This window comes from Ruegeria sp. AD2(2025) (genome assembly GCF_056542385.1).
In genome coordinates this window covers 56,608-113,627 of the sequence record NZ_JBQFZS010000001.1, presented here as the reverse complement: position 1 = coordinate 113,627, position 57,020 = coordinate 56,608, and the positions used below count along the sequence as shown (strand labels likewise).

The following is a 57,020-nucleotide window of genomic DNA, read 5'->3' as shown; positions in this document are numbered from 1 at the left end:
TCGTGGCCCCCGGCCTTGTCGCCGCCAAGACCAATGCGGGCGAAAGCGATCTTCAGGGGCGCGGGCTGGCCTTCCGCGATGCCTCGATCCTGAAAAAGGGCGAGGCGGGCGGCGGCTATAAAACCCTGCTCTGGAAAACCGGGGTTGCCTCGCAGATCGCGATCTATCCGAACCTGAACTTCGAGGATGAGGCCTGGCGCAATGTGCTGCGCGATGTGCGGGTCCGCCGCGCCCTGTCGCTTGCCATTGATCGCAATACGATCAATCAGGCGCTCTATTTCAAGCTGGCGCAGCCCGGTGCGATGTCGGTCCTGCCGGCCTCTCCCTTCTATGATGCAGAAAACGCGCAGGCTTGGGCGCAGTATGACGTCGACGCGGCCAACGCCCTGCTGGACGAGGCCGGGCTGACCCAGCGCGACAAGGACGGCATCCGCCTGCTGCCCGATGGCCGCCCGATGGAGCTGGTGATCGAAACCGCAGGCGAGCGGCAGGAGGTCGAGAACGCCCTGCAGATCGTCACCGACACATGGCGCGAGATCGGGGTCGATCTGGTCATGCGGCCACTGGATCGGGATATCCTGCGCAACCGGGTGTTTTCCGGCAATACCATGGCCTCGGTCTGGTTCGGCTGGGATGACGGGATTCCGCAGAACCACACCTCTCCGGCCTATCTGGCCCCGACCGATCAGGTGTTTCTGGCCTGGCCCAAATGGGGGCAGTATTACCAGACCGGCGGCGACGCGGGTGAGCCGCCCGACATGCCCGAGGCCGAACGCCTGATGACGCTGGCCCATGACTGGGAGATCGCGACCACCGACGAAGAACGTCAGGCCGCCTGGTCCGAGATGCTGGATATCCACGCACAGCAGCTTTACGCGATCGGCATCCTGAACGGCGCACCACAGCCCATCGTCGTGTCGAACCGCCTGCGCAACGTGCCCGAGCAGGCCATGTGGGCATGGGAGCCCGGCGCGCATTTCGGCATCCACCGCCCCGACGAGTTCTTCTTCGCCGACTGATCAGGAGCAGCTAAATGGTCATGCTGCGCTATGCGGTGTATCGCTTCTTCACGATGCTGCTGACACTGTTGGTGGTGTCGGTGCTGATCTTCGTGATCATCAACCTGCCGCCCGGCGATTACCTCAGCAACCAGATTGCGGAACTGCAGGCCTCGGGGCAGTCCGCGGGCGTGGCCAAGGCCGAGTTTCTGCGCAAGGAATACTCGCTGGACCGGTCCCTGCCCGAACAATACCTGATCTGGATGGGCTTCTGGCCCGGGCCGCATGGGTTCGAGGGGCTGCTGCAAGGCAATTACGGCTGGTCCTTTGAATTCGACCGCCCCGTGCGCGAGATCGTTGGCGAAACCCTGTGGCTGACCGTCGTGGTCAATCTGGCGGCAATCCTGTTCGTCTATGCCGTAGCCCTGCCGCTGGGCGTGATCGCAGCAGCCCGGTCAAGGACCTGGATCGACTACACCTCAGCATTTGTCGGCTATCTAGGTCTGGCCACCCCGAACTTTCTGCTGGCGCTGATCCTGTTCTACTATGGCCACCGCTATTTCAACCTGCCAATCGGCGGGCTCATGGATCCCTCGTTCGAGGGCCAGCCGATGAGTTGGGAAAAGCTGAAATCAATCCTGATCCACCTGATCGTACCGACCTTCGTGATCGGCACGTCCGGGGCCTCGGCCATGATGCAGCGCCTGCGGGCGAATATGCTGGACGAGCTGGGCAAGCCCTATGTCGAAACCGCCATCGCCAAGGGCATGGCCCCGTCGCGGATGCTGACCAAGTATCCCCTGCGAGTGGCCTTCAACCCGTTCGTGGCCGATATCGGCAACCTGCTACCCTCGATGGTATCGGGCTCGGTTCTGGTGTCGGTCGTACTGGGCCTGCAGACCATCGGCCCGACCCTGCTGACCGCGCTGAAAACGCAGGACCAGTTCCTGTCGGCGTTTATCCTGATGTTCGTGGCCCTGCTGACCCTGATTGGCACCATGATCTCTGACATCCTGCTGGTCATGCTTGACCCGCGCATCCGGTACGAGGGTCGCGAAGCATGACCGACAAACCCGACGACAGATATGTTGACGACGCCCCGTTCGACCCCGAAGCCTCGATCCAACAGTTGGAACGCGCGGACCTCGACGCGCCCAACTGGGTGCTGGTCTGGCGCAAGTTCCGTACCCACAAGCTGGGCCTGATCTCAGGCATCTTCCTGCTGCTGTGCTATCTGATGCTGCCCTTCGCGGGTTTCATCGCCCCCTACGGCCCGAACGACCGGAACGGAGAGCACCTTTACGCCCCGCCCCAATCCGTCAACTGGTTCCACGACGGCAAGTTCATCGGACCCTACGTCTATCCCATCGTGGCCGAGGCCGATCTGGAAACCTTCCAGTGGAAATTCGTCCCTGACACCGAAGACCCGCGCCCGCTGCGGTTCTTCTGCGAGGGGTCCGAATACAAGCTGGCGGGCCTGATCAAGTCAGACACCCACCTGTTCTGCGCCCCCGAAGGCGCCACACTGTTCCTGTGGGGCTCGGACCGTCTGGGCCGGGATGTATTCAGCCGCATTCTCTATGGCGCGCAATTGTCGCTGACGGTGGGCCTGATTGGCATCTCGGTGTCGTTCTTCCTCGGCATCCTGTTCGGGTCAATGGCCGGGTATTTCGGGGGCCGCATCGACTGGGTCATCAACCGCGTGATCGAGGTTCTGCGTTCGCTGCCCGAACTGCCCCTCTGGCTGGCCCTGTCCGCCGCCGTGCCATCGAACTGGAGCCCCGTTGCGGTGTTCTTCATCATCTCGATCATCCTCGGCATCCTCGACTGGCCCGGCCTCGCCCGATCCGTGCGCGCCAAATTCCTGTCTCTGCGGGAAGAGGAATACGTGCGTGCAGCCGAGATGATGGGCGCAAGTTCCGGCCGGGTGATCCGCAAGCACCTGCTGCCGAACTTCATGTCGCACCTGATCGCCTCGGCCACGCTGTCAATCCCGGCGATGATCCTTGGGGAAACGGCGCTCAGCTTCCTCGGCCTTGGCCTGCGGGCCCCTGCGGTCAGTTGGGGCGTCATGCTGAACGACGCGCAGAACCTTGCGTCGATCGAGATCTACCCGTGGACCGCAATCCCGATGCTGCCGATCATCGTAGTGGTGCTCGCCTTCAACTTCCTTGGTGACGGGCTGCGCGACAGCCTTGATCCCTATCAGCAATGAGCCTGCTTTCCGCCCTGCCCGCGACCGACAGCTATCAGGTCAAAGGGGCCGGAGCCCGCCCCAGCGCCTTTGCGGTGTCCGAACTGGCCACGGCCAGCTTTGCCGCCGTGGGTCAGGAATTGGCCCGGTTGATGGTGGCGACCAATCTGGCGGACAAACCACCAGAGATCACCGTCGACCACCGCCTCGCGTCCCTGTGGTACGGTTTTTCCTTCAAACCCGACGGATGGAACATGCCCAGCCTGTGGGATGCGATTGCTGGCGACTACAAGGCCGCCGATGGCTGGATCAGGCTGCACACCAACCTGCCCCATCACCGCGCCGCCGCGCTGAAGGTGCTGCAAGTCGCGGCGGACAGGGACGCCGTGACGCGCGCAATCAAGGACTGGTCCATCTTCGATCTGGAAACCGCCATCGTCGCCGAGGGTGGCGTGGCCGCCGCCATGCGTAGCCGATCCGAATGGCAGGACCATCCACAAGGCCGCGCGGTGACGCGTGAACCGCTGATTGGCTGGCACGGCCCACGCCACGTCAAGCTGCGTGACAGGCCCGAGGCCACGGCGGCACGCCCGCTGGCCGGGCTGCGCGTGCTTGACCTGACGCGGATTCTGGCGGGCCCCGCTTCGACCCGAACGCTCGCTGGGTTTGGCGCGGATGTGCTGCGCATAGACCCGCCCGACTGGGATGAACCCGGGGTGATCCCCGACATATCGCTGGGCAAGCGCTGCGCTTATCTGGACCTGAAAGGTGCAGGGGGGTTGGCGCAGTTGAAAGACCTGCTCGCCCAAGCCGACGTACTGGTGCACGGCTACCGTCCCGGCGCGCTGGACGCGCTTGGTCTGGACAAGGCCACGCGCGATCAACTGGCCCCCAACCGGATCGAGGTCACCTTGGACGCCTATGGTTGGCAAGGCCCCTGGGCTACGCGGCGCGGATTCGATAGCCTTGTCCAGATGAGCGCCGGGATCGCCCATGCCGGGATGGAATGGGCCGGGGCCGACAAACCCACCCCGCTACCCGTACAGGCGCTGGACCACGCCACCGGCTACCTGATGGCCGCCGCCGTCCTCTCGGCTCTGGCCGAGGCCGCCTCGGGCCAAACCGTAATGGACGCCCGCCTGTCACTTGCCCGCACCGCCGAGTTACTGGCAACCCTCGCCAAAAGTAGCGCGGGTGAAGACATCACCCATGCGAATCCAGCAGACTACGGTAATGACACTGAGGCCTCAGGATGGGGCCCGGGCCACCGTCTGCAACCCGCCCTGACGGTTGGCTCTGCGGCAATGATCTGGCCGCTGCCCGCCAGCAAACTCGGAACCTCAGACGCAATCTGGGCCAGCCCCTCAACCTAGCGCAGCCGCCGCGCGGCACGCGCGGCCCGGTCCAACGCTTTGGGCGGTGTCGCGTCAGCGACGCAGATCAAAGGGGCGGGAGAGCGCCCTAGCGGTCGTCACCCCCACCCGGTCCGATATCGTCCAGATAATCCTCGTCAATCGCCGCCTGAACCGCACCCGTCACCGCCTCGCGCTGCTTGGGCGTTAGGTCCTCGGCCTCTTTGTCATCGGCCAGACGCACCGTGACCTCACGGTGGGCAAAACGGATACCTTCGCGGGCGAAGAGCTCGCGGATGTCCTGATAAACCTTTTTGCGCACCAGCCACTGATCGCCGGGCTTGGTCATGAACTTGACCCGGATGATCATCGCAGAATCCTGCATCTCGATCACGCCCTGAGATTTCAGCGGTTGGATGAAATTGTCCCCGATCACCGGATCGCTCAGCAACTCCTGCCCCAGCTTCTTGATCAGCTTGCGTACCTTCTCGACATCGGTGTCATAGGTCACGCGCAGGGGCAGTTTCATGATCACCCAGTCGCGGGAATAGTTGGTCAGCACCTTGATCTCACCAAACGGAATGGTGTTCAGCGCCCCAAGGTGATGCCGCAGCTGGAAGGACCGGACCGAGATCTTCTCGACCGTGCCTTTCACATCCCCGATATCGATGTATTCGCCCTTCCGAAACGCATCATCCATCAGGAAGAACGCGCCCGAGAAGATGTCTCGCACCAATGTCTGCGACCCGAAGCCCACGGCCAGACCGACCACACCGGCACCGGCGAACAGCGGGCTGACATTGATCCCCAGCTCCATCAGCACGATCAGCGCAATGGTCACGACAACCACCGCCAGTATCGCCCCACGGAACAGCGGCAAAAGGGTGGCAAGTCGGCTTTGCCCGCCTTCACCTCCTTCATCACCCAGCTCTGCCTCGGCCCCGCCATCATCGGTTTCTTCGGCGATCTTGCTATCGATCCAGACACGGAAGAAATGGAACAGGATATAGCCGATGAACAGGATCACCATCACGTCCAGCGCGCGCCCGACCGGCAAATCCTCGCTCCAGCCGGCTTGCGGGTTCCAGATCACCACCAGCGCGTAGGCCCCGACCACAAAGGCCAAAATCCCAGCCACCCGGCGGGCGAGGTCCTCGTAGGTCAGGATCGCATATTTGCGCTTTTCGGCCTCGGGCGTGGCGGTCTCGGCTTGTTCCTCGGCTGCCATCTCGTCGGCTTCGGCGTTCAGCTCCTCGATCTTGCGATTGCGGTCAAAATACCGCTCCAGCAGATAATTCATCGCGCCATAAGCCACGACGACGGACATGAAGATCGCATAGCTGCTGGCCACGATCGGAACCGAATCCCGGACCTCAAGCACCAGATCAACCGCCAGCTTGAACCAGCTGAAGACCATGTAAACAACCAGCACCGGTGCCCAGGCAAACGAAATAAACTTCGAGATCCACGAAACCTGATCGGGCGCGCGCCCGCCACGGATCGCATTGGAAATACTGCGTGCATTGAACAGGATCATCAGAACATTGCCCAGCGCCCCGACCAGCGTCAGCCCGCCATAGACCACTGCGTAGACGTTATAGTTCAGTCCGAAATCGGCCACCCACGTCGAAAACATCACGACCGAGATGTCATAGGTCGCCAGTGCCGAGGCCCACAGGTACAACCGCTTTGCATCCCGGTCCGAAAACGGCGGCAGGCGATATTGGCTCAGGTAGGGCGACAGGATCATCCGCCACAGATCCGCAACCGTGCGCGACAGAAAATAGGCCGTGAATATGGCCGTCACGGTGAACTGGATCGAGATGTCTTCGGCCTCGCCAAAGAACAGATATCCCACGATCAACGCCATCAGCATGGCAAAAACCGTGCCACCGATGCCCATCAGGAACCGGAACACCAAAAACGGCATCTTGTCGCGAAAGCCCTGCGGGTTCTCTTTGACTCGCGCCACAACCCATCGCTTTGCGAAGCGTTTTCCGTACAGTTCGATCGACAGCCAGCGGCCCAGCAGCAGGAATAGAATGTTCCAGGCCAGCACCTCGAAATAGGTCTGGATGCGCCCGTCGGGGCTTGTCTGCCGCAGCACGTAGCGCACTTCGAAGACCGAATACGGCAGCGCTTCAAGCCGCGAGCGGACGGATTCGCGGAACTCGGAAAAGCGCTCCTGTGCCTTCATCAGCTGCGAGCCCCCAGCCATAGGGTCCGCCGCAGCCTGTTCCGCAGTCGCCCCACCCGAGCCGGGTGTCGACACCACCTGCCCGGCGCTGTCGATCACGATGACGCTGGCTCCCGCCTCGGTCGCGGAACGAATGGCCGCCGCCACATCGCCGTCCGCGGGGGCCGTCTCGGCCTCTTGCGTGGCACCGGTGGGATAGCCCGGGATAAGCGATTGCGCCGTGGCTTGGGTCACCAAAACCAGCGTTGCAGCCCAGAATGCCAGAACCAGCCCGGCCAGAATAGTCTTGTTCATGATGCGCTTCATCCAATTCGCAGTTGCGCATAAGACTACAGAACCCGCCTTGCGGGTTCAAATCTTCCCACACGCCTTCACAACATCCGGCAGCCCCCGTGTTCCCGGCGCAATGGTGGGATAAAGTGTTTCCAACCCATTGAAAATTGAATATGACCGCGTCAGGCGCAAGGGGACGGCCCATGGTGAAACGATGCGCCCACGATTTGCCGGGGAACCGGTTGTTGCCAATTGGCCATGAGCGACAGATTTGCGCAGCGACATTTGTCGCTTTTGGCAAGCGGGCACCGAACATATAGGATAACAGGGGCAAACGCGCGGATTTGCACCGGACTCTGGAACAGGCAAAGGCATGAGCCTAGGAACAGCACACGAAAAACAAGGCCGCGCGCCGCGCATCCTGCTTTACAGCCACGACACGTTTGGTCTGGGCCATCTGCGCCGGTCGCGGGCGTTGGCGGCGGCTATCACGCAGGCCGATCAGCGGGCCTCGGCGCTGATTCTGACGGGCTCACCGGTGGCTGGCCGCTTTACCTTTCCCCGCCGCGTTGACCACGTGCGCCTGCCCGGCGTCACCAAACGCGCCGACGGATCGTATGCCGCGCGGACCATCGGGATGGGCATCGACGAGGTGACCGAACTGCGGTCCAGCCTGATCCAGACCGCGGTCGAGCAGTTCGACCCCGACGTGCTGATCGTCGACAAGGAACCCACCGGGTTCCGCGGAGAATTGCTGCCCACGCTGGAATATCTGGAACATTCGTGCTCGACCAAGCTGGTGCTGGGCCTGCGCGACGTGCTGGACGAGCCCGAAGTGCTGGCCGCCGAATGGCAGCGCAAGGATGCGGTCGCCGCGACCGAGCGGTTCTATGACGAGGTCTGGGTCTATGGCCTGCGCTCGGTCTATGACCCGACACAGGGCCTGCCGCTCAGCCCCGCCGTACAGCAGCGCATTCACTGGACCGGCTATCTGCGGCGCGATCTGGGCCCGATCGGCGAGTCGCCCGAACAGCCCTATATCCTGATCACCCCCGGCGGCGGCGGCGATGGCAAGGCGATGGTCAACCTTGTCCTGTCGGCTTACGAGAAAGACCCGACCCTGTCGCCACGTGCCGTTCTGGTTTACGGCCCGTTCCTGTCGGGTGAACTGCGCGATGATTTCGAAACCCGCGTTGCCGCGCTGAACGGGCGGGTGACGGCGGTCGGCTTCGAATCCCAGATCGAGACCCTGTTTGCCGGCGCTGCTGGCGTCGTCTGCATGGGCGGTTACAATACGTTCTGCGAGGTCCTGTCCTTCGACAAGCGCGCCGTGATCGTCCCGCGCACGACCCCGCGCCTTGAACAGTGGATCCGCGCCTCGCGTGCCGAGGATCTGGGGCTTGTACGGATGCTGGACGAAACCCGCGACGGGCTGACGGCGGATGCGATGATCCGCGCGATCCGCGATCTGCCGGGGCAGCCGGTGCCATCGCAGGCCATCCGGGCCGGGTTGCTGGACGGGCTGAAATACGTCACCCACCGCGTCGATGCCCTGCTGGGTGCAGAACAAGAGCGCGCCACCGGATGACCGTCAAAGGCCCTAAGCTGGCGGTGCTGGTCAAGGGCTGGCCGCGCCTGTCCGAGACGTTCATCGCGCAGGAACTGGTCGCCCTGCAGGAGGCCGGGCACGCGTTCGACATCTGGTCTCTGCGCCACCCCACCGACATCAAGCGCCACCCGCTGCATGACCGCTTTCGCGGGCAGGTGCATTACCTCCCGGAATATCTGCATGATGAGCCCCAACGGGTCGCCGAGGCACGCGGTGTCGCCGCCCGGTTGCCCGGCTATAATCAGGCCTATCAAATCTGGCGGCACGACCTGCGCCGCGAGCCCACGCATAACCGCATTCGCCGCTTCGGACAGGCCTGTGTTCTGGCCGCTGAGCTGCCTGCACAGACGCAGGCGCTCTATGCCCATTTCCTGCACACTCCCTCATCGGTCGCCCGCTATGCCGCCATCATGCGGGGCCTGCCGTGGAGCTTTTCGGCCCACGCCAAGGATATCTGGACCTCTCCCGACTGGGAAAAGCGCGAGAAATTGCAGGCCGCCACGCACGGTGCCGCCTTCGGTGCCACCTGCACAGCCATCGGAGCCGCGCATCTGCGCGATCTGGCGGATGACCCTGCACGGGTCGACCTGATTTATCATGGTCTGGACCTGTCGCGCTTTCCGGCCCCGCCCGACCGGACGCCGCGCACGCCCGGGGCACCGTTTCACATGCTCTCGGTCGGACGGCTGGTCGAGAAAAAGGGGTTTGACCGGCTTATCCAGGCTCTGGCCCTCTTGCCGGAGTCCGTCGACTGGCACTGGACCCATATCGGCGGCGGCACGCTGAGCGAAACGCTAAAGGCGCAGGCCGAGGCTGCGGGACTGTCACAGCGGATCAGCTGGAAAGGGGCCTGTGACCAGCCCGAGGTGATCGACGCCATGCGCGCCGCCGATCTGTTCGTCTTGCCCAGCCGCATCGCCGAAGACGGCGACCGTGACGGGCTACCGAATGTGCTGATGGAAGCCGCATCCCAGCGCTTGCCCATCCTCTCGACACCTGTGTCTGCGATCCCGGAATTCATCGAAACCGGTGTGCATGGCCTTCTGTCTCAGGACGATCCCGTGTCGCTGGCTGCGGCGATGACTGACATTGCCCAAAACCCCGACCGGGCCGCGCAGATGGCTGCAGCAGCCCACGATCGCCTGATCGCCGAGTTCCGCATGGCCCCCGGGATCGACCGCCTTTCGGCCCGTCTAAGCGCCCTGTGCGATGGGGCCCTGTCCTGATGGCGCGGGTTGCCTTCTACGCTCCGATGAAGTCGCCCGACAGCCCCAAGCCCTCGGGCGACCGCGAAATGGCCCGCAACCTGATGACAGCTATCGGTGCGCAGGGCGATCTCGTCGAACTGGCCTCGCAGCTGCGGATTTATGACGGCGCGGGCGACAGCGCGGTGCAGGCCAGCCTGCGGCAGCAAGCACAGGCCGAGGCGGCGCGGCTGATCGCCGATCTGCCCGCCGATACCGACCTATGGGTGACCTACCACAATTACTACAAGGCGCCCGATCTGCTGGGGCCCGTGGTCAGCCGGGCGCGCGGCATCCCTTATGTGCAGCTTGAAAGCACGAGGGCCACCAGCCGACTGACGGGGCCATGGTCCGGGTTTGCCCGCGATGCGCATCAGGCCAGCGATGCGGCGCAGGTGATCTTTTATCACACCGCCAACGACCTGATTACGCTGGAGCGCGAGCGCTGCGGCGCGCAAATCCTTGCCGAGCTGCCCCCCTTCCTGCCGACATCCGACCTGCCCCCGGCGTCGGCCGGAACTGGCCCGATGCTGGCGGTCGGCATGATGCGACCGGGCGACAAGCTGGCGTCTTATGCCATTCTGGCGGAAACGCTGACCTGCCTGAGCGGTGCGTGGCAGCTGAACATCGCCGGGGACGGCCCTGCCCGCCCGCAGGTCGAGGCGCTGATGGCCCCCTTCGGCGACCGGGTCCGGTTTCTGGGCCAGCTTGACCGGGCCGCGCTGCAGATGGTTTATCGGGACGCCTCGGTCCTGATCTGGCCGGGCGTCAACGAGGCTTATGGAATGGTATATCTGGAGGCGCAGGCCAGCGGCGTGCCGGTCGCCGCCCAAGACCGGCCCGGCGTGCGCGACGTGCTAATGCCCTCGGACCACCCGAGCGCCGACGCTGGGCCAGAGGCACTCGCTGCGCGTATCCAAACCTTGCTGAGCGACCCCGACCGGCGTCAGAGCGAGGGCAGCCGCGCCCGCGACTACATCGCCCAGCGCCATCTCATGCCCGCCGCGACCGAGCGGTTCTGGACCACCGTCCGCCCCCTATTGGAGAACCGCCCATGACCCGCCTCGCCCTATTGCGCCACGGCCATACCAGTTGGAACCGCGCGGGCCGCATTCAGGGCCGCAGCGATATTCCGCTGGACGCCGAGGCGCAGACCGAACTTGCAGGCTATTGCCTGCCGTCGCCATGGGACGCCGCCACTCTCTGGTCCAGCCCGCTTGGCCGAGCGGTCGAGACGGCACGGCTGGTTTCCGGTCAGTATCCGCAGACTTCGGCTGCGCTGACCGAGATGAACTGGGGCGAATGGGAAGGGCAGCGCGGGGTCGACCTGATTGCCGAAGCCGGCAGCGGCTATTGCCATATCGAAGACTGGGGCTGGGATTTCCGTCCACCCGGTGGGGAGAGCCCCGCCGACCTCTGGGCCCGCATCGCGCCTTGGCTGGCGGGTCTGGAAGGCGACAATCTTGCCGTCTGCCACATCGGCATCATGCGCATCATTCTCGCAAAGGCCTGGGGATGGGAGTTCTCGGGCCCCGCCCCGTTCAAGATCAAGCGAAACCGGTTCTATGTGGTCGACCTTACCACCATGAAACCCGCCGCCGACCCCATCCGCCTGATCCCGCGTGAGGTCACGCGATGAAGGTCATGATCGTGGTCACGCATCTGCTGGGCACCGGCCATCTGAGCCGGGCTCTGACGCTGGGCCGGGCGTTTGTGCAGGAAGACCACGATGTCTTTGTCATTTCAGGCGGAATGCCAGCGCCGCAGCTCGATGCGCGCGGCCTGACCGTTCTGGGGTTGCCGCCGTTGCGCTCGGACGGCACCAATTTCACGCGGCTGCTGGACCAGTCGGGCGCGGTGGCCGGTCCGGACCACATGACCGCCCGGGTTACAGCCCTGACGCAGGCGGTGCGCCGGTTTGAACCCGATATCATGATCACCGAACTTTACCCATTTGGCCGGCGCATTTTGGCTGACGAGTTCTTGGCCGCCCTGAAAACGGCCCGGGAACTGCCGCGCCCGCCCGTCATCCTGAGTTCGATCCGCGATATTCTAGCCCCGCCCTCGAAGCCCGAGAAAGCCGCCCGCGCGGACGCTGTCGTGTCGCAGTTCTATGATGGCGTTCTGGTGCATTCCGATCCCGCCATCGCACCGCTGGAGGTCAGCTGGCCGGTCTCTCAGGCGCTTGCCGCGCGTTTGCATTACACCGGGTTCGTGGCCCCAACGGGCCCGTCGCCGCATCCCGACGGCATCGGACGCGATGAGATATTGGTCAGCGCGGGCGGCGGCTCGGTTGGGCAGCCGATCTTCCGCGCGGCCATCGAGGCCGCCCGGAAGATGTCCAGCCGGCGCTGGCGCCTGCTGGTCGGTGGACAGGATGCAACCGCCCGCATTGCCGAGCTGTCGGAACTGGCCAAAGGTGCCCCGGTGACGTTGGACCCCGTGCGCCCCGATTTCCGGCAGATGCTGCCTCTGGCCGCCGCGTCGGTCAGCATGTGCGGCTACAACACCGCGATGGACCTGCTGCAAAGCGGCACTCCGGCCGTTCTGATCCCGTTCGATGATGGCAACGAGGTGGAACAGAGCCTGCGCGGGCAAAGCCTGTCGCACCTGCCCGCGATTGAGGTTCTGCCGAGCCGGGATCTGACGGGCGCGACCCTTGCAAACGCGTTGACGCGGGTGATCAAAGACGGGCCGCGCGACCCGCTGACCAATGCCTTCGACGGTGCGCGGCAAACAGTCCGGATTGCCACCGATCTGCTGGAGGCCAAGCGATGACGCACGACTGGCAGCCCCTGCTGACCGAACTGGACCGCTGGCGGGCTGAAGGGCTATCGCTGCCTCTGTGGTGGCGCGACGATGATGCAATCACCGTCACGCCGCATCTGGAACGGCTGACTTCCCTATCGGAAAGGCTCGATCTGCCTGTGCATCTGGCCGTGATCCCCCGGGATGCCGTCTCGACCCTTGCGGCATATGTGGCAGATCACGCGCACCTTGTCCCAGTGGTGCATGGCTGGGCACATCATAACCACGCGCCTGCCGACGAGAAAAGCGCAGAGTTTCGCCTGCATCGTCCCACCGCAGCCATTGTTGAAGACGCCCGCTTGGGTCTCTCGCGTCTGCAGGGCCTGTTTGGCACGCAGCTGCGCCCGATGTTTGTGCCTCCGTGGAACCGGATCGCGCCCGAGGTGGCCGCGCATCTGCCCGACCTCGGGTTTCGCATCTTGTCCACCGCCAAGCCCCGCGCGACCGCGCAGGCCGCGCCGGGGCTGGAGCAGATCAACACGCATCTGGACCCGATCGACTGGCGTGGAACACGCGGATTGGCCGATCCTGCACGCCTGATCGCGCAGACGACGGACCTGTTGCGCGACCGGCGCGAAGGCCGCGCCGACAACGCCGAGCCCTTCGGCATATTGACCCACCACCTTGTCCATGATGAAGACATCTGGACCTTTACCCATGACCTGCTGCGCCGATTGCTGGACGGCCCCACGACCGTCTGGACCGCGCCCACGACCTCAAGGAGTGCCCCATGAGCCGACTGGATTCCATGCTACGCCGCCTGACCGCGCAACGCGACGGGCTGAACTGGGCCGCCCAGCAGATCAACGGCCAAGATGGCGACGTTCTGGACATGGGGCTGGGCAATGGCCGCACCTATGATCACCTGCGCGAGATCCTGCCCCAGCGCCGGATCTGGGTGATGGACCGGGTGCTGCAATGCCATCCGGACAGCACCCCTCCGCCCGAAGATTTCCTGCAGGGCGAGGCCGAGCCCATGCTGCAAAAGCTGGCGGAACGGGGCCCGACAATCGCATTGGCGCATTATGATTTCGGGCGGGGGATCAAGCATGAAGACGTGGCCGAAGCCGCCCGCCTCAGCCCCCTGATCGCGCAGGTGATGCGGCCCGGCGCGTTGCTGATCTCGGGCCAGCCGCTGGAAGGGTTCGCCCAGATCAAAGGCCCCGAGACCATCGCCCCCGACCGCTATCTGTTCTATCGCGCATAGCGGCGGCCAAGCAGGAGGCCAACGTGACATTCAAGCGATACGCGATCTATTTCGCACCGCCTGCGGGCGCTGAATGGACGGTCTTCGGCACGCAGTGGCTGGGCTGGAACATGGAACACGGCCAACCTGCAGCGCATCCTGATATCGAGGGCGTGGATGTCTCCGCCGTCACCGAAGTTCCACGCAGATACGGCCTGCACGCCACGCTCAAGCCGCCGTTCCATCTGGCCCCTGACCAGACGTTTGCCGCTTTGCAGGACGCTTGCGCCCGATTGGCGGCGCGGCAGGCCCCGGTGGTGTTGGACGGGCTGGAAATCGCCCGGATGGGCCGCTTTCTGGCGCTGCGCCCGCAGGGGGATACAGGTGCGTTGAACGCGCTGGCCGCTGCCTGCGTACGCGATCTGGACCCGTTCCGCGCTCCCGCGTCCAAGGCTGAACTGGACCGCCGCCGCACCGCCGGTCTGACGCCGGTGCAAGAGGCCAACCTGGCCCAATGGGGCTATCCTTACGTGCTAGAGGCGTTCCGCTTTCACATCACGCTCAGCAGCCGGCTGGACAAGCCGAGCCTGGCGCGGGTGCAGGAGGCATTGGAAACCCGGCTCACCCCGCTGCTGCCCGCGCCCTTCCACATCCCCGATCTGGCCTTGACGGGCGAGGCCCCGGACGGGCGGTTTCACCTGATCCATCGCTACGTGCTGTCTGGCTAAAGGTGCATCTGCCGGAGTTCAGCTTCTAGCACGCCCTAAATCCTCGCCGCCCTCGCTCTGGGGTCGGGTGAGGGCGCGGCGCGCGGGCTTGAACATGGCAACCGGCGACCGGATAGATGTCCAAGCCGACGGCCGCCATGGGTCTCTATCTGGGGTCATACGCAAATTCGATCCGGTTGCCGCCGGGTTCACGAATCATGAAGTGGATCTTGGGCCCTCCGCCAGAAGGTTCGGGGCTGAACTCGACCTCGACGCCAGGCCAGGTGCTGACCGTCTCGAACACCTTGTCCAGCGACTCGGCCGAAGGGATTTTGAACGCGACATGATGCAGGCCCACATTGGCGTGGCGATCAAATGCGCGCTGATCCTCGCCCTTCTGCTGCCACAGGGTCAGAACCGCAGACCCGTTGCTGATAAAGACCGACGGGTATTCGGGCCGCCCGCCGACCACCTCCCAACCCAGCGCATCGATAAAGAACCCTTTGGTCAGATCAAGATCCGCAACCGTCAGACCCAGATGATCGATTCCCAGAACGTGTTCACGCATCATTAAAGCATCCTCCTTACTTAAACGCCCTTCGGACCCCGCCGCACGGCGGGACCGGCAATGATCGGCATCTGAACACACCTGCGAACGCTTGCCCACGCCATCCGCGATAACTTCATTGAGATAATTTCACCGCCGGAGACCGAGCACCCAAATGACGACCCGTGGTGACCTCGGGCTCAAGCCAGTAGTCGCGCCACTGATCCTTCTGACAAACAGCATGTTGACTGCCATCCGCCGCCGCAGGCCGGTGCCAGATCGGTAAATTCCACAACACAGCCGCCGGGCCTACACTTTGGCCGCCATCACCGTTATACGCGCCGAACAGACTCACCTTCTGCCATGAGGCCCACCATGAGCTTTGACCGCACCATCAAGATCGCGCCATCCATCCTGTCCGCCGATTTCGCCAATTTCGGGCAGGAAATTCAGGCCATCGAAGCGCAGGGGGCCGATTGGGTCCATATCGATGTGATGGACGGACATTTCGTGCCGAACCTGACCTTTGGCCCTCCCGCAGTCAAAGCGTTCCGCCCACATGTGAAAACGGTAATGGATGTGCACCTGATGATTGACCCGGTCGACCCGTATATTCAGGCCTATGCCGATGCCGGGGCCGATGTGCTGACCGCCCACGTCGAGGCCGGCGCGCATACGCACCGGACCCTCCAGGCAATCCGCGCCGCCGGTATGAAGGCCGGTGTGGCGCTTAACCCCGGCACTCCGGCTGAGGTGGTCGAGCATCTGCTGGATTTGACCGATCTGGTTTGCGTGATGACCGTGAACCCCGGTTTCGGCGGTCAGAAATTCATCGACATGACTGCCAAAATCCGCCGCCTGCGCCAGATGATCGGGGATCGCCCGGTGCATATCGAAATCGACGGGGGCGTCGATCCGCAGACCGCGCCATTGGTCGTGGCCGCAGGGGCCGACGTTCTGGTCGCCGGATCGGCGGTATTCAAGGGCGGATCGGTGTCCAGTCCCGAGGTCTATGGCGAAAACATCCGCGCCGTGCGCGCCGCAGCCGAAGGTGCGCGAACATAAAAGGGGACGCTCCCGCCAGTCGTCGATGTTGCTGACGGAACACCTCCTCCTGTTGGGCCCGGCATCGCGCCTTGCGCGATGCCGGGCCCAAGGCCGCAAGCGGTATTGGCGCAGCCAATGTCGCGCGGGCGCGGGAGTAGCCCCGTCTCAGACCTGTTTGTTCAGATCGTCGAACGTACGACCCTCGGCCACCAGTTGTTCAAGCAGCGGCGCGGGTTGCCAGAAATAGGCGTCCTCGGCGGACCACGCCCGGATGTCCGCCAGCACCTCGGGCAGCCCCCGGATATCGGCCCATTTCAGCGGCCCGCCCCAATAGCGCGGAAAGCCGTAGCCATAAAGCAGCACCACATCCACATCCAGCGGACGGCGGGCGATGCCCTCGCCGACCACCCGGGCGGCCTCGTTGACCATCGCGGTCATATAGCGCCGTACGATCTCTTCATCCGTGAACGCTCGCGGCGTGATGCCCTGCGCCGCGCGGTCGGCCTCGATCAGAGGCATCACTTCGGGGTTCGGCACCCCGCCGCGCTTGCCGGGCTCGTAGACGTAATACCCTTTGCCGGTCTTCTGACCGAAATGCCCCGCCTCGCACAGTTTGTCAGCATAAGAGCTGTCGCGCACGCGCGGGTCCTGGCCCGCCGCCCGCTTGCGCTTGCGCGTGGCCCAGCCGATATCCAACCCCGCCAGATCCGAGACCGCAAACGGCCCCATCGCAAAACCAAACCCGGTCAGTGCCGCGTCGATCTGGTAGGGGCTGGCCCCGTCCAGAACCATGTGATCGGCGCAGGCGCGATAGGCGCTGAGAATACGGTTGCCGATGAACCCGTCGCAGACACCAGCCCGCACGGACACTTTGCCCAGCCGCTTGCCCAGCGCGAACCCGGTGACCACAACCTCGGGCGCGGTCTGGTCGGCCACGACAACCTCGAGCAGTTTCATCACATGCGCCGGAGAGAAAAAGTGCAGCCCGATTACATCACCGGGCCGCCCGGTCGCCCGCGCGATCTCGTCGATATCCAGATAAGACGTGTTCGTGGCCAGTACCGCGCCAGGTTTGCAGACCTCGTCCAACCGTGAGAATACCTGTTTCTTAACGTCCATATCCTCAAACACCGCCTCGACCACCAGATCGGCGGTACTAAGCGCGCTGTAGTCAACCGCCAGCGTCAGCTTGTTCTCAAGGATATCGTCGTGATCGGCCTGGCTCAGCTTACCGCGCTTCACCGCGCCGCTGAGGTTGCCTGCGATCCGCCCCTTGGCCGCGTGGGCCGCGTCAGACGACATCTCGAGCATAACCACCGGAAGCCCCGCCAGCAGCGCGGCGGTGGCGATGCCCGCGCCCATGGTGCCGCCCCCGATCACCGCGATCTGGTGCACCGGGCGGGGCTCGACCCCCTGCAATTCGGACAGTTTTCCAACCGCGCGTTCCGAGAAAAACGCATGGATCAGCCCTTTGCGCTGGTCCGAAGCCATAAGCTCCATGAACAACGCACGTTCACGCGCCTGACCGGCGGCGAAGCTGTCGGCCTCGCACGCGGCCTGAACCGCGCGGACCGCGATGGCCGGGGAAAGCTGGCCCCGAGCCTTCTTCAGCACGGCGTCATAGGTGGCATCGAAATCCACCGGCGTTGGCGCGGGCATGTCACAGACCGGGCGGCGCTTGGCTCCGTCCGCCAGCAGCTCACGCACATAGGCCAGCCCGATCTCGCGCGGGTCGCCCTTGTGCACCTTGTCCAGAATGCCCAGTTGATGTGCCTCGGGTGCGGTCACGTGACGGCCCGTGGTGATGATGTCCAGCGCCGCCGCGACCCCAGTCACGCGCGGCAGGCGCTGCGTGCCTCCGGCGCCGGGGATGATGCCCAGATTGACCTCGGGCAGCCCCACCTTGGCCGAGGGCACCGCAATGCGGTAGTGGCAGGCCAGCGCCACCTCAAGCCCACCACCCAGCGCGGTGCCGTGCAGGGCCGAGACCACCAGCAGCGGCGAGGCCTCGATCCGGTCACACAGCGCTGGCAACAAGGGGTCCCGAGGGGTCTTGCCGAATTCGCGAATATCGGCCCCGGCGAAATAGGTCCGGCCTTCCCCATAGATCAGAACGGCCTGCGCGCCTTCGGCCTCAGCCCGTTCGATCCCGTCCAGCAACCCCTGCCGGACCGCGATCCCCAGCGCGTTGACCGGCGGGTTCTGCGCCGCAAGCACGGCAATATCGCCGATTTTTTCATAGCTGATCACCTGGGACATCCGGCTGCCTCTCTCTGCGATTGACATCTGCGGCTGAGACTGGCCCGGTCCGCGCCCGTATTCAACCCTATTTTCGACCATGCGTTCGGTTTTTCGAAAACCACGTTAACGGATATGTGAGCGCTGCTGTCGGGCCCGCACGGTAGGGTGCTGAAATTGGGCTTAACTGGACCGGGCCGCAAAGCCGGGGCAAAGTCGGGTCACAAGAGACGCAGAAGACAGGGAGCAATTCGAATGTGCGATATATGCGTAATGAACGCCGTAAAGGACCGGATGCTGTCGCGCCGGTCGTTCTTCAAGGCCGGGGCCGCCGTCGCCGCCGGAGCCGCATTGGGAACGGCCAGCACCCCGCCCGCCATGGCCGCCGGGCATGGCGAGGTTGTCGATATGACCCATATCTACGACGCCGATTTCCCCACCTATTTCGGGCAGCCCGGGATCGAGGCCAGCCAGTCGTTCAACTTCAAGGAGAACGGGTTCAACCTGTTCAATCTGGCTGTGAACGAACATACGGGGACCCATATCGACGCGCCCCTGCACTTTTCGGCGGATGGTCAGTCGGTTGACGAAATCCCGGTGTCGAACCTGGTCTGCCCGCTCTGCGTTGTCGATATCGCCGCCCGCGCGGCCGAAGACGCGGATGCGCAGGTCACGCCCGATGACCTGAAGGCGTGGATCGCGTCGAACGGGCCGATACCGGACGGGGCCTGCGTGGCGATGCATTCCGGCTGGGGTGCCAAAACGGCCACCGCCGGGTTCCGCAATGCGGATGGTGAAGGAAAAATGCACTTCCCCGGGTTCCACGTCGAGGCCGCCCAGATGCTGATGGACGAAACCCAGGCCGTCGCGCTGGCCGTGGATTCGCTATCGCTGGATCACGGGCCGTCGACGGATTTCGCCACCCACTACGCCTGGTTGCCCACCAACCGCTACGGCATCGAGAACCTCGCCAATCTGGACAAGGTCCCGGCCAGCGGTGCGACGTTGATCGTCGGCGCACCCGCCCATCGCGGCGGTTCCGGCGGGCCGGCGCGCATCTTTGCGATGGTCTGAGGCCGACCGTCGACATTTTGACGCAGCATCCGGGCGGGAGCCGACCCCTGCCCGGTTTTTTGTTTCTTTTCAACGAGCCTGCACCAGAGATGCAAATGCTGCACAGCAGCTATGCAGTGGACACACTAGCCGGGGCCAATCCCCGGGCGTAAAGACCAGCCGCGTTCAACAGCTCAGACGGGCCCCGACTATGCGACATTCAACGGCACATCACTCCTCTCTGCAGGCGGTACTTGCGGCGGTGGCCGATATCGCCAAAGGCATTTGCCAGGCCGTGGCCCAGATCGGTTCGGCCCGCGCGAAGATCCGCAAGATCTCGGCCCTGTGGTCGCTGACCGATGCCGAGCTTGCCGTACGCGGTTTGCGGCGCGAGGATATCATTCGTCTGGTCATGGCAGACGCGATCTAAACCCAAAAGTCAGACCAACAGATGCAGCCCGCGCCCGTCGCGGGCTTTTCTTTGCGCTCACATAATATGTTACCGAAATTCTCTCGACCGTAGCTTTGCGTTACATTTCCCTTGCCGCGAATCAATCCAAAGCGTATTAACCGACCCATCGGTCACTTAATCCGTGACGTTAAGTTGGGAGTTCTCGACCCATGGACGCATTCATCTGCGACGCCCAGCGCACCCCCATCGGGCGCTACGGAGGCAGCCTGAGCCAGGTGCGCACCGATGATCTGGCAGCAATCCCTCTGGCCGCGCTGATGGCGCGCAACCCGCAGGTGAACTGGGGCGCGATTGACGATGTGATCTATGGCGACGCCAACCAAGCCGGTGAAAGCAACCGCAACGTGGCGCGGATGGCGGCCCTGCTGGCCGGGTTGCCGGTTGATGTGCCGGGCACAACGATCAACAGGCTCTGCGCCAGTGGTATGGATGCGGTCGGCATGGCGGCCCGCGCAATCAGGGCGGGTGACTATGACATGGCCCTTGCGGGCGGTGTTGAAAGCATGTCCCGCGCGCCGTTCGTGATGCCCAAGTCGACCAGCGCCTTTTCCCGGTCGAACGCTGTTTACGACACCACGATCGGCTGGCGCTTTGTGAACCGGAAGATGCAGCAGGAATTCGGCATCGACTCCATGCCCGAAACGGCAGATAACGTGGCGGAAGATTACGGCATCAACCGCGCGGATCAGGATGCTTTTGCCGCACGCAGCCAGGCCCGCTGGGCCGCGGCGCACCAGGCCGGGGTGTTTCAGGAGGAGATCACCCCGGTCACAATCCCCCAGCGCAAGGGCGACCCGATCATCGTCGATCAGGATGAACACCCCCGCCCGGGCACAACCGCCGACAAGCTGGCCAGTCTGAAAGCGATCAACGGGCCGGACAAGACCGTCACCGCCGGGAATGCGTCGGGCGTGAATGACGGGGCGGCGGCGATCCTGATGGCGAATGAGGCGGCGGCGACGCAAAACGGCCTGACGCCAATTGCCCGCGTGGTCGGCATGTCGGTCGCCGGGGTCGAGCCGCGCGTGATGGGCATCGGCCCGGTGCCCGCCAGTCGCAAGGTGCTGGCTCGCGCGGGCCTGACCATCGACCAGATGGATGTGATAGAATTGAACGAGGCCTTCGCCTCGCAAGGCCTGGCCACGCTGCGCGAGCTGGGTGTGGCCGATGATGCGCCCCATGTGAACCCGAATGGCGGGGCGATTGCCATCGGCCATCCGCTAGGCATGTCGGGTGCACGGCTGGTGATGACCGCCGCCTATCAGTTGCGCCGCACGGGCGGGCGCTATGCGCTGTGTACCATGTGCGTCGGCGTCGGCCAGGGGGCCGCGTTAATTCTTGAACGCGTGTAAGGGAGGAGACCTCGCATGTATGCTCAGATGATCAAGACCGCCGGAACCGGCGTGAAAACCCGCGATGAGATGTCCGAACAGGAACGCGCCTTTCAGGACAAGATCGACGCCGGGATCAAGATCGAGCCAAAGGACTGGATGCCCGATGATTACCGCGCGACGCTGATCCGCCAGATCGGCCAGCACGCCCATTCCGAGATCGTTGGCCAACTGCCCGAGGGCAACTGGATCACCCGCGCACCCACCCTGCAGCGCAAGGCGATCCTGCTGGCCAAGGTTCAGGACGAGGCCGGGCATGGGCTGTATCTGTATTGCGCGGCCGAAACACTGGGCGTCAGCCGGGACGAGATCACCGAGATGCTGCTGGATGGCCGCATGAAGTATTCCTCGATCTTCAACTATCCGACGCTGAACTGGGCCGATATTGGTGCGGTGGGCTGGCTGGTCGACGGGGCCGCGATCATGAATCAGGTTCCGCTGCAGCGGACGTCTTTTGGCCCCTACTCGCGCGCCATGATCCGCATCTGCAAAGAGGAATCGTTCCACCAGCGGCAGGGCTATGACGCCATCCGCAAGATGGCCGAAGGCACGCCCGAGCAACGCCGGATGGCGCAGGATGCGATGAACCGGCTGTGGTACCCGTCGCTGATGATGTTCGGGCCGTCGGACAAGGACAGCGTGCATTCGGCGCAGTCGATGGCGTGGAAGATCAAGATCAACACCAATGACGAGCTACGCCAGAAATTCGTCGACCAGACCGTACCGCAGGCCGAATATCTGGGCCTGACCATCCCCGATCCCGACCTGAAGTGGAACGAGGAACGCGGGCATTACGACTTCACCGAGCCGGATTGGGCCGAGTTCTTCGACGTCATCAAGGGCAACGGCCCCTGCAATACCGACCGTCTGGCGGCCCGCAATAAGGCCTGGGACGATGGTCAATGGGTCCGCGACGGGCTGCTGGCCCATGCCCGCAAGAAACGCGCCGCCGATATGGCCGCAGAATAACCCGAAGGAGGAACCAGCATGAACACCGAATGGCCCCTGTGGGAAGTCTTCATCCGCGGCCAGCATGGCATGAGCCACCGCCATGTCGGCTCGCTGCACGCACCCGACGCGGAAATGGCGATCAAGAACGCCCGCGACGTCTATACCCGCCGCAATGAGGGCGTCTCGATCTGGGTGGTCGAGGCGAACAACATCGCAGCCTCCTCGCCCGGTGACAAAGGCCCGCTGTATGAGCCCAGCGAAAGCAAGGTCTACCGCCACCCGACCTTCTTCGACATCCCCGAAGAAGTGGGGGCGATGTGATGACCCGGGACAAGGCGTTTCACCAATTCCTGCTGCGGATGGGGGATAACACCCTGATCCTGGGCCACCGCGTCAGCGAATGGTGCGGTCATGCGCCGGTGCTGGAAGAAGACATCGCGCTGGCCAACACCGCGCTGGACCTGATCGGGCAAACCCAGATGTGGCTGGGTCTGGCGGGAGAGATCGACGGCGGCCAAAGCGCCGATGATCTGGCCTTTCTGCGCGACGCGTGGGATTTCCGCAATGTGCTGCTGGTCGAGGTGCCCAATGGCGATTTCGGCCGCACCCTGATGCGCCAGTTCCTGTTCGATGCGTGGCATTCGATCATGCTGGGGCGGCTGATGACCTCTTCGGACGAGCGCGTGGCAGCCATTGCCGCCAAGGCTAGCAAAGAGGTCGCCTATCATCTCGAACGCTCGGGCGACACAGTCGTCGGGCTTGGCGACGGGACCGAAGAAAGCCACGCCCGGGTGCAGGACGCGCTGAATTATCTGTGGCCCTATGTGGGCGAGATGTTCGCCAGCGATGCGGTCGACGCCGAGATGGTCAAGGCAGGCATCGCGCCCAATCCAGCTGATCTGCGGGCCGAATACGACGCGCTGGTCGGGCGGGTTCTGGCCGAGGCGACGCTGACCGTTCCCGACAGCCGCTTTGCCCACAAGGGCGGGCGCGACGGGCGGATGCATACGGAACATCTGGGCCACCTGTTGACGCAGATGCAATGGCTGCAACGCGCCTATCCCGGCGCTGAATGGTAACGCTGGACTGATTTCTTCAAAAGAAATCAGTCCGGAATTTTTTCAAAATTCCGCCCGCCCTGGCGGTAAGGGACGCACAAGATGACACCTGCACGCATAGACCAGATCTGGGAGTGGCTGGACGCCGTCCCCGACCCCGAGATCCCGGTGATCTCGGTCGTCGATCTGGGCATCGTGCGCGATGTCCGTTGGGAAGACGACACTCTGAACGTCACGGTCACGCCAACCTATTCCGGCTGCCCGGCCACCTCCGTCATCAGCATGGATATCGAGACCGCCCTGCGCGACCACGGGATCGACAAGCTGCGGATCGAGACCAGCATCTCGCCCGCCTGGACGACCGACTGGCTCAGCACCAAGGGCCGCGCGAAGCTTGAGGAATTCGGCATCGCCCCGCCCCAGCCCGCAGGTGGCCCCGAGCGCTGCCCGCGCTGCGGCAGCACGGCGGTGGAAAAGGTCAGCCAGTTCGGCTCGACCCCCTGCAAGGCGCATTGGCGCTGCACCGACTGCCTGGAACCTTTCGACTATTTCAAGTGTATCTGACACAGGAGCACCGGATGGCACGCTTTCACGATCTGGAAGTCACCGACATTCACAAAACCATCCGCGACGCGGTGGTCGTCACGCTGAAACCGGTCAACGGGGCAGCGGACGCGTTCGATTTCACCCAAGGCCAATACCTGACCTTCCGGCGCGATTTCGACGGAGAGGAGCTGCGGCGATCGTATTCGATCTGCGCGGGCAAGGATGACGGCGTGCTGCAGGTGGGCATCAAGCGGGTCGAGGGCGGAGCATTCTCGACCTGGGCGAATACCGACCTCAAGGTCGGCGACGTGGTGCAGGCGATGCCGCCGATGGGCGGTTTCTTCACCCCGCTCGAGGCCGGGGCCGAAAAGCACTATCTGGGTTTCGCCGGCGGGTCGGGTATCACGCCGGTGCTGTCGATCCTCAGAACCACGCTGGCGCGCGAACCGGGGTCACGCTTCACGCTGGTTTATGCCAACAAGGGCGTCAACACGATCATGTTCCGTGAAGAGCTTGAGGACCTGAAGAACCTGCATATGGGCCGCCTGAACGTGATCCATGTGCTTGAGGCGGACGCGCAGGAAATCGACCTGTTCACCGGGCTGGTCACGCAGGAAAAATGCGCCGCCCTGTTCGAGCACTGGATCGACGTTGAAACCGTCGACACGGCGTTCATTTGCGGCCCCGAGCCGATGATGCTGGGCATCGCGGCGGCGCTGCGGGGGCATGGGCTGGATGACAGCCAGATCCGGTTCGAGCTGTTTGCCAGCGCCCAGCCCGGCCGCGCCGCACGAAAAGTGACGACCCAGACCGCAACGCAGGGCAATCAGACCAGCGCCTCGGTGACGTTGGACGGGGCGACCCAGACCCTGAACATGCCCAAGGACCAGACGATTCTGGACGCGGCGCTGGACAACGCCATGGACGCGCCGTTTGCCTGCAAGGCCGGGGTCTGCTCGACCTGCCGCTGCCGCGTGATCGAGGGCAAGGTCGAGATGGTCGCCAACCATGCGCTTGAAGATTACGAGGTTGAAAAGGGATATGTCCTGAGCTGTCAGGCCTATCCGCTGACCGACCGCGTTGTCGTGGATTACGACCAGTAAGAGAGGGCCCGGACATGACCGATACGATGACAATCGAAGAGTATCTGGCCGCAGGCGGCGTTCTGACCAACCCGGCCAACGTGCCGCCGCGCTATCGCGCCGAGGTGCTGAAGCTGATGGCGACCTTCGTTGACAGCGAACTGGCCGGGGCGGCCGGGTTTGCCGATGCGATCAATCTGGGCCCGGGCATCAAGGAACGTATCGCCGCTGCCCGGATTGTGCTGGAAAAGACCGACAATGCCGACCGTGTTCTGAAAGTCATGGGAGAGTTCGGGGCCGATACCGAACGCTATGCCACGCACCACCCGTGGACCGCCCGCCTGAGCCGTGACGCCGATATCGGGGCCTCGCGGTCCGAGCATGACATGCGCCTTGCGGTGTTCAACTACCCGATCGATGGCTGGGTCGATGCGGTGGTGATGAACCTGCTGATGAGCCGCGCCGTGGCCGAGCAACTGGCCGAGCTGTCGATGGTCTCGTATCAGCCGCTGGCCGAGGCCTTCCGCACCATCGCACCCATCGAGGCGCATCACGGCGAACTGGCGCTGGAAGGGGCCGAAAAGCTGGCGGAACAGGGCATGGGGCCGCAGATGCAGGCCTCGGTCGATTACTGGTGGCCGCGGGTGGCCGCCAGCTTTGGCGCGGCGGATGCGGACAAGACCGAGCGTCTGCGCAAGATGGGGCTGCGCCGCATGACCGGAGCAGAGCTCAAGGCGCGGTGGACTGCAGAGGCCGCGAAGGTTGTAGAGACGCTGGGGTTGAAGACGCCCTGACCGTCAACGCGGACGGCTGATCAGCCCGAACTTCAACGCCAGAGACCGCAGCGTTCTGCGCCTGCGCTTGGTCGCAGGCACGCCCTGCTTGCCGGGCACGCCGCCCTGGCGGTTGAACTCGTACACGTCAATGACCCGCTCGGCGCAGCCGCAGGCCTCGCCCATGCCGACCTTGGCGAAATAGAACTTCTCGAAACGTTCAGGGGTTTGCATGATGATCCTCCGGCGTCAGTAAACCCCGGCGGGCGGCAAAATGCCAAATCAACTCTGCGAAAGCGCGGTCAAAGCCCCCGGACCCCGGTCAGCGTCAGATCGCTGACCAGCGCGGCATAATCCTTGCGCGCGTCGGCATCGGCCCCCGGGTTCCACATATAGTACCAGTTCAGCATCCCGAACACCGACATCGTCGCCGCGCGCAGCTTGGCGGCGTCGTTCTGAAACACCTCGGGCGCGATGTCGGCGATGATACCGCTGAGGAACACGACCATGTCCCGCTGATACCCGCGCAGCAGCTTCTGCTGATCGGCGGGCAGCGCCGACATGCCGCCGGTTTGCACCCGATGTTCATCATCCACACCCTGATAGGCCAGCAGGATTTCGCGCACCGTCATCCGTAACCGGTCCGCTGCGCCAAGGCCCTGCATGTCCAGCCCGCAGATCGCATCGCGCAACTGGCGCAGATAGGTGTCGAGCATGTCGAACAGGATCGCGTCCTTGCTGTCGTAGTAGTGATAGATATTGGCCTTCGAGATCCCGCACTCGCTGGCCAGTTGCGACATCGAGGCCCGGTCGAACCCTTCGCGCGCAAAGACGCGGGCAGCCGATTTCAGGATGCGGGCACGCTTGTGATCATGGTCTTTTGCTATCGTGCGGGCCAAAGCCTTACTCTCCGTCTTTAGGGCTCATGCGTCCCGGTTGTCGATCACACGGCGGGCCTTGCCCTGACTGCGTTCGACCTCGCCGGGTTCGCCTACATCTATCTCGGTGGAAATGCCAACAACCTCTTTGATACGGCGCGACAGCATCCGCGCGGCGGCGGTCTTGCTGAGTTCATCCGCGGCATCCGGCGCGGCCTCGACGTGAATGCGCATCGCGTCCATGCGACCCGCGCGGAATAGTTCGATCTGGTAGTAGGGCGCAAGACCGCCGGTGGCCAGAACCTGTTCCTCGATCTGACTGGGGAAGACGTTGACGCCGCGCAGGATGATCATGTCGTCCGAGCGTCCGGTGATCTTCTCCATCCGCCGCATCGACCGCGCCGTGCCCGGCAGCAGTCGGGTCAGGTCGCGGGTGCGGTAGCGGATCATCGGCAGGCCCTGTTTGGTAAGCGTGGTGAACACGAGTTCCCCCATCTCGCCATCCGGCAGAACCTCGCCCGTCGCGGGGTCGATGATTTCAGGATAGAAGTGATCTTCCCAGATCACCGGCCCGTCTTTGGTTTCGACGCATTCATTCGCCACGCCGGGCCCCATGATCTCGGACAGGCCATAGATGTCGACGGCGTGCATGTCGAACGCCTGCTCGACCTCAGAGCGCATGGAATCCGTCCACGGCTCGGCCCCGAACACGCCGACAGACAGGGAGCACCCGCGCGGGTCGAGACCAACCTTATGATACTGCTCAAGAATATTGAGCATATAGGACGGCGTCACCATGATCCCATCGGGTTTGAAGTCGGTGATCAGATCGACCTGCTTGGCGGTTTGGCCACCGCTCATGGGCACAACGGTCGCCCCCAGACGTTCAATCCCGTAATGCGCGCCCAACCCGCCGGTGAACAGGCCATAACCATAGGCGTTGTGCACCATGTCGCCGCGCCGCAGCCCGCTGGCGCGCAGGGATCGCGCCACCAGATCGGCCCAGTTGTCGATATCGCCCTGGGTATAGCCCACCACGGTCGGCTTTCCAGTGGTCCCAGATGAGGCATGAACACGGACGATTTCCTCGCGCGGGACGGCAAACAGACCAAAGGGATAGTGGTCACGCAGGTCGTTCTTGTAGGTAAACGGGAACCGCGCCAGATCGCTCAGGGATTGCAGATCGTCGGGATGCACCCCCGCCTGCTCGCAGCGCTGGCGGTACATCGGTACGTTGTCATAGGCATGGCGCAGCGACCATTTCAGCCTGTCCAGTTGCAGGCTGCGAATCTCGTCAATCGACGCGATCTCGATCGGATCGAGATCCGCCTTGTTCGGTGTCAGATCCTTCATGCCATCCCTCTTCGTCTTCAGGTCTCGTCAAACACCGGGCCTTTGACCGCGCGGGAAAAGCCCCGAAACTCTGCGATCTTCTGGCCGGTCTGGTTGGTTACGGTCACATCGTAGATGCCGCTGCGTCCGGTCAGGCTCTGTTCCGTCGCGCGGGCGGTCAGGTGGTCGCCCGCATGGGCGGGGGCGACAAAGCTGATGACATTGTGCTGCGCCACCGTAGATTGATTGCGGCTGTTGCAGGCAAAGGCAAAGGCGCTATCGGCCAGCATGAAGGTCACGCCACCATGGCAGATGCCATGTCCGTTGCAATGATGGTCCTGAACGATCAGCGTCAGCGTGGCGCGGCCCTCGTCAACCTCGCCCAACGCCATCCCCGCCCATTTCGAGGCGTCGTCCCGCCCCCACATGGCCGCGGCAGCTTTTTCGGCGCGTTCCTTCGGCGTCATCCTAGTTCCCCCGAAAAACCGGCGCGCGTTTTTCCAGAAACGCAGTCACGCCCTCGGCGTAATCCGCGCTTTCGCCGCAGGTCTTCATCGCGTCGGCCTCGAGCTCCAGATGATCCGTCAGAGTATCCGTCGCGGCAGCTTGAATGGTTTGTTTGGTCAACCCAAGGCCCAGCGTCGGCCCGCTGGCGAACTGCGTGCACATCGCGCGCGCCTCGGTCATCAGATCGGCATCTGGGATCGCCTGCCAGATCAGCCCCCAATCGGCGGCCTGTTGCGCAGGCAAGGGCTGCCCGGTCAGGGCCAACCCCTTGGCGCGCGCCTCGCCCAGCAGGCGCGGCAGGTGCCAGCTGCCGCCCGTATCGGGGATCAGGCCGACCTTGGAAAACGACTGAATGAACTTCGCCGACTCAGCTGCCAGCACCACATCGCAGGCCAGCGCCAGGTTTGCGCCAGCCCCTGCGGCAACCCCATTGACAGCGCAGACAACGGGAAATTCAAGCGACCGGATCAGCCGCACCAGAGGCGCATAGAAGGTGCGCACGGTGTATCCCAGATCGGGCGGACCTTCCATCGTCGCAGGGTTGCGGTCGCCCAGATCCTGCCCGGCACAGAACCCGCGACCCGCGCCGGTCAGCAGTACCGCGCGCGCGCCACCGTCCCGCGCGACCTCGAGCGCGGCGCGCAGGGCATAGTGCATCTCGTCGGTGAAACTGTTCAGGCGATCCGGGCGGTTCAGAGTGATTTCAACCCATTGACCATGATCTTGCGAAAGAATTGTATCAGACATGCCCGGTTCGCTTTGCATAAGTTACAACAAACTTCTTGCATAAACCGAACGGTTGGTCAATAAATTCTCCAAGCTTTTGTGACTCGGCGGATCGGCAAGACCACCTGCGGCCCGTTGATAGTTACAAAACGCACTATTAGCACATTCACGACTTGCGCTTTTGAGGAGGAGACCCGGTCATGAAATTCACCAAGCTCACCACCCTGTTGGCTTCGGCAACGCTGGCGGTGTCCGGCACCATCGCCTTTGCTGCCGATTACACCCTGACGATTTCCAGCTGGGCCCCGCCGACCCATGGCATCAACGCAAAGATGTGGCCCAAGTTTGTCGAGATGGTCGAAGAGGCCACCGACGGCAAAGTCACCGCAGAACTCAAGCTGGGCATCGCCCCGCCGCCCGCGCAGATGGACCTGATCATGGACGGCGCCGCCGATGCCTCGATCATCTTCCACGGCTATCAGCCGGGTCGCTTTGTCACCACCAAGCTGATCGAACTGCCGGGCTACGAAGGCTCGGCCGAGGAGGCTTCGGTCGCCTATTGGCGCGCCTATGACCAGCACCTGAAAGCTGCCGACGAACATCGCGGCGTCAAGGTCATCGCCCTGCACACCCACGGCCCCGCGCAACTGCATTCCAGCAGCCCCGTGACCTCGCTGGACGAAGTGTCAGGCCTCAAGGTCCGCATCCCCGGCGGCGTTGGCGGTGACGTTGGCGCGGCGCTTGGCGCGACCGGCATTCAGGTGCCCGCGCCCAAGGTCTATGAAACGCTGGCCTCGAAAGCCGCCGACGGTGTTGTGATGCCGTTCGAATCCCGCAAGGGCTTCAAGCTGACCGAGGTGGCGCAGAACGTCTATGAACTGCCCGGCGGCCTCTATCGCGGTTCGTTCGCCTTCATCATGAACGAAGACACCTTCGCCGATCTGCCCGCAGACCTGCAGGCGGCGTTGGAAGAAAACGTATTCGGCGAACCCCTGAGCCGTGAAATCGGCAAGATCTGGGATGAGATCGACGCCACCGGACGCGAAGCCACCGAAGCCACCGAAGGCAACGCCATCAACGCGGCCAGCGACGCGGATCTCAAGAAATTCTCGACCATCGCCGAAGACATTCGTGGCAAGGTCATCGCCGAGGTTGACGCGACCGGTGTCGACGCACAGGCGGCCTATGACATGATCAAATCGGAAATGTCCTCGAACTGATCCGATTGCAGGGCGGCCAGATGCGCCGCCCTGCCCTATCCTGCGCGAGTTTCCCATGACCCCGATAATCCAGCTTGTGCGCCGTGCCAGCGCCCTTCCCGTGATTGTGGCCTGCATTGCCCTGTTCATCCTGATGGTGATGACCTTTTGCGATGTCATCCTGCGCTCGGTCTTCAACGCACCGATCGAGGCAGCGACCGAGCTGACGCGCATTCTGATGGCCATTCTGGTGTTTTCGGTGCTGCCCATCGTCTCGACCACAAACGGGCATATCGCGGTTGACCTGACGGATGGGTTCTTCAACCGCCTGCACCTGTCGCGCGCCCGCGACGTGGCGATCTATGTGATCAGTGGCATCATGCTGTTCTGGCCCGTGCAGCGCGTCTGGGTTCTGGCCGAACGCGCACGGGATTATGGGGATGTGACCGAGTATCTCTCGATCCCCACCTACCTGATCGGCTGGTTCATCGCGCTGTCCGTCGCGATCACCGCGCTGGTGATGATTGCGACCGGCCTGCTGAAAGCCTTTGCCCCCAATACCCTGTCGGAGCCCCTGCAATGACCGCTGCGCTGATCGGATTTGCGATTGTCCTGATTCTGGTGCTGATGCGCCTGCCCATCGTCTTTGCCATGGGCCTGGTCGGCACGCTGGGTTTTGCGTATGAGCGCGGCGGGTCGATCCTGTCCGAACGGGGTCTCAAGGCCGCCATGTCGATGGTGGGCCGCCAGATCACCGACACGGCACAGGATTACGGCCTTTCGGTGGTGCCTCTGTTCATTCTCATGGGCCTGTTCGTCAACAAAGGTGGCATGGCGCGTGAGCTTTACGCAGTCTCGAACGCCTTTCTCGGCCATATGCGCGGTGGCATCGCCATGGCGACGGTTGCGGCCTGCGGCGGATTCTCGGCCATTTGCGGATCATCGCTGGCCACGGCGGCCACCATGTCCAAAGTCGCGATGCCACAGATGCGCCGTTATGGCTATTCCGATGAGCTGTCGACCGCGTCGATTGCCGCCGGTGGCACGCTGGGCATCCTGATCCCGCCCTCGGTCATCCTTGTCATCTACGGGCTGCTGACCGAAACCTCGATCGGCAAGCTGTTCATGGCGGGGATCATCCCCGGCATCCTCGGCATTCTGTTCTATCTCTTCGCCGTGCGCTGGACCGTCTGGCGCAACCCCGACTCCGGCCCAGCCGGAGAACGCGCCACATGGTCCGAACGTATCCGCGCTCTGGGCTCGGTCTGGGCCGTGCTGCTGCTATTCTTCTTGGTCATCGGCGGGCTTTACGGTGCCTTCGACTTTGAGCCGCTGAACCTGACCTTCTCGCCCACCGAGGCCGCAGGTATGGGCGCCGCCGGGGCCTTCCTGATCGCCCTCTTTCGCGGGGGTCTGACGGTCGGGTCAACCTTCGAGGTGTTGAAAGAAACTTGCTTCACCGCTTCGGCCCTGTTCGCAGTCCTGATCGGTGCGCAGATCTTTTCGAACTTCATCAACCTCGCCGGTTTACCTGAAGCCCTAATCGCGCTGGTCACGGCATATGATGTCGAGCCCTTTGTGGTGATCCTGATGATCCTCGGCATCTACATCATTCTGGGCTGCGTGTTCGAGTCTCTCTCGATGCTGCTGCTAACCGTCCCGATCTTCTTCCCGCTGGTCACATCGCTGGGCTATGATCCAATCTGGTTCGGCATCGTCGTTGTCGTGGTCACCGAAATCTCGCTGATTACGCCGCCCGTTGGGCTGAACGTCTTCATCCTGAAAGGCGTGGTCGGAGACGTTTCGACAGGCACAATCTTTCGTGGCGTCACCCCGTTCTGGGTCGCCGATATCTTCCGCCTCGCGCTGATCGTTCTGGTGCCCATCGTGGTTCTGTACCTGCCGCAGCAAATGGGCGCGTTGGGGCACTGAGCCCCGCCTAGTCAAAACAGGAGAACACCATGTCCCTGCATCAGATTTCCAGCTTTGCCGCAGGCCAGTGGATCGCACCCGGCGACGGCGCGCGCACCATCGCTTCGGCCATCACCGGCGCGCCCTTTGCGAGCGCCGGAAACGCGGCGCTCGACGTGCAGACGATGCTGGACTATGCCCGCACCACAGGCGGCCCCGCTCTGCGTCAGCTGACGTTCCACGACCGCGCCCGGATGCTGAAGGCTTTGGCGCAGGAGCTATCGGCGCAGAAACAGGCGCTTTACGACCTGAGTTTTGAAACCGGGGCGACGCAGAAAGACCACCTGATCGATATCGACGGCGGCATCGGCACGATGTTTGTCTTCGCCTCGAAAGGGCGGCGCGAGATGCCGGATGCACAGGTCTATCTGGACGGCGACACCGAGCAGCTATCGCGCAACGGGACGTTTCTGGGACAGCATATCTGCACCCCTCTGCAAGGTGTGGCGGTCCATATCAACGCCTTCAACTTTCCGGTTTGGGGAATGCTGGAAAAGCTGGCCCCGACCCTGCTGGCTGGCGTCCCGGCCATCGTGAAGCCTGCCACTAACAGCTGCTATGTCACTGAATTGGCCGTGCGGATCATGCTGGACAGCGGTATCCTTCCTGCGGGCGCGCTGCAATTGGTGTCAGGCGGGTTGGGCGACATGCTGGACCATCTGGGCTGTCAGGATGTGGTCAGCTTTACCGGCTCGGCCAATACCGCGCTGAAGCTGCGGCAGACGCCTGCGATCCTGCAGAACTCGGTCCGGTTCGTGGCCGAGCAGGACAGCCTGAACGCCTCGATCCTTGGCCCGGATGCCGCACCCGGAACGCCCGAGTTTGACCTGTTCGTCAAAGAGGTCAGCCGCGAGATGACCACCAAGGCAGGCCAGAAATGCACCGCCATCCGCCGCATCATCGCACCCGAAGCGCAGGTCGACGCAGTGATTGCCGCACTGTCGGACCGGCTGGCAAAGATCACCATCGGCGACCCGCGGGCCGAGACCACGCGCATGGGCGCGTTGGTGTCGAACGGGCAAAAGGCTGACGTGCTGGAAAAGGCCGCCCTGATCGGGCAGGAGGCCGAGCGCGTCTTCGGCAACCCCGATACCTTCGACCTGCAAGGCCCCGAGACCGGAGCTTTCGTACCCCCGATGTTGTTCCACTGTGCCGATCCCGACAGCGCTCAGCGGGTCCATGATACCGAAGCGTTCGGGCCGGTTTCGACCCTGATGGGCTATCGCGATCTGGATCATGCGGTAGCGCTGGTCAATCACGGTCAGGGGTCGCTGGTGACCTCGCTGATCACTCATGACACCGATGTTGCCCGCGAGGTGGTGATGGGCGCGGCAGCCTATAACGGGCGGATTTATATCAACGATCGCGACTCGATGGGGGAATCGACAGGCCATGGCTCGCCGCTGCCGCATATGGTGCATGGCGGACCGGGCCGCGCAGGCGGGGGCGAGGAACTGGGCGGCGTGCGCGGCGTGAAACACTATATGCAGCGCACCGCCATTCAGGGCTCACCCCGGATGCTCAGCAGCATCGGCCCCGAATGGGTGCCTGGAGCGCCCGAGATCAAGGGCCCCGCGCACCCCTTCACCCGCAAGTTCGGAGAGCTGCAGATCGGTGAGACGCTGCACACGGCTCCGCGCATCATCACGCTGGACGATATCGAACATTTCGCCAATTTCACCGGTGATACGTTCTATGCCCATATGGACGAGGACGCCGCCGCGCGGAACCCGTTCTTCCCGGGCCGCGTGGCGCATGGCTACCTGCTGCTCAGCTTTGCGGCGGGCATGTTTGTCGAGCCGAACGAAGGGCCGGTGCTGGCAAATACAGGCCTCGACGGGCTGCGTTTCATGAAGCCTGTCGTTGCCGGGGACAGCATCAAGGTGCGTCTGACCGTCAAACAGAAGACCCCGCGCAATGACGAGTATGGCGAGGTGCGTTGGCACGTATCGCTGACCAATCAGGATAACGAACCGGTGGCGGAGTATGAACTGCTGACCATGAACGCCCGCTGAATACCTGTTTTTCTTATTGGCTCTAATGGGTTAAACTGGTCGCATGACCAATCAAAGCCCGTGGTTCGAAACGGCTGTGGCCGAACTGACGGACCCGCAGGATCAGCGGGTGTGGTCGATCATTGTCTCGCTGTTCGGCGACATGGCGCAAGAGCCCGGCGCACAGATCTCGGGCGGGGCGCTGACCCGGATCATCGAACCGATGGGGATCAAACCCGAGGCAATCCGCGTTGCCCTGCACCGCCTGCGCAAGGATGGCTGGATCGAAAGCGACCGCATCGGTCGCGTCTCGCGCCATGTGCTAACCGAGTATGGGCGCACACAATCCGCCGCCGTCACGCCACGCATCTATGCGCGCGGCCCTGTTGCCGTTGAACACTGGCACCTGCTGATCGCCGAGGACGGCGCGGGCACACACGTGCTGGAAGACCTGATGCTCAGTCGCGACTATTCGCCAATCGGGCGGAACGTTGCCCTGGGTGCGGGCCCGGTGCCGGATCAGACGGATGGGCTTCTGGCACTTGAGATTTCGCCGCGTGACGCGCCCAAATGGGTGCAGGACCGTCTCTGCCCGCAGGACCTGCGCCTTTCGTGCGGGGCATTGAACAGGGCAGCGCAGAGCGCCCTGCAGACCCGCCCCGACGGCTGGTCGCCGACGCCGCTGCAAAGCGCCACGCTGCGCACCCTGCTGGTGCATCGGTGGCGGCGCGTCGTGCTGCGGCAACCGGACCTACCCGCAGGGTTTTATCCAACAGATTGGGACGGCCCCGCCTGCCGCGAAGCTGTGTTTGGCCTGCTTGACGCCCTGCCCCGCCCTGCGGTCAGCGTGCTGAACGCCACCGGTTGACCCCAGGGCGGCCTGTTCAGGACCCTGGCCGACCCCATATCATGAAGGGGCTGTCGACAGACAGCCGGCGGAAGGGGATGGAACAGGTATGACAACCAAGACCGACATGCTGATCATCGGAGCCGGGTTTTCCGGCCTGACCATGGCGCTTGAGGCCCGAAAGCGGGGCGTCAACCGTATCGCGATACTGGAAAAGGCCGGTGATATCGGCGGCACCTGGCGCGAAAACACCTATCCCGGGGTCGCTTGCGATGTGCCCTCGCACCTTTATTCGATGGCGACCCACCTGAACCCGCACTGGACCCGCGCCTATGCGGGCGGGGCCGAGATTCAGTCTTATCTTCAGCGCATTGCCCGGGACGAGGGGCTGTATGACCTCTGCCACTTTGGCCAAAATCTGAAATCCGCCCGTTGGGATGGTGCCCGCTGGCAGGTCGACACCACCACCGGCGAGCGCTGGTCGGCGCGGTTCCTGATCTCGGCCATCGGCGCGCTGCACCTGCCGCGCATCCCCACCATTCCGGGGGCTGAGAGTTTCCCCGGCCCCAGCTTCCATTCCGCCCAATGGGATCACACCACCCCGCTGAACGGCAAGCGGATCGCGGTGATCGGAACCGGAGCCTCGGCCGTTCAGTTCGTGCCCGAGATCGCTAAGATCGCCGGGCATGTCACCATCTTCCAGCGCAGCGCACCCTACGTGCTGCCCCGCCCCGACGGTCCGATCGCTCCATGGGTGCGGCAGCTCTATCAGCGCATCCCGCTGCTGCCCCGCCTTCGCCGTCAGCTGATCTATATGCTGTACGAGTTCCGCCACCGCGTTTTCCGGCGCGACCCCCGGGCGGTCGAGTTTGCCATGAAAATGTGGCGCAAGGCGCTGGATCAGGCGATCACCGATCCCGCGCTGAAGGCCGCATTGACCCCGGATTATGACATCGGCTGCAAGCGCATCCTCAGTTCGAATGACTGGTACCCGGCGCTGGCGCGCGACACCGTGGATGTTGTGCCCCATGGTGTTGTCAGGATCGAACAGAACCGCATCATCGCGACGGATGGCACCGAGGGCGAGGCCGACGTTCTGATCTGGGGCACCGGGTTTCGTGTCACTGACATGGCCGACGCATTGGACATCACCGGCGCAAACGACCTGACCCTGCAACAGGCTTGGTCAAACGGGATGGAGGCCAATCTGGGCACCGCCATTGCCGGGTTTCCGAATTTCTTCATGCTGCTTGGCCCCCATACCGGGCTGGGCCACAACTCGGTCGTTCTGATGATCGAGGCGCAGGTCGAACACATCGGCCGCATCCTGAGCGCGATGCGGGATCGCGGGGTCGATATCGTGACGCCCGACGCCGACCGGCAGGCGGCGTTCACCCGGGAAATGCAGGACCGTCATGCCGACAGTATCTGGCAATCCGGCGGCTGTACCTCGTGGTACCAGGACGCCAACGGGCGCAACACGACGCTCTGGCCCGGCACCGTGTCCGAGTTCAGAAAACGCATGGCGCGATCCGGGCTGGAACAGTACCATCCGGTGACCGGGACAAGCGGAGAAAACTGATGTGGACACTGATGGTGATTGCCGGTCTTCTGGCCGCCTTCCTGCTGGGCATGAACCTCTGGACCCGCCGCCTGACCCGGCAAGGGACAGAGATGGTGCCGCAACTGGGCCAGATCACCCCAGTCGAGGGCGGCGCAATCCACTTTGTCGAAAAAGGCGACCCGTCAAAGCCCACAATCGTCATGATCCACGGCCTGTCCGGGCAATTGCAGCATTTCACCTACGCGCTGATGGATGACCTCGCCAGAGATTATCACGTTCTGGCGGTCGACCGCCCGGGCTGCGGCTACTCCACCCGCGACGCGGCACGGCTGGCCACGCTGCCCGAACAGGCGCGCATGATCCATGCGTTTCTTCAGGCCAAAGGCGTGCGTGACCCCATTCTGGTCGGGCATTCTCTGGGCGGTGCGGTTGCGCTGGCGATGGCGCTTGATTACCCCAACCACATCCGGGCGCTGGCGCTGCTGGCCCCGCTGACGCAGCAGATGCCCGCGACGCCTGCGGTCTTCAAACCGCTTGAAATCCGCACCGAATGGCTGCGCAGCCTGATCGGCCACACCATTGCGGTGCCGATGGCCCGCAAGACCGCCCCGCTGGTCCTGAGGGACGTTTTCGCGCCCGAGCCCGCCCCGTCAGATTTTCTGGACCGCGCCGGTGGTGCCCTGGGGCTACGCCCGTCGGCCTTCATCACGGCCTCGCAGGACGTGATCGGGATCGAAGCCAGCATGGGCCCCCAGTGTCAGCGCTATGATGATCTGCGTGTCCCCGGCGGCATTCTTTTCGGCGCGCAGGACCCGATCCTGTCGGCGGATTTCCATGGCGCACCCATGGCGCAATACGGTCTGAGCGTCGAGACATTGCAGGATCGCGGCCACATGATCCTGATCACCATGCCCGACGCCTGCGCCAGCTTCATTCGCCGGATCGCCGAGGCCGCAAAGGTCTCGCCAACGCGGGCCGACGCCCCCTGAACCGGGCCTTCAAAGAATCCCGACCCGGGCGCTTTTCCCTCTTGACCCTCCTCGGCCCCTCGCTTACATCGCCTCTCACTTACGGCGGAGTAGCTCAGTTGGTTAGAGCAGCGGAATCATAATCCGCGTGTCGGGGGTTCAAGTCCCTCCTCCGCTACCATCAATCCCCCAAACCCTGGACTATGCCGCTGCGTGAGCCGTCGGGCCTGATGACAGTACCGCTGTAGCGTAAAGCGGCTTGTGGTTCGCCTGATGCCGCTGCGCGAATGCGGTCATGCGCCGACCCTTGGCAGGCACATCCCGCGCGGGCAGAGGGTGGAAATCGGGCCTGGTGATTTCGGGGAACAGGGCATGAATTTCGGCAAGCGCCTCGGGCGACAGTGACTTGAGCGCTTCGGGTCCGGTAAACAGGCTCTCGGTCGGAGAGTCGTTCGAAAAGACAATCTCGTGCCGGTCGAACAGAATGTGATAATACTCGATACCTTCCGCCGGGGTGTCGATATGCACCCCCTCCAGCGGCAGCAGTTTTTTGGCCGGGATAAGCACCTCGTCAACGCCGAACATACGCCGGGCAATTTTGGAACGCGCGAGGATACGGTGCTGTGGCGAGACACGCAGATCCCGGGACGGCAGGCCCGGACCCAGAGCCCCGGCGTCGATGCAAATGGGCCGAAGTTTGGGGTTTACCGCAAGCTCAGCCCCATCGAGCCGCCGCCGTCCGATCCAGCGGATCTGCTGGTATCCATGATCGAGGGTTCGCACGCTATCACCAACGGCCAGATCCTCGACGGCGCGTGCGCCATCGCGTGTTTCGATCTGAACACCGCGGGCAAAACACACCAGCGCATCAAAGCCCAGCAAGCCGCTCCCGCCGCTCAGATAGTTCAGTGTGATCTCCGAAATCGGTATTTTGAACTGAACCCGAAACCCTTCGTTCTGAGCCCCGGATGTGCCATCCAGTATGGTACCGTTGACCACATCAAGTCCGTTGTTAGGCAGCGGCGTTCCGTTCCCCCGGGTTATGACGACATCCCCATTCGCAATCGCCTGTTCAAGGTTGAACGTCGTACCGTTTACCTCAAATTGCGCTTCTTCTCCGAAAGCGGCGTCAAGATCCCCGACCCGTATGATGAGACCGGGTAGCGGGTCCTCAAAGTTGATGGTGGCGGACTGGCCGTCATCCAGCACAAGATTGCCCCCCGCGCCGGCCGTACCGGATGACGCGATCTCATAATTCGTGGTTACGCCGTTGTAGGTGATAGAGCCCGTTGCACCATCACTCCAGTCGTTGATTGCGTCTTGTATCATCTTGACCTTCCAGAACCGCCCGCGCCGTCAGTTATGACATCGCCGGATTAAGCAATTGAAAACGCGGATATATGAGAGCGAGCGGTTGAATCTTGCTTGCGGATTTCGCGCCGTTCATCGCCACTTGCAGCGGCACTGTCAATCGCTCGTTTGTGGACAATTTGTCCTGCCCTGCTCACCGGCACCGACCCTAGTGAAAATCCCGCGATTTGGGGATGACCCGCACATCCCGCGGGTGTCTGTGCGTGTACCGCGGCATGGGTTTACGGACCTCATCGCTGTGGGCCAGCGGTACGTCCAGAACGTCGTTTGACAGACGCTCTAACGCATCGCTGCGATCCAGAAGATGATGGGCGACCACGTGAATCACATCCGCATCGCGCTGTACGATGCCCCGCACCTCTAATAGTCGCGCCTGCATGATCGCCTTGCGATAGGTCTGCATCACCCGGGACCAGATCACCAGATTGGCAATGCCGGTTTCGTCTTCCAACGTGATGAAACAGACGCCCTTGGCGCTGCCCGGGCGTTGCCTGACCAGAACCAGCCCGGCCAGCGAAACCGCCTGCCCGTTGCGCATTCCCAGCAGATCACCGGCGCGGCGATAGCCCTGCCGCGTCATGCTGGCCCGCAGAAAGGACATCGGGTGCGCCTTGAGCGACAGGCGCAGCGTCTGGTAATCGGCCACCACATGCTCGCACCGCGGCATTTGCGGCAACGTGAACACAGGTTCGGGGCCTTCATCGCGACGATCCGCGAAAAGAGGCAGGTCGGGCGCGTCCCGCAGGGCCCGTGTGTCCCACAAAGCCTGCCTGCGATCCCGCCCGACTGAGCGGAAGCTGTCCGCCGCCGCCAGTTTGCGCATCGTGCCCGCATCGACCTTCGCCCGCCGCTTGAGGTCTTCTATGTCCGCAAAAGGGCTATCGCGGGCCTGCAGCACCCGCCCCATCACCTCGTGCGAGAGCCCGTCCACCTGCCGAAAACCAAGGCGCACGGCAAAGGCACCGGGGCCGTTGGGCTCCAGACTGTTGTCCCAGTTGCTGTAGTTCACATCGGGCGCGCGGACCTCGACCCCATGTTCGCGCGCGTCACGGACGATCTGAGCGGGGGCATAAAACCCCATCGGCTGAGAATTCAGCAACGCGGCGCAGAAGACATCCGGGTAATGGCATTTGATCCAGCTTGAGATGTAAACCAGCAGGGCAAAGCTGGCCGCGTGGCTTTCGGGAAAGCCATAATCTCCGAACCCCTTGATCTGGTTGAAACATCGCGCGGCAAACGCGGGGTCATAGCCGCGCCGGATCATGCGGCTGACCATCTTGTCCTCAAGCTCTCCGATCGTGCCGCGGGACCGGAACGTGGCCATGGCCTTGCGCAGGTCATTGGCTTCCTGCGGGGAAAATTCGGCCGCGACCATGGCGATCTTCATCGCCTGTTCCTGAAAGATCGGCACGCCGTTGGTGCGCCCCAGAATGTTGCGCAGCTCATCCGGGTCATGGTCCGGCCCCGGGCTGGGATACTCCACCGGCTCGGCCCCGCTGCGGCGGCGCAGATAGGGATGGACCATGTCGCCCTGAATCGGACCGGGGCGCACGATGGCCACCTGAATGACAAGATCATAGAATTCCCGGGGCTTCAGCCGGGGCAGCATGTTCATCTGCGCGCGGCTTTCCACCTGAAACGTGCCAAGGCTGTCGCCTTTGCAGAGCATGTCATAGACCGCCGGGTCCTCTGGCGGCACGGTGGCCAGATCGAACCGTTCTCCATGATGCGCCGCGATCAGATCAAAGGCCTTGCGGATACAGGTCAGCATCCCCAGCGCCAGCACATCGATCTTCAGAATGCGCAACTCGTCAATGTCATCCTTGTCCCATTCGATAAAGCTGCGATCGGCCATGGCGCCATTGCCGATGGGCACGGTCCGGGTCAGCGGGGTCTGGGTCAGGATGAACCCACCCACATGCTGGCTGAGATGGCGCGGCATCCCGATCATCTGGTCCGCCAGCTTGATGGTGCGCGCCATCAGCGGATCGCGCAGGTCGATACCGGCCTCGCGGGCCTCGCGCTCGCCCACTTCGCGGCCCCAACTGCCCCAGATGGTTTTCGCAAGTGCCGAGGTCACATCCTCGGACAGCCCCATGACCTTGCCCACCTCGCGCACGGCCATGCGCGGGCGGTAATGGATCACGGTGGCGCACAGCCCCGCCCGGTCGCGGCCGTATTTTTCATAGACATGCTGTATGACCTCTTCGCGCCGCTCATGTTCGAAATCGACATCAATATCGGGCGGCTCGATCCGTTCCTCGGAGATAAAGCGTTCGAACAGCAGATCGTTCTTGTCGGGGTCCACGGCGGTGATGCCCAGCACGTAACACACCGCCGAATTGGCCGCCGATCCCCGCCCCTGACACAAGATGGGCGGCTGCGTCTGATGCCGGGCGAACTGTATGATGTCGTAGATGGTCAGAAAATACTGGGCGATCTGCATCTTGCCGATCAGAGCAAGCTCTTTCTCCAGCGCCGCCCGGACCTTGTCCGGCACCCCTGCGGGATAACGCCGGTCTGCGCCCTTCCACGTCAACTCGGCCAGATAACCCTGCGGAGTTTTGCCTTTCGGGATGGTTTCCTGCGGGTATTCATAAGACAGTTCCCGCAGGTCGAACCGGCAGGCATCCGCAACCTCGCGCGCGGCGCGGATCGCATGGGGCCAGTCGGCAAACAACTGCGCCATCTGGGCCGGAGATTTCAGGTGCCGCTCGGCATTGGCCTGCAGCAGGAACCCCGCCTGCGTGATGGTCGTCTTGTGCAGGATACAGGTCATCACATCCTGCAGCGGACGCCGGTCGGGCGCGTGGTAATGCACATCATTGGTCGCCAATATCGACAGACCATGTACCCGCGCCAGCCGGTCCAGCGCGTTGATCCGCGCCCGGTCATCACCGCGATACAGATAGCTGGCCGCGATATGGCGCAAACCGGGCAAAGCGCGAGCCAGACGCGGCAGGCCCGCTGCAAACAGGCCCGCATCCTCGCCGGGTATGGCGATCAGCTGCACACCCTCGGCATGGGCGGCCAGATCCTCCAGCGTGATATGGCACAGCCCCTTCTGCTGCCAGGCGCCCTCTGCATCCTGCATTTTTCCCTTGGACAGCAACATGCAGAGCCGCCCATAAGCGTCGCGATCGCGTGGATAGGCCAGAAATTCTTCGCCGCTGACAAGGCGCAGGCGGCAGCCGATAACAGGCCGCATCCGCGCCTTGGACGCTTCGGCATACAGGCGCACGACCCCGGCCATGGTGTTCAGGTCCGCCACCCCAATCGCGTCATAGCCCTGCGCCCAGGCCGTCGCCGCCAGATCCACCGCATCTGAAGCCCCGCGCAGGAATGAGAAACAGGTGGTCAGGCCCAGTTCGACAAAATCCGCCCGCGGGTTGGGGGTAAAGCCCTCATGTGTCAGGGTCCGCCGGGGGCGCTGATGATCCATCTCGGGCATCAGGCAAACATCCCGTGCACGAACCAGCGCGGCGCACCGCCGCGCCCATCCTCATGCAGCCCTTCGCGGTAAAGCCACAGGCGCGCGCCGTGCTGATCCTCGATCCTGAAATAGTCGCGCAGCCTTGTGCCGGCGCGGTCGCACCACCATTCCGGCGCGATCCGCTCTGGCCCCGCATACCGGGCGACCTTATGGGGCCTCCTGCGCCAGATGAATTGCACGGGCGGGCCTTCGGGCACGGCGTAGAGAACCCGCACCTCTTCGGGCACGCGCAGCAGGCGGACGGGGCGTTCGGGGCGCGCCGACACGGTCTCGGCCCCGGCTGCGTGCAGGGCCGGGACCGTGGCTTCGGCGCGTTCGGGGATATGGCTGGCCTGCAGCACAGGGCGCTTGACAGCCGCAGCCCCGAACCGAGCGACCAGACGGTCCACAAGCCGGGGCAGTTCGACATCCTGCGCGTCTGAGCCATCCAGATTGTGCTGACTCAGCGCGATGGGTTCAACCACGCGCGCCTCAAGCGTGATCAGATCGAAGCCAAAACCGGGGTTGATCCGCTCCAGCCGGTCGTCGAACAGGCGGCGCAGATGATCGGCATCGCGCGTAGGGGCCGAGGTGGCAGCCCCAACCTCGCTGACCTCGCCATCGGTCCGGTAGACGGTCAGGGCCAGACGGCGGCAACCCAGACCGTGATGGGCCAGCTGATCGCATAAGGCGCTGCAAAGCTGCGACAGATAGGCGGTAGGGTCCTGTATCGGCTCGGGCAGCCGGGCTTGCGATATGATCCGGGGGGCGGCGTCCTGACTGGCGACGGGCTCTGCCAGATGGCCCATCGCCTGATCCAGCCGGATCAGCGGATTGGCCTGCGTTTCGGCCCGGGTAAAGCGCCGGGCCAGCGACAAGCGGGGCACCTGAGCCAGCGCGCCGATGGTTTTCAGACCAAGACGCCGCAAAAGCAGCAGGGTCGCCGCAGTCAGTCGTAACCCGTCAACCGGCACAGGCGCCAGCATCGGTGCAAGCTGATCGTCCCGGCAAACTGCGCGCACCGGCCCGTAACGAGCCAGCGCCCAGGCCGCGCCCCATGTGGGGGCCACCGCCAGTTGCGCGCTGAGGCCCAGACCGGACAGCCGGGCCTCTATCTCGGCCAGCATCGCGGCTTCGCCCCCCAGAAGATGATCGCTGCCCGTGGTTTCGAGGATCAGACCATCCGGCCCGTCCACCACCGTCCACGGACACCAGCGTCGCGCCCAAAGCATAAGACGGTCCAGCGCCGCGCTGTCGCCTGCCACATCCGCATATTCGACCCGCAGATCGGGACAGGCCGCGCGAACATCCACCACCCGCGCGCCCACCGAGGCCCCGGCCAGACAGGCGGCGCGATTGGTGGCGTGGATCACCGGGCCGTGCGGGCCTTCGGTCACCAGAACAACGGGAACATCATCCGGCGGCGCCGCGCCGGTACGCCCTATCGTGATCTGCCACCGCTCGATCGCGAACCGGGGCAGACAGATCGACACGATCCGCCGCCCGGTCATACGTCGCAATCCATGTGCCGGGCCGCTGATGACGCGAGCGGAAAAGTTCGACTTTCCAGCGTGGCGCGCCCGGCGATTTGGTATCGTCCGGATGCGGTAGCGAGGGCAGCGACATCACCCGCCAGCGGTTGCGCGCGGCACTCAGATCCGGCGACGCGGCGCGGCGCATCATCCAGCACGGAACGCCATGACGCTCGGCCCGCAGGGCCAGCCGCTTGGTTGCCGTAAAATCCAACACCGGCGGCGCGCCCCACACTTCGCCGATCACAGCCTTCAGCGCCCGGCAGCGCAACCCCTCCTCCAACGCCCAAAGCACATCGGCGGGCCGGTTTATATCGACCCGGATCACCGACCGGCCTGCCAGCCCTGGCAGATACGGCTGACCCGCCTCGGTGCGCGACAACCGGTCCTGCACCCACAAGACCGGCCCCGGCCCCTTGGGCAGAGCAGTCAGCACAAACCCGACCGCCCCCGCATCCGTCGCCGCGTCCGGGAAGACTTCGGACAGTGTCGCCTCCTGCCCTTTCGACGCTGCAAACCATCGTTTCCGACGGTGCGCCAGGGTGAAATTCGTGTCGCACAGCACAAGTGATTCCAATTTTTGTTCACCTTATGTTCTACACAATTTGGTTGCTTTTTGGCAACTCCATATCGGGCGGGCTGACGTTCTCTGAAATCCGTACGACATCATGAAGGCCCGGGCCCATCCTGATACGTTCTCGCCCCGCCGTGAGCAGGGTTTATTGGGCAAGGCGCATCCGCATCCCCATCTGACACTCGAGCCCACCTATCGGGCAGCAGTCAGGAGGTACGATGAAACGGCCCAGAAACACCTATCTTTCCGCCATCGCGGTGCTGGTTGCCGCTGGCCTTGCCGGACATTCCGCACAGGCGCAAAGCGGCTTTGGCCCAGCACCGGCGATTGCGTTAGAATCCGCAGACCGCGCGTTCATTGCATCGGGCAGCGGCCCATATGCAGGTCAGGCTGCAGTGTACCAGCCGACGGTTTCAGGCGATGTGCCGGTGGTTCAAGTCAAAAGCTTCAAAAAGAAGCTCAAGCTTCACTACAAATACCGGTCCTACAAGAAACCCAAGGTGAAGAAGATCAAACGACACTCGGGGTATTACACACCGTATTACGGGCTGCATTCCAAGAAATACAAAGCCCATCGCGGACATCACTATCACTTTAAGCCGAAATTCCGCGGACGGTATTAAGCAGCAGGATCACCCCCCGCGCAGGCGCTGCATCAGGTAAACCTCGGCGCCTTCGGGGATGGGTTCGGTCAGGCCGCTGGCGATGATGCGACCATTGATGGCGATGGACACGCCTGCGTCTATCGGGGCCTGAAGCTGCGGATGCGCCCGGACCAATGCGCCGAGGAGTTCTCCGGTGGTTTTGGCCTCGACCGCCACCACTTCGCAACCCCCGGTCAATGACCGGAGGCCGGACCAGAGGTGGACCTCAACCATTGTCCTTCAGCGCTGTCAGAATGCGCGGCGGGGACATTGGCAGTTGTTTCATCCGCACACCCGCCGCGTTAGACACCGCGTTGGCGATGGCCGCCAAGGGGGGCACGATACCGGTTTCACCGACGCCGCGCACACCGAACGGGTGGCCAGGGTTGGGCACTTCGACGATCACCGTGTCGATCATCGGCAGATCGCTGGCGACCGGGATACGGTAGTCGAGGAAGATCGAGTTCTGCAACCGGCCATCGTCACCATAGATATATTCCTCGTTCAGCGCCCAGCCGATGCCCTGCGCGGCACCGCCCTGATACTGGCCCTCGACATAGGTCGGGTGGATCGCTTTGCCCGCATCCTGAATGACCGTGTAGCGGGTGATCGACGTCTTGCCGGTTTCCGGATCGACCTCGGCATCGACGATATGGGTGCCGAAGGACACGCCAGCGCCTTCGGGCGTTGCCTCGAAATGCCCCGAGATCGGACCCCCGGTGCGGCCCATATTGGCGGTGATGTCGGCCAGTGGCAGCGGGTCAAAATCGCCTGCGTTGGGGCCCGAGGGCACGGCGCAGCCGTTTTCCCATTTCACCGCATCGACCGGGATGCCCCATTTGGCCGCCGCCCGTTCGCACAGTTTTTCAACCGCGTGTTTGGCGGCCTTGATGGTTGCCAGACCCGAGGCATAAGTCACGCGTGAGCCGTGGCTGACGTCGTTATAGCCCAGCGTTGCGGTGTCGGCGACGGTGACGCGGATGTTTTCGTAGGGAATGCCCAGCACTTCGGCGGCCATCAGCGCCATCGACGCGCGCGAGCCGCCGATGTCGGGCGTGCCGACCATGACCTGTGCCGATCCGTCCTCGGACAGAGCCAGCGACACAGAGGTTTCGCCGCCGTGGTTGAACCAGAAGCCACACGAGATGCCGCGTCCCTGCCCCGGTTTCAGAGGGGCCGAATAGTGCGGATGCGCTTTGGCCGCTTCCAGTGTTTCGACCAGACCGATGCGTTCATAGGTTGGACCATAGCTGGCCTTGGTGCCCTCATGCGCGGCGTTCTTCAAGCGCACTTCCACCGGGTCGAGACCCAGCTTGTTGCACAGCTCGTCCAGCACGGATTCGACCGCAAAGGCCCCCATCGGCGCGCCGGGCGCGCGATAGGCGGCCTGTTTCGGACGGTTGGCCAGCACATCATATCCCACCTGCCGCACATTGGTCAGGTTATAGGGCGCAAAGGCGCACATGGCGGTCATGTCGCCGGGGGCACCGGGGAAAGCGCCGCCCTGCAGGCGGAAAATGCCCTGAGCCGCCGTGATCGTGCCGTCTTTCTTCATACCGATCTTGATATCCATCGACGCCGACGAGGTCGGGCCGGTCGCCCGGAACACCTCGGAGCGGGACATCACGATCTTGACCGGACGGTTGGCCTTGCGGCTCAGCGCCAGAGACACCGGCTCGATGAACACAGTGGTCTTGCCGCCGAACCCGCCGCCGATCTCGGAGGCGGTGACGCGCAGTTGCGAGGTTTCGATCCCCAGAAGCGCCGCGCAGGTCTTCTGCACGATCCAATGCCCCTGGGTGCAGCACCACAGCTCACCCTTGCCATCAGCGCCCAGTGATCCCAGGCAGGCGTGGGGTTCGATGTAACCCTGATGGGTGGCCTCGGTCGTGAAGCTGTCTTCGATGACCAGATCGGCCTCGGCGAACCCGGCCTCGACATCGCCGTGTCCGCTTTCGTGATAGCGCACGACGTTGGGATGCATCCCTTCGGGGACGGAGTAATCTGCTGCGCCCTCGCGGATCACGGGGGCATCCGGGGCCATCGCCTTGTCCACATCGGTGACGTGGGGCAAGATTTCGTATTCGACCTCGATCAGTTTCAGCGCGTCGCGGGCGGCCAGCGCCGAAGTCGCAGCCACGGCGGCAATTGCGTGGCCGTCATACAGCACCTTTTCGCCCGCCATGACGTTTTCCAGAACGTTCCAGAATTCGCCATCCAGACCGGGAAAGAACGGCACATCGGCAAAATCGGCGCGGGTGACGACGGCTTTGACGTCCTTGTGCGCTTCGGCCTTCGAGGTGTCGATCTTGACGATCCGCGCATGGGCATGGGGCGAGCGCAGGATGGCACCGTGCAACATGCCGGGCGCATAGGCATCGGCCCCGAACTTAGCGCGGCCTGTGACCTTGTCCAGACCGTCGGGGCGGTCGGGGCGTGTGCCGACAAAGGTGAATTCGGATTTGCGATCGTCCAGAGCCATTATGACGCCTCCCGCAGTTCAGCCGCCGTATCCATCACGGCGCGAATGATTTTGTCATATCCCGTACACCGGCACAGGTTGCCTGCCAGCCAGTACCGGGTTTCTTCTTCGGTCGGGTTCGGGTTTTTCTCAAGCAGAGATTTGGCCGCCACCAGAATACCCGGGGTACAGATGCCGCATTGCAGGGCGGCATATTCGATCATCTTCTTTTGCAGCGGATGCAGAACGTCGCCATCCGCGATCCCTTCGACAGTCTCAATCTGCTTACCCTCGGCCTCGACCCCAAGCATCAGGCAGGAACAGACCAGACGGCCATCGACGCTGACCGAACAGGCGCCGCAATCGCCGGTGCCGCAGCCCTCTTTCGCGCCGGTCAGGTTCAGTTTGTCGCGCAGACAGTCCAGCAGGGTTTCGCGCGGGTCGCAGAGGTATTCGACCGTGTCACCGTTGACAGTGGTGGATACGTGGAACTTGCTCATGCTTGCTCTCCCTTTGCGCGGGCATAGGCGATTTTTGCGGCGCGTTTAGCCAGCACTCCGGCCACTTCGGTGCGGAAGGCGATGGTGCCGCGTTTGTCGTCGATCGGGTTACAGGCGGACGAGGCCGCAGCGGCCAGCGCATCAAGTGCTGCGTCATCCAGCGTTGAGCCGATGATGGCCTTGGCACAGTCTTCGACCAGCAGGACGGTCGGGGCCACGGCGCCCAACGACACGCGCGCCTCGGTGATGGTATCGCCATCCAGCCGCAGGTTCACACCAACGCCGACGACGGCAATGTCCATCTCGGTCCGTGGGATAAAACGCAGATAGGCGTCGCCACCGTTTTCGCCGCGGGCAGGAATGTTGACGGCCGAGATCACCTCGCCCTTGGCCAGAGACGTCTTGCCGGGGCCGGTCGGGATATCTTCGACCGCGACCGTGCGATCCCCGTCGGGGCCGGTCACGGTGACGGTTACGCCTGCCGCGACCATCGCAGGCACCGAATCCGCTGCCGGAGAGCCATTGCACAGGTTGCCGGTCAGCGTCGCGCGCCCCTGCACCTGAGTTGATCCGATCAGGTCCATCGCCTCGACAACGCCGGGCCAGTCGCGGCCCAGTTCCGGGTGTTCGCTCATCTCGGCACCGGTGGCGGCGACGCCCAGCGTCCAGCTGCCATCGGCGTTGCGGGTGATATCGTGCACACCGTCGATCTTCTTGATGTCGATCAGGGTGTCGGGTGTCACCAGTTCCGAGCGCAGCTGCACCAGAACATCCGTTCCTCCGGCCAGAAACCGGGTGATGCCGGTTGCGTTTGAGGCCAGCGCCGATGCTTCGGCAAAGCTGGCGGGGCTGTGATAATTCATGAGTATACCTCGCACCTGTTCTTCAGGATCACTGGGATTTGGAGGGGACGTTAGTGCAGCAACCCGCCCGCGTCCATGGCTGCCGCGACGTATTTTTCAGGTTGGAAATGTCGGTTTCAGACCTCGGATCACAGGTCGATTTCGATCACACCGTCCTTTTCCGCCGCGCGGCTTTGGCACAGGATGATCGCGCCCTCGCGCTGTTTGTTCGACAGCACAAAGTCGCGATGTTCGATCTGACCCGAGATCACGCCGCATTTGCAGACGCCGCAGATACCGTCCGAGCACTTCACATCCACGTGAATGCCCGCCTCATTCAGCACCTGAGCCGCGTCCTTGTCGGCGGGCACGGGCAGGTCGCGGCCCGACTTCGCCAGCCGCAGTGTGAATGGATGATTCTCGTATTCCGGCTGTTCAGGGACCGAGAAATACTCAAGATGCCGCGCGTCTTCGGGAAAACCCTGCGCCTCGGCGGCTTGCATCACGCCGTCCATGAACCGATCCGGGCCGCAGGTATAGACGTGCCAGCCGTCCTGATAGCCCGACAGGATCGCATCCAGATCGGCACGGGTGCCTTCGTCCGAGAAATGATAGTGCACATGCTCGGCCCATGGCATCGCGGCCAGATCGTCCAGATACCCGGCCCCGGCGCGGGTGCTTGCGGAATAGTGCAGTTGGAACGGCTTGCCCAAGGCGTGCAGCCGGTGGGCAAAGGCGATCATCGGGGTGATGCCGATGCCGCCACCCATCAGGAAGGTTTTGGTCGCGGTTTCATCCAGTTCGAAATGGTTGATCGGTTTCGAGATGAAGACCTTGCGCCCTTCATTGAAGATGCGATGCAACAGCGCCGAACCGCCGCGCCCTTCATCCTCGCGCAGCACCCCGATCTGGTAGGTGCTGCGGTCGGAGGGATCGCCCGACATCGAATATTGCCGCAGGAATTCAGGCGAGACCAAAACGTCCAGATGCGCGCCAGCGGTCCAGTTGGGCAGCAGCGCGCCGTCTAAAGTGGTGAATTCGTATTTAGTGACATCAGCGGTCATCTTGTCGACCTTGGTCAGCTCCACCCGCATCACCGGCGCGTCGCCCGCGACCTGATAGCGATGGACAACCGACCCGTCGCCCGACGCCTTGCGCGCCTTGTAGTCTGCGGCCGTGACCATTGCCTCATAGGCCGCAATCCCGGCTTCGCGGTCCATATGGAACGGATAGGGCCACGGGTGCGGCGCAAGCGGGGCGGGATAGACGGCCAGCGTCTGATCCTCGTATTTCAGATCAAGGTCGCGCTGCAGATCGCGCCGGTTGAGCGCATGTTTCGAGGGGCGATAGGCCCCGTCGGGGTCCAGTTCGATATCCCACCACCACTTCTTGACGTCATTGAGCCCGCCATTGCCCACGGCATCATCCAGCTTTGCCAAAGCCGGTGCGGCTTGGGGGATGTTCATCGCGGCCCAGCGGAAGGGGCGCTCCTTGAAGATACCTTCTAGATTCCACGGGCAGGTCTTCATGCAGCGCCCGCACATCGCGCCTCCGGGCGTGGTGATCCGGTAGGTGGCGCATTTCTGACTGTCGGATTTCCAGATCTCATAGCCGTTGAACATCAGCTTCGGCCCGGCGGTGATCGCGCCCGAGGGGCATTCGCGGGCGCATTTGTTGCAGGACTCGCAGAATGTCTGAAGGCCGAAATCAATCGGCTTGTCATGCGCCATCGGCATATCGGTCGTCACAACGCCGGATTTCAGGCGCGGGCCGAGATAGGGATTCAGGATCACCTCTCCGATCCTGCTGACCTCACCCAAGCCGCTCAGCAGCAGCAGCGGTGGTTGCAGCACCTCGCCATCCATCACCGTATGCGCCTTGGCTTTGTAGCCCAGATTGCGGATTTGCTGCGCGATCACGCCGCCCAGCAGCGAAAACCGGAGATAGGCACGCATGGATTGGGCGACGCTGATCCAGTCATCGCCACTGGCACCCTCCATGGTCTCATAGCCCTGATCGATGATCATGCTGATGGCCTGATCATGTGGCGGGACGATCTCTTCCCCGGTGGCGTCGTGGGAATACCAACTCCAGTCCGGGCACCGGCTGAGGCCCACCGCATCGACCCCAAGGAAATAGGTCGCGGCCTTGATATTGGCAGCATTCCGCTGCGCATCGGTGGGCGGCGCGACCTCGGCGCTGTCACCATCCTGCAGCAGCACAAACGCGCCCAGCGCGCGGCGTTGGGCAAAGCTGGGGGCGGATTTGCGCACGTAGTGCCCGCCCTTGGTCGCGTCCTGAAGCGACTTGCCCATGTCCCCGAATTGCGCCCGCGCGAACATATCGGCGCGTTTGGGCACGCGGGCAACGTTTTCCTCGTCGATATAGGTGGTCGGGCTCTCGACCCGCTTGAGGTTTTCAAACGGGTGCGCCCCGTCCACATATCGGCGCTTGGCGAAGGGATCGCGGTTCAGCGCATTCTTGGCAAAGCCCGCGCCCAGCCACCATGCGGGGCCTTGGGTGCGAAACCACGGCTGTTCGGCCATCGGGCGTAGGGGGCGATCATGGGCGATCTCCATCTCGGTGGTCACGGCGGCCAGACCGAAGCGTTTGCCAAGCCACGGTGTGATCACCTCACCCCCTTCGACCGAGGCCAGTCCCGCCGCAACCGCAAGCTTGCCCAGATCGACCTCAGAGGACATCGCCGTATGCGCCCGCGCGTCAAAGCCCAACAGGCGGATATAGTTGGCGATCACCACCGCATTCTCGGTCGCGAGCAGACAGGCCCGGTGATCCTGCGCGTCGCCGATCCAATCGGCTCCGGGTTCCGAGGGGTCGGGGTCGCGGTTATGTTCATAGAGGAAGACAATCACATGGCGGTGGCTATCCATCGGGCGCGGCGCGGCCTCCATGCTTTCCTTCAGGTCCGCCATGATCACGTCGATGCCCGAGGCCAGCGTCTTGGTCTGGCGCGTTTTCAGCGCATGAGCCAGCCGGTCGATATCGGGGTTGTGCCGGGGCTCAGCCAGCATTGCATCCGATGGTAACGGTCCGCAGCCCATCATCGACGCGTCGTTGAAATAGCCGAACGCTTTCAGGTGGTTGGCGCGCTCGGTAAGATCGGCAGGAATTTCCGAGGCAACCGGGTTCACGAACCCGTCCCGGATCGCATCCATCATCGCCTGAAACTCGCCCATCGCGTTGACGATGCTCTCGGGCTGTTCCGGCCGGTGAAAGCTAAGCGCGCGCATCGGGGCGACCTGCGCCAGATCGGGCATCTGATCCTGCCGCGCCAGTCGCTCCAGCGGGTATGGTCCCATGTGAACGGGTCGGTTTTTGTCCGAGAAAAAGCGGATCCCCATCGCGCGCCCTCCTGCTTGCTAACGATCATCTAAAGCTGCATGGACACCAAATCCATTCATGAATAATCATAGATGATATGAGCAAAATTGATTTCACTGATCTCGACGGCAAGGTCCTGCGGGTGTTCCTGACGATACTCGAGGAGAGCTCGGTTTCAAAAGCGGCCGACCGGCTGGGCGTGACGCAATCGGCGATCAGCCACACGCTGGGTAAACTGCGGCAGGTGCTGGGCGATCCGCTGTTCGTGCGATCTGGTCAGGGCCTGACCCCGACCGAACGCGCGCTGTCACTGAAAGAGCCTGCGCAACGGGTGCTGGACGGGATGCGGGCGCTGACGCAGGGGCGACCCTTTGATCCGCTATCCGAGCAGATCGACGTTCAGATCGCCACCAACGACATGCCGCGCGAGTTGATCTTTCCCGGCCTGCTGCGCGACGCGCGGGCCGAGGGGGTGCGCCTGCGGCTGGAATTCATCCCCTCGGGTGTTCCCGATCCGGACCTGTTGCGCAGCGACCGGTGCCAGTTGATGCTGACTCCGCTGCCGCCGGACGGGCCGGACATCTTTCAGAAACGGCTGCTGACCAGCCCGTTGATGGTGTTCTACGACGCCACGCAACGCGAGCCGCCGCAGGATTGGCAGGCATATTGCGCCGGTGACCATGTCGAGGTCCGCTTTGCCGATGGCCGCAACGCCCGCGCCGTGATGCGCGGCGTGGACCAAAGCCAGATCAGGCCGCCCGTCGTCACCCTGCCGCATTTCAACGCCATCCCGCCCTTTGTGACAGGCAGCGATCTGATCTCGACCGACACGGCACTGATGAAACGCGGGCCGCTGGCGGCGCTGGACTGCGCGCCGCTGCCATTCGAATGCGATCCGGTGTCGATCTACATGGTCTGGCACCAACGTTCGGCGAACGACCCCGCCCATCGCTGGCTGCGAACCCGGATCGAGGCCATCGCGGCCACCCTTCAGACCTGAGACAGCAACCAGTCGCGCATTTGGTTCACCAGGTCCGGCTGTCGCGGTTTCTGCGGGGTGACGATGAAAAAGCTCAGGTCATCGACCAGCACTTGGGACAGCGGCTGCACCAGCCGTCCCGAGGCCAGTTCAGCCGCCACAAGCGGCGCATGGGCCAGCGCAAAGCCCTGCCCCGAGACGGCAGCATCAATCGCAAGGCTGGTCTGGCTGAACGTCATCATTCTGGGCCGCCCTTCAACGCCGGCTCGGTCCAGAAACAGCGGCCACAGCCCGTGGGAATCGCTGAGCAGGACGTGCTGCATCAGATCGTCCGGGCCTTCGATTTGCGCGGCCAGATCGGGGCTGGCGACCACCACGAACTCGGTCGAGAACAAGGGCGTCGCCTGCAGGCCCAGCGCCAGTGGCACCCTGCTTTGGCGCACCGCGATATCGACACCGTTCGACCGGAAATCCGCCAACCGCTCGCGCGCGTCGACCTGCACCGAGATATCGGGATAGCGCGTCACAAAATCGTTCAGACGCGGCACCAGCCATTTCGACGCAAAACTGGGCGTGACCGAGATGGTGATCTGCCGCTGACCCGAGAGATCATCGACAGCCTCCTCAATCAGCCGGAATGCCCGGCGCAAGGGCGCGTGGAACCTGCGTCCGGCCTCGGTCAGGCGCAAACCGCGCGAAAGACGTTCGAACAAGGGTGTGCCCAACCGTGCCTCAAGCCCACGCACTTGTTGGGCGACAGCACCTTGGGTAACGCCCAGTTCCTCGGCGGCGAGGCGAAAATTCAGATGCCGGGCCGAGGCCTCAAAGGCGCGTATCGCGTTGAGTGGCGGGAGTGGGGGCATCACAAAGACAGTAGATTTTCTACATCTTTAGCGCAGCAGAACTGATTGGTCAAACGGCCCACGTCACCCCATTTTGACGCCAGACATCACAAGGGATCGTAGATATGGAAAAAAGTAGCTTTGATCACGGCAGGTGGCAGCGGCATGGGCGCGGACAGCGCGCGCAGGCTGGCAGCTGATGGGTTCAAGGTTGGCATCCTGTCCTCGTCCGGCAAAGGTGAGGCGCTTGCCAGTGAACTGGGCGGCGTGGGCATTACCGGGTCGAACCAGTCCACGGATGACCTGCAGAGGCTGGTCGATGCGGCGATGGCCCATTGGGCGCGGGTGGACGTATTGGTGAACTCGGCAGGTCACGGGCCGCGCGCGCCGGCGCTGGAGTTGACCGATGAGGATTGGCACACCGGTATGGATGTCTATTTCATGAACGCCGTGCGCCCCACCCGGCTGGTCACGCCGATCATGCAGGCGCAGGGCGGCGGGTCGATCATCAACATCTCGACCTTCGCCGCATTCGAGCCCGATCCGGTCTTCCCGACCTCGGGCGTGTTCCGCGCGGGGCTGGCGGCATTCACCAAGCTGTTCTCGGACCAATATGCCGCCGACAACATCCGTATGAACAACGTCCTGCCCGGCTTCATCGACAGCCTGCCCGAGAAAGAGGAATTCCGCGCCCGCATCCCGATGGGTCGCTACGGGCGCAGCTATGATGAGATCGCCTCGGTCGTGGCGCTGCTGGCTTCGGAAGGCGGCGGGTATATCACCGGGCAGAACATCCGAGTTGATGGTGGCATCACCCGGTCGGTCTGAGGTTCAGAACCGTGCCTTGACGAAATGCGTCAGCGCCGCGCCGGTTTCAAAATAGGCGCGGCGCAGTCCGGTCCAGCGTTCGCTGTAACCCTCGACCGCCGGAACGGGTAGCAGCGCGGGGTTGTCCTGCAACAGGCTCTGCGCGCATAGGCTGCCAAACACAGTGCCCGGGCCAATGCCGCGACCGGAATAGCCGTGGACCGACAACGCGTTCGGCCCGATCTTTGTGATCTTGGGGATATGGTCCGAGGTCATGGCGATGCGCCCATGCCAGCCTTGCTCAAAGGGTTGATCGGCGAGTTGCGGGTAAAGCGACGCCAGCTTGCGCTTAATCCAAGCGATATGCGCCGCTCGGCCCGCATGACCCAAATCTCCCATCGCGCCCAGAACGAAACGACCCTGCTGATCCACACGGAACGACGTCATGATCAGGCCGGTGTCCCAGCAACCTTCTCCACCCGGCAGGACGCTGGCTCGCAGGTTGTCGGTCAGAGGCGCGGTTGCGTATTGGAAGTAGTAGACCGGGACGTAAGCGGGGGCGGTTTCGGGCAGGCTCTGGTGATAGGCGTTGGTGGCTTGGATCACCGATCTGGCGCGCACTGTGCCCTGCGGGGTCGTCAGAACCCAGTCATCGCCGTCGCGCTGCATGGCCTGAACCGGGCTTTGCGTGCAGATCTGCGCCCCGGCCTTTTGCGCAGCCCGCGCAAGGCCACGGACATAAGCCATAGGCTGAATGGTTCCAGCGCGCGGATCGAACAGGGCCCCATGAAACGCTGCGCTGCCCGTGCGGGTCCGGGTCTGATCCTGCGACAGCAATTGAACAGGCGCGCCCGCGGCGCTGAGTTGGTTATGGCGGGCCTGCAGGTCTCGGAAGCCCGCCGGGGAGTGCGCACAATGCAGGGTACCGTTTCGGACAGGTTCGCAAGCGATCCCGTGCGCGTCGATCAGATCGAACACATCCCCCGGGGCTGCGGCCAAAAGTTTGATCAGACGGTTTCCGACCTCATCGCCCAGATGCGCCCGTATCTCCGCAGGAGGCAACCAGAGGCCCGCATTGGCCAGCCCCACATTGCGGCCTGACCCTCCGTGCCCGATCTCCTGCGCCTCAAGCAGACAGACCGAGGCCCCTGCCTGCGCCGCTGTCAGGGCAGCGGAACAACCGGTGTACCCTCCGCCGATGATCGCCAGATCGACGGTTACGTCGCGGGTCAAAGCATGACTGTCCACTTGCTCGCGGCAGGTATCCAACCAAAGGGATTGATTGTGGTCGCTCACGTCAGGCTCCCCGCGTAGTCACAGTTCATTCGGGTCAGCGATCAGCCGGTTGCAAGCGCGCGCTGATCGTCCCGGCCCATGGCGATCAGGAACGGCTGCGTCTTCTGCCGGGCCTGAAAGGCGGCTTTGTCACTCATGCCGCGCCAGTCCGACAAGACCAGCGATTGGGCCACGGCTCCGCTCAGCGTCGCACCGGGGCCGGTGACGATGAACAGATCAGGTGCGAACTCGCGCGCTGCGGTCTGGATCGCGCGGGTGAAATCATAGGGCTCGGTCACCTGATGCCCAAGAGTATAGTCCCACAACGCCTGCGTGTCCGTCCCGCCCGGCCACCAGATCTTGCCACGCCCGTCGATCAGGGGGCGCTTGGGCTGGCCAAAGAGGTCAGCGCTCAGTCGCGCCCGCCCCTCTGCCGCGACCGGAGCCTGCAGGGCGGTGTGGAACGCGGCGTGGTTGGCCAGTCGCATGGGAAAGCGGTCCTGCAGTGTTGGCTGAGACGCCTCGAAAGCTCTGAGCCCGTCCTCATTGCCCGCCAGAACCAGCATCCCGCCTAGATCAATCGACAGCGCCAGAGCGTGATCTTCGAGCGCATTGATCCGGGCCACCTCGGCCAGCAGGTCCGCCTTACGGTCGGGGTCATTGACCC

The 57,020-nt window shown here is 63.5% G+C and carries 52 protein-coding genes and 1 tRNA gene (2 of these 53 only partly in view); 33 read left to right on the top strand and 20 right to left on the bottom strand.

Features of this window, described 5'->3' with window-relative positions:
- The 4 genes in view from ACR1XV_RS00525 to ACR1XV_RS00510 are tightly spaced (at most 14 nt apart) and all read left to right on the top strand, a layout consistent with a single transcriptional unit that may run on beyond the window.
- On the top strand, positions 1-1,019 hold the 3' portion of the coding sequence (locus ACR1XV_RS00525) for an ABC transporter substrate-binding protein (protein WP_480528308.1). The gene continues 895 nt to the left of window position 1, outside the view; 1,019 of the gene's 1,914 nt are visible here — the last part of the coding sequence; the start codon falls outside the window, past its left edge; its stop codon occupies positions 1,017-1,019.
- A gap of 14 nt (positions 1,020-1,033) precedes the next feature.
- The gene (locus ACR1XV_RS00520; RefSeq protein ID WP_480528307.1) at positions 1,034-2,062 is read left to right on the top strand and encodes an ABC transporter permease; all 1,029 of its coding nucleotides are present in this window, start codon (positions 1,034-1,036) and stop codon (positions 2,060-2,062) included.
- Positions 2,059-3,213: an ABC transporter permease gene (locus ACR1XV_RS00515; protein ID WP_480528306.1), complete on the top strand. Its 1,155-nt coding sequence runs from the start codon at positions 2,059-2,061 to the stop codon at positions 3,211-3,213. Before ACR1XV_RS00520 ends, ACR1XV_RS00515 begins: the two co-directional genes overlap by 4 nt.
- Entirely contained in the window at positions 3,210-4,565 is a 1,356-nt protein-coding gene (locus ACR1XV_RS00510; RefSeq protein WP_480528305.1) for a CoA transferase, read from the top strand. Before ACR1XV_RS00515 ends, ACR1XV_RS00510 begins: the two co-directional genes overlap by 4 nt.
- A gap of 88 nt (positions 4,566-4,653) precedes the next feature.
- Here ACR1XV_RS00510 and ACR1XV_RS00505 read toward each other — a convergent pair whose 3' ends face one another.
- Positions 4,654-7,035 (bottom strand): mechanosensitive ion channel domain-containing protein, encoded by a 2,382-nt coding sequence (locus ACR1XV_RS00505; RefSeq protein ID WP_480528304.1) that lies wholly within the window; start codon positions 7,033-7,035, stop codon positions 4,654-4,656.
- 352 nt (positions 7,036-7,387) lie between these two features.
- Between ACR1XV_RS00505 and ACR1XV_RS00500 the strand changes: the two genes are divergently transcribed.
- The 8 genes from ACR1XV_RS00500 to ACR1XV_RS00465 are packed head-to-tail and all read left to right on the top strand — an operon-like array spanning position 7,388 to position 14,589.
- Positions 7,388-8,602 carry a glycosyltransferase family protein gene (locus ACR1XV_RS00500; protein WP_480528303.1) on the top strand — a complete coding sequence of 405 codons (1,215 nt, stop codon included), beginning with the start codon at positions 7,388-7,390 and terminating at the stop codon, positions 8,600-8,602.
- Entirely contained in the window at positions 8,599-9,849 is a 1,251-nt protein-coding gene (locus ACR1XV_RS00495; RefSeq protein WP_480528302.1) for a glycosyltransferase family 4 protein, read from the top strand. Before ACR1XV_RS00500 ends, ACR1XV_RS00495 begins: the two co-directional genes overlap by 4 nt.
- Positions 9,849-10,925 carry a glycosyltransferase family 4 protein gene (locus ACR1XV_RS00490; protein WP_480528301.1) on the top strand — a complete coding sequence of 359 codons (1,077 nt, stop codon included), beginning with the start codon at positions 9,849-9,851 and terminating at the stop codon, positions 10,923-10,925. The genes ACR1XV_RS00495 and ACR1XV_RS00490 overlap by 1 nt, the downstream gene beginning before the upstream one ends.
- The gene (locus ACR1XV_RS00485; RefSeq protein ID WP_480528300.1) at positions 10,922-11,506 is read left to right on the top strand and encodes a histidine phosphatase family protein; all 585 of its coding nucleotides are present in this window, start codon (positions 10,922-10,924) and stop codon (positions 11,504-11,506) included. Before ACR1XV_RS00490 ends, ACR1XV_RS00485 begins: the two co-directional genes overlap by 4 nt.
- Complete coding sequence (locus ACR1XV_RS00480) at positions 11,503-12,645, top strand: glycosyltransferase family protein (RefSeq protein WP_480528299.1); 1,143 nt, start codon at positions 11,503-11,505, stop codon at positions 12,643-12,645. The genes ACR1XV_RS00485 and ACR1XV_RS00480 overlap by 4 nt, the downstream gene beginning before the upstream one ends.
- Positions 12,642-13,409, top strand: a complete 768-nt coding sequence (locus ACR1XV_RS00475; RefSeq protein ID WP_480528298.1) for a polysaccharide deacetylase family protein — start codon at positions 12,642-12,644, stop codon at positions 13,407-13,409. Before ACR1XV_RS00480 ends, ACR1XV_RS00475 begins: the two co-directional genes overlap by 4 nt.
- Positions 13,406-13,882 carry a class I SAM-dependent methyltransferase gene (locus ACR1XV_RS00470; RefSeq protein ID WP_480528297.1) on the top strand — a complete coding sequence of 159 codons (477 nt, stop codon included), beginning with the start codon at positions 13,406-13,408 and terminating at the stop codon, positions 13,880-13,882. The genes ACR1XV_RS00475 and ACR1XV_RS00470 overlap by 4 nt, the downstream gene beginning before the upstream one ends.
- Positions 13,883-13,905: 23 nt before the next feature.
- Positions 13,906-14,589: a DUF1045 domain-containing protein gene (locus tag ACR1XV_RS00465; protein WP_480528296.1), complete on the top strand. Its 684-nt coding sequence runs from the start codon at positions 13,906-13,908 to the stop codon at positions 14,587-14,589.
- Between the two features lie 145 nt (positions 14,590-14,734).
- Here the strand turns inward: ACR1XV_RS00465 and ACR1XV_RS00460 are convergent, their stop codons facing one another.
- The gene (locus ACR1XV_RS00460) at positions 14,735-15,139 is read right to left on the bottom strand and encodes a VOC family protein (RefSeq protein WP_480528295.1); all 405 of its coding nucleotides are present in this window, start codon (positions 15,137-15,139) and stop codon (positions 14,735-14,737) included.
- A gap of 351 nt (positions 15,140-15,490) precedes the next feature.
- On the opposite strand from ACR1XV_RS00460, the gene rpe reads away from it, so the two are divergent.
- Positions 15,491-16,180, top strand: a complete 690-nt coding sequence (gene rpe, locus ACR1XV_RS00455) for a ribulose-phosphate 3-epimerase (RefSeq protein WP_480528294.1) — start codon at positions 15,491-15,493, stop codon at positions 16,178-16,180.
- Between the two features lie 147 nt (positions 16,181-16,327).
- Here rpe and ACR1XV_RS00450 read toward each other — a convergent pair whose 3' ends face one another.
- On the bottom strand, positions 16,328-18,421 hold the full coding sequence (locus ACR1XV_RS00450) for an FAD-dependent oxidoreductase (RefSeq protein WP_480528293.1): 2,094 nt from the start codon (positions 18,419-18,421) through the stop codon (positions 16,328-16,330).
- A 234-nt stretch (positions 18,422-18,655) separates the two neighbouring features.
- Here ACR1XV_RS00450 and ACR1XV_RS00445 point away from each other — a divergent pair, with 234 nt between their 5' ends.
- The 9 genes from ACR1XV_RS00445 (at position 18,656) to ACR1XV_RS00405 (ending at position 25,747) form a co-directional block, all read left to right on the top strand.
- Positions 18,656-19,474, top strand: coding sequence for a cyclase family protein (locus ACR1XV_RS00445; RefSeq protein WP_480528292.1), 819 nt, complete (start codon positions 18,656-18,658; stop codon positions 19,472-19,474).
- 190 nt (positions 19,475-19,664) lie between these two features.
- Positions 19,665-19,883 carry a DUF1127 domain-containing protein gene (locus tag ACR1XV_RS00440; RefSeq protein WP_480528291.1) on the top strand — a complete coding sequence of 73 codons (219 nt, stop codon included), beginning with the start codon at positions 19,665-19,667 and terminating at the stop codon, positions 19,881-19,883.
- 191 nt (positions 19,884-20,074) lie between these two features.
- A complete protein-coding gene (gene pcaF, locus ACR1XV_RS00435) occupies positions 20,075-21,277 on the top strand; it encodes a 3-oxoadipyl-CoA thiolase (protein WP_480528290.1) in 1,203 nt (400 codons plus the stop codon).
- 15 nt (positions 21,278-21,292) lie between these two features.
- The gene (gene paaA, locus ACR1XV_RS00430) at positions 21,293-22,285 is read left to right on the top strand and encodes a 1,2-phenylacetyl-CoA epoxidase subunit PaaA (RefSeq protein ID WP_480528289.1); all 993 of its coding nucleotides are present in this window, start codon (positions 21,293-21,295) and stop codon (positions 22,283-22,285) included.
- A gap of 18 nt (positions 22,286-22,303) precedes the next feature.
- Entirely contained in the window at positions 22,304-22,588 is a 285-nt protein-coding gene (gene paaB / locus ACR1XV_RS00425) for a 1,2-phenylacetyl-CoA epoxidase subunit PaaB (protein ID WP_480528288.1), read from the top strand.
- Positions 22,588-23,346, top strand: a complete 759-nt coding sequence (paaC, locus tag ACR1XV_RS00420; protein WP_480528287.1) for a 1,2-phenylacetyl-CoA epoxidase subunit PaaC — start codon at positions 22,588-22,590, stop codon at positions 23,344-23,346. The genes paaB and paaC overlap by 1 nt, the downstream gene beginning before the upstream one ends.
- A gap of 81 nt (positions 23,347-23,427) precedes the next feature.
- Positions 23,428-23,889 (top strand): 1,2-phenylacetyl-CoA epoxidase subunit PaaD, encoded by a 462-nt coding sequence (gene paaD, locus ACR1XV_RS00415; protein ID WP_480528286.1) that lies wholly within the window; start codon positions 23,428-23,430, stop codon positions 23,887-23,889.
- Positions 23,890-23,903: 14 nt separating this feature from the next.
- Complete coding sequence (locus ACR1XV_RS00410) at positions 23,904-24,974, top strand: 2Fe-2S iron-sulfur cluster-binding protein (RefSeq protein ID WP_480528285.1); 1,071 nt, start codon at positions 23,904-23,906, stop codon at positions 24,972-24,974.
- 14 nt (positions 24,975-24,988) lie between these two features.
- Complete coding sequence (locus ACR1XV_RS00405) at positions 24,989-25,747, top strand: Phenylacetic acid catabolic protein (protein ID WP_480528284.1); 759 nt, start codon at positions 24,989-24,991, stop codon at positions 25,745-25,747.
- A gap of 3 nt (positions 25,748-25,750) precedes the next feature.
- Here the strand turns inward: ACR1XV_RS00405 and ACR1XV_RS00400 are convergent, their stop codons facing one another.
- From ACR1XV_RS00400 to paaG, 5 genes are all read right to left on the bottom strand, one after another.
- Complete coding sequence (locus ACR1XV_RS00400) at positions 25,751-25,960, bottom strand: hypothetical protein (RefSeq protein WP_480528283.1); 210 nt, start codon at positions 25,958-25,960, stop codon at positions 25,751-25,753.
- 68 nt (positions 25,961-26,028) lie between these two features.
- The gene (locus tag ACR1XV_RS00395; protein WP_480528282.1) at positions 26,029-26,625 is read right to left on the bottom strand and encodes a TetR/AcrR family transcriptional regulator; all 597 of its coding nucleotides are present in this window, start codon (positions 26,623-26,625) and stop codon (positions 26,029-26,031) included.
- A gap of 24 nt (positions 26,626-26,649) precedes the next feature.
- Positions 26,650-27,957 (bottom strand): phenylacetate--CoA ligase PaaK, encoded by a 1,308-nt coding sequence (gene paaK / locus ACR1XV_RS00390; RefSeq protein WP_480528281.1) that lies wholly within the window; start codon positions 27,955-27,957, stop codon positions 26,650-26,652.
- 17 nt (positions 27,958-27,974) lie between these two features.
- Positions 27,975-28,403 (bottom strand): hydroxyphenylacetyl-CoA thioesterase PaaI, encoded by a 429-nt coding sequence (gene paaI, locus ACR1XV_RS00385; RefSeq protein ID WP_480528280.1) that lies wholly within the window; start codon positions 28,401-28,403, stop codon positions 27,975-27,977.
- A 1-nt stretch (position 28,404) separates the two neighbouring features.
- On the bottom strand, positions 28,405-29,190 hold the full coding sequence (gene paaG, locus ACR1XV_RS00380) for a 2-(1,2-epoxy-1,2-dihydrophenyl)acetyl-CoA isomerase PaaG (RefSeq protein ID WP_480528279.1): 786 nt from the start codon (positions 29,188-29,190) through the stop codon (positions 28,405-28,407).
- Between the two features lie 179 nt (positions 29,191-29,369).
- Between paaG and ACR1XV_RS00375 the strand changes: the two genes are divergently transcribed.
- The 8 genes from ACR1XV_RS00375 to ACR1XV_RS00340 all read left to right on the top strand — a co-directional run bounded on the left by ACR1XV_RS00375 (position 29,370) and on the right by ACR1XV_RS00340 (position 37,893).
- Positions 29,370-30,389 (top strand): TRAP transporter substrate-binding protein, encoded by a 1,020-nt coding sequence (locus ACR1XV_RS00375; protein ID WP_480528278.1) that lies wholly within the window; start codon positions 29,370-29,372, stop codon positions 30,387-30,389.
- A 55-nt stretch (positions 30,390-30,444) separates the two neighbouring features.
- The gene (locus ACR1XV_RS00370; RefSeq protein WP_480528277.1) at positions 30,445-30,951 is read left to right on the top strand and encodes a TRAP transporter small permease; all 507 of its coding nucleotides are present in this window, start codon (positions 30,445-30,447) and stop codon (positions 30,949-30,951) included.
- Complete coding sequence (locus ACR1XV_RS00365) at positions 30,948-32,300, top strand: TRAP transporter large permease (protein ID WP_480528276.1); 1,353 nt, start codon at positions 30,948-30,950, stop codon at positions 32,298-32,300. Before ACR1XV_RS00370 ends, ACR1XV_RS00365 begins: the two co-directional genes overlap by 4 nt.
- 29 nt (positions 32,301-32,329) lie before the next feature.
- The gene (paaZ, locus tag ACR1XV_RS00360; RefSeq protein ID WP_480528275.1) at positions 32,330-34,354 is read left to right on the top strand and encodes a phenylacetic acid degradation bifunctional protein PaaZ; all 2,025 of its coding nucleotides are present in this window, start codon (positions 32,330-32,332) and stop codon (positions 34,352-34,354) included.
- 43 nt (positions 34,355-34,397) lie between these two features.
- Positions 34,398-35,201, top strand: a complete 804-nt coding sequence (locus ACR1XV_RS00355; protein WP_480528274.1) for a PaaX family transcriptional regulator C-terminal domain-containing protein — start codon at positions 34,398-34,400, stop codon at positions 35,199-35,201.
- An 88-nt stretch (positions 35,202-35,289) separates the two neighbouring features.
- Entirely contained in the window at positions 35,290-36,762 is a 1,473-nt protein-coding gene (locus ACR1XV_RS00350) for a flavin-containing monooxygenase (protein ID WP_480528273.1), read from the top strand.
- Complete coding sequence (locus ACR1XV_RS00345; RefSeq protein ID WP_480528272.1) at positions 36,762-37,733, top strand: alpha/beta fold hydrolase; 972 nt, start codon at positions 36,762-36,764, stop codon at positions 37,731-37,733. The genes ACR1XV_RS00350 and ACR1XV_RS00345 overlap by 1 nt, the downstream gene beginning before the upstream one ends.
- An 83-nt stretch (positions 37,734-37,816) precedes the next feature.
- A tRNA-Met gene (locus ACR1XV_RS00340) sits at positions 37,817-37,893 on the top strand.
- Between the two features lie 20 nt (positions 37,894-37,913).
- Here ACR1XV_RS00340 and ACR1XV_RS00335 read toward each other — a convergent pair.
- From ACR1XV_RS00335 to ACR1XV_RS00320, 4 genes are all read right to left on the bottom strand, one after another.
- Positions 37,914-39,041: a Hint domain-containing protein gene (locus ACR1XV_RS00335; protein WP_480528271.1), complete on the bottom strand. Its 1,128-nt coding sequence runs from the start codon at positions 39,039-39,041 to the stop codon at positions 37,914-37,916.
- Positions 39,042-39,231: 190 nt separating this feature from the next.
- Positions 39,232-42,534, bottom strand: a complete 3,303-nt coding sequence (locus ACR1XV_RS00330; protein ID WP_480528270.1) for an error-prone DNA polymerase — start codon at positions 42,532-42,534, stop codon at positions 39,232-39,234.
- Positions 42,534-44,066, bottom strand: coding sequence for a Y-family DNA polymerase (locus ACR1XV_RS00325; protein WP_480529267.1), 1,533 nt, complete (start codon positions 44,064-44,066; stop codon positions 42,534-42,536). The genes ACR1XV_RS00330 and ACR1XV_RS00325 overlap by 1 nt, the downstream gene beginning before the upstream one ends.
- Complete coding sequence (locus ACR1XV_RS00320) at positions 43,969-44,664, bottom strand: ImuA family protein (RefSeq protein ID WP_480528269.1); 696 nt, start codon at positions 44,662-44,664, stop codon at positions 43,969-43,971. The genes ACR1XV_RS00325 and ACR1XV_RS00320 overlap by 98 nt, the downstream gene beginning before the upstream one ends.
- Positions 44,665-44,879: 215 nt before the next feature.
- Here ACR1XV_RS00320 and ACR1XV_RS00315 point away from each other — a divergent pair, with 215 nt between their 5' ends.
- Positions 44,880-45,284 (top strand): hypothetical protein, encoded by a 405-nt coding sequence (locus ACR1XV_RS00315; protein ID WP_480528268.1) that lies wholly within the window; start codon positions 44,880-44,882, stop codon positions 45,282-45,284.
- Between the two features lie 9 nt (positions 45,285-45,293).
- Here the strand turns inward: ACR1XV_RS00315 and ACR1XV_RS00310 are convergent, their stop codons facing one another.
- The 5 genes from ACR1XV_RS00310 to ACR1XV_RS00290 form a co-directional block, all read right to left on the bottom strand.
- On the bottom strand, positions 45,294-45,539 hold the full coding sequence (locus tag ACR1XV_RS00310) for a MoaD/ThiS family protein (RefSeq protein ID WP_480528267.1): 246 nt from the start codon (positions 45,537-45,539) through the stop codon (positions 45,294-45,296).
- Positions 45,532-47,787 carry a xanthine dehydrogenase family protein molybdopterin-binding subunit gene (locus ACR1XV_RS00305; RefSeq protein ID WP_480528266.1) on the bottom strand — a complete coding sequence of 752 codons (2,256 nt, stop codon included), beginning with the start codon at positions 47,785-47,787 and terminating at the stop codon, positions 45,532-45,534. Before ACR1XV_RS00305 ends, ACR1XV_RS00310 begins: the two co-directional genes overlap by 8 nt.
- Positions 47,787-48,266 carry a (2Fe-2S)-binding protein gene (locus ACR1XV_RS00300; protein WP_170713886.1) on the bottom strand — a complete coding sequence of 160 codons (480 nt, stop codon included), beginning with the start codon at positions 48,264-48,266 and terminating at the stop codon, positions 47,787-47,789. The genes ACR1XV_RS00305 and ACR1XV_RS00300 overlap by 1 nt, the downstream gene beginning before the upstream one ends.
- Positions 48,263-49,129, bottom strand: a complete 867-nt coding sequence (locus ACR1XV_RS00295) for an FAD binding domain-containing protein (protein WP_480528265.1) — start codon at positions 49,127-49,129, stop codon at positions 48,263-48,265. The genes ACR1XV_RS00300 and ACR1XV_RS00295 overlap by 4 nt, the downstream gene beginning before the upstream one ends.
- Positions 49,130-49,257: 128 nt before the next feature.
- Positions 49,258-52,470, bottom strand: a complete 3,213-nt coding sequence (locus ACR1XV_RS00290) for a reductive dehalogenase (RefSeq protein WP_480528264.1) — start codon at positions 52,468-52,470, stop codon at positions 49,258-49,260.
- Between the two features lie 77 nt (positions 52,471-52,547).
- On the opposite strand from ACR1XV_RS00290, the gene ACR1XV_RS00285 reads away from it, so the two are divergent.
- Entirely contained in the window at positions 52,548-53,450 is a 903-nt protein-coding gene (locus ACR1XV_RS00285) for a LysR family transcriptional regulator (protein WP_480528263.1), read from the top strand.
- Here the strand turns inward: ACR1XV_RS00285 and ACR1XV_RS00280 are convergent.
- Complete coding sequence (locus ACR1XV_RS00280; RefSeq protein ID WP_480528262.1) at positions 53,441-54,292, bottom strand: LysR substrate-binding domain-containing protein; 852 nt, start codon at positions 54,290-54,292, stop codon at positions 53,441-53,443. The genes ACR1XV_RS00285 and ACR1XV_RS00280 overlap by 10 nt on opposite strands.
- A gap of 102 nt (positions 54,293-54,394) precedes the next feature.
- On the opposite strand from ACR1XV_RS00280, the gene ACR1XV_RS00275 reads away from it, so the two are divergent.
- Positions 54,395-55,099 carry an SDR family oxidoreductase gene (locus ACR1XV_RS00275; protein WP_480529266.1) on the top strand — a complete coding sequence of 235 codons (705 nt, stop codon included), beginning with the start codon at positions 54,395-54,397 and terminating at the stop codon, positions 55,097-55,099.
- A gap of 3 nt (positions 55,100-55,102) precedes the next feature.
- Here ACR1XV_RS00275 and ACR1XV_RS00270 read toward each other — a convergent pair whose 3' ends face one another.
- Positions 55,103-56,374 (bottom strand): NAD(P)/FAD-dependent oxidoreductase, encoded by a 1,272-nt coding sequence (locus ACR1XV_RS00270; protein WP_480528261.1) that lies wholly within the window; start codon positions 56,372-56,374, stop codon positions 55,103-55,105.
- Between the two features lie 41 nt (positions 56,375-56,415).
- Positions 56,416-57,020 carry the 3' portion of an ACP S-malonyltransferase gene (locus ACR1XV_RS00265; protein ID WP_480528260.1) on the bottom strand. 430 nt of this gene lie beyond the right edge of the window, so the window shows 605 of its 1,035 coding nt (coding positions 431-1,035); its start codon lies beyond the right edge, outside the window — the gene reads right to left on this strand; it ends in the stop codon at positions 56,416-56,418.

Bases quoted from the DNA above. Each gene is read 5' to 3' on its own strand.
- paaZ (WP_480528275.1), top strand. From the start codon at position 32,330: ATGTCCCTGCATCAGATTTCCAGCTTTGCCGCAGGCCAGTGGATCGCA.
- ACR1XV_RS00400 (WP_480528283.1), bottom strand. From the start codon at position 25,960: ATGCAAACCCCTGAACGTTTCGAGAAGTTCTATTTCGCCAAGGTCGGC.
- ACR1XV_RS00295 (WP_480528265.1), bottom strand. From the start codon at position 49,129: ATGAATTATCACAGCCCCGCCAGCTTTGCCGAAGCATCGGCGCTGGCC.
- ACR1XV_RS00410 (WP_480528285.1), top strand. From the start codon at position 23,904: ATGGCACGCTTTCACGATCTGGAAGTCACCGACATTCACAAAACCATC.
- rpe (WP_480528294.1), top strand. From the start codon at position 15,491: ATGAGCTTTGACCGCACCATCAAGATCGCGCCATCCATCCTGTCCGCC.
- ACR1XV_RS00450 (WP_480528293.1), bottom strand. From the start codon at position 18,421: ATGTCCCAGGTGATCAGCTATGAAAAAATCGGCGATATTGCCGTGCTT.
- ACR1XV_RS00310 (WP_480528267.1), bottom strand. From the start codon at position 45,539: ATGGTTGAGGTCCACCTCTGGTCCGGCCTCCGGTCATTGACCGGGGGT.
- ACR1XV_RS00475 (WP_480528298.1), top strand. From the start codon at position 12,642: ATGACGCACGACTGGCAGCCCCTGCTGACCGAACTGGACCGCTGGCGG.
- ACR1XV_RS00445 (WP_480528292.1), top strand. From the start codon at position 18,656: ATGTGCGATATATGCGTAATGAACGCCGTAAAGGACCGGATGCTGTCG.
- ACR1XV_RS00355 (WP_480528274.1), top strand. From the start codon at position 34,398: ATGACCAATCAAAGCCCGTGGTTCGAAACGGCTGTGGCCGAACTGACG.
- paaI (WP_480528280.1), bottom strand. From the start codon at position 28,403: ATGACGCCGAAGGAACGCGCCGAAAAAGCTGCCGCGGCCATGTGGGGG.
- ACR1XV_RS00315 (WP_480528268.1), top strand. From the start codon at position 44,880: ATGAAACGGCCCAGAAACACCTATCTTTCCGCCATCGCGGTGCTGGTT.
- ACR1XV_RS00280 (WP_480528262.1), bottom strand. From the start codon at position 54,292: ATGCCCCCACTCCCGCCACTCAACGCGATACGCGCCTTTGAGGCCTCG.
- ACR1XV_RS00350 (WP_480528273.1), top strand. From the start codon at position 35,290: ATGACAACCAAGACCGACATGCTGATCATCGGAGCCGGGTTTTCCGGC.
- ACR1XV_RS00345 (WP_480528272.1), top strand. From the start codon at position 36,762: ATGTGGACACTGATGGTGATTGCCGGTCTTCTGGCCGCCTTCCTGCTG.
- ACR1XV_RS00335 (WP_480528271.1), bottom strand. From the start codon at position 39,041: ATGATACAAGACGCAATCAACGACTGGAGTGATGGTGCAACGGGCTCT.
- ACR1XV_RS00285 (WP_480528263.1), top strand. From the start codon at position 52,548: ATGAGCAAAATTGATTTCACTGATCTCGACGGCAAGGTCCTGCGGGTG.
- ACR1XV_RS00330 (WP_480528270.1), bottom strand. From the start codon at position 42,534: ATGCCCGAGATGGATCATCAGCGCCCCCGGCGGACCCTGACACATGAG.
- ACR1XV_RS00460 (WP_480528295.1), bottom strand. From the start codon at position 15,139: ATGATGCGTGAACACGTTCTGGGAATCGATCATCTGGGTCTGACGGTT.
- ACR1XV_RS00325 (WP_480529267.1), bottom strand. From the start codon at position 44,066: ATGACCGGGCGGCGGATCGTGTCGATCTGTCTGCCCCGGTTCGCGATC.
- ACR1XV_RS00510 (WP_480528305.1), top strand. From the start codon at position 3,210: ATGAGCCTGCTTTCCGCCCTGCCCGCGACCGACAGCTATCAGGTCAAA.
- ACR1XV_RS00405 (WP_480528284.1), top strand. From the start codon at position 24,989: ATGACCGATACGATGACAATCGAAGAGTATCTGGCCGCAGGCGGCGTT.
- ACR1XV_RS00290 (WP_480528264.1), bottom strand. From the start codon at position 52,470: ATGGGGATCCGCTTTTTCTCGGACAAAAACCGACCCGTTCACATGGGA.
- paaA (WP_480528289.1), top strand. From the start codon at position 21,293: ATGTATGCTCAGATGATCAAGACCGCCGGAACCGGCGTGAAAACCCGC.
- ACR1XV_RS00485 (WP_480528300.1), top strand. From the start codon at position 10,922: ATGACCCGCCTCGCCCTATTGCGCCACGGCCATACCAGTTGGAACCGC.
- ACR1XV_RS00500 (WP_480528303.1), top strand. From the start codon at position 7,388: ATGAGCCTAGGAACAGCACACGAAAAACAAGGCCGCGCGCCGCGCATC.
- ACR1XV_RS00495 (WP_480528302.1), top strand. From the start codon at position 8,599: ATGACCGTCAAAGGCCCTAAGCTGGCGGTGCTGGTCAAGGGCTGGCCG.
- ACR1XV_RS00480 (WP_480528299.1), top strand. From the start codon at position 11,503: ATGAAGGTCATGATCGTGGTCACGCATCTGCTGGGCACCGGCCATCTG.
- paaC (WP_480528287.1), top strand. From the start codon at position 22,588: ATGACCCGGGACAAGGCGTTTCACCAATTCCTGCTGCGGATGGGGGAT.
- ACR1XV_RS00440 (WP_480528291.1), top strand. From the start codon at position 19,665: ATGCGACATTCAACGGCACATCACTCCTCTCTGCAGGCGGTACTTGCG.
- ACR1XV_RS00515 (WP_480528306.1), top strand. From the start codon at position 2,059: ATGACCGACAAACCCGACGACAGATATGTTGACGACGCCCCGTTCGAC.
- paaG (WP_480528279.1), bottom strand. From the start codon at position 29,190: ATGTCTGATACAATTCTTTCGCAAGATCATGGTCAATGGGTTGAAATC.
- ACR1XV_RS00305 (WP_480528266.1), bottom strand. From the start codon at position 47,787: ATGGCTCTGGACGATCGCAAATCCGAATTCACCTTTGTCGGCACACGC.
- paaB (WP_480528288.1), top strand. From the start codon at position 22,304: ATGAACACCGAATGGCCCCTGTGGGAAGTCTTCATCCGCGGCCAGCAT.
- ACR1XV_RS00365 (WP_480528276.1), top strand. From the start codon at position 30,948: ATGACCGCTGCGCTGATCGGATTTGCGATTGTCCTGATTCTGGTGCTG.
- ACR1XV_RS00490 (WP_480528301.1), top strand. From the start codon at position 9,849: ATGGCGCGGGTTGCCTTCTACGCTCCGATGAAGTCGCCCGACAGCCCC.
- ACR1XV_RS00375 (WP_480528278.1), top strand. From the start codon at position 29,370: ATGAAATTCACCAAGCTCACCACCCTGTTGGCTTCGGCAACGCTGGCG.
- paaD (WP_480528286.1), top strand. From the start codon at position 23,428: ATGACACCTGCACGCATAGACCAGATCTGGGAGTGGCTGGACGCCGTC.
- paaK (WP_480528281.1), bottom strand. From the start codon at position 27,957: ATGAAGGATCTGACACCGAACAAGGCGGATCTCGATCCGATCGAGATC.
- ACR1XV_RS00370 (WP_480528277.1), top strand. From the start codon at position 30,445: ATGACCCCGATAATCCAGCTTGTGCGCCGTGCCAGCGCCCTTCCCGTG.
- ACR1XV_RS00520 (WP_480528307.1), top strand. From the start codon at position 1,034: ATGGTCATGCTGCGCTATGCGGTGTATCGCTTCTTCACGATGCTGCTG.
- ACR1XV_RS00300 (WP_170713886.1), bottom strand. From the start codon at position 48,266: ATGAGCAAGTTCCACGTATCCACCACTGTCAACGGTGACACGGTCGAA.
- pcaF (WP_480528290.1), top strand. From the start codon at position 20,075: ATGGACGCATTCATCTGCGACGCCCAGCGCACCCCCATCGGGCGCTAC.
- ACR1XV_RS00470 (WP_480528297.1), top strand. From the start codon at position 13,406: ATGAGCCGACTGGATTCCATGCTACGCCGCCTGACCGCGCAACGCGAC.
- ACR1XV_RS00505 (WP_480528304.1), bottom strand. From the start codon at position 7,035: ATGAACAAGACTATTCTGGCCGGGCTGGTTCTGGCATTCTGGGCTGCA.